General features: G+C 39.9%; 67 protein-coding genes and 1 pseudogene (2 of these 68 cut by a window edge). 33 read left to right on the top strand and 35 right to left on the bottom strand.

Annotated elements, in window-relative coordinates; translation table 11 throughout:
- The 7 genes from SB660_RS16655 to SB660_RS16625 form a co-directional block, all read left to right on the top strand.
- Positions 1-1330, top strand: the 3' portion of a protein-coding gene (locus SB660_RS16655) for an RNA ligase (protein WP_410583394.1). 887 nt of this gene lie to the left of the window's left edge; the window shows 1330 of its 2217 coding nt (coding positions 888-2217); its start codon lies off the left edge, out of view; its stop codon occupies positions 1328-1330.
- A gap of 64 nt (positions 1331-1394) precedes the next feature.
- Positions 1395-2105: a DUF421 domain-containing protein gene (locus SB660_RS16650; protein WP_180308908.1), complete on the top strand. Its 711-nt coding sequence runs from the start codon at positions 1395-1397 to the stop codon at positions 2103-2105.
- Between the two features lie 228 nt (positions 2106-2333).
- Positions 2334-2915, top strand: coding sequence for a TetR/AcrR family transcriptional regulator (locus SB660_RS16645; protein ID WP_180308907.1), 582 nt, complete (start codon positions 2334-2336; stop codon positions 2913-2915).
- Positions 2916-2936: 21 nt separating this feature from the next.
- Positions 2937-6080, top strand: a complete 3144-nt coding sequence (locus SB660_RS16640) for a bifunctional cytochrome P450/NADPH--P450 reductase (RefSeq protein ID WP_410583391.1) — start codon at positions 2937-2939, stop codon at positions 6078-6080.
- A gap of 196 nt (positions 6081-6276) precedes the next feature.
- Entirely contained in the window at positions 6277-7185 is a 909-nt protein-coding gene (locus tag SB660_RS16635; RefSeq protein ID WP_180308905.1) for a trypsin-like serine peptidase, read from the top strand.
- 261 nt (positions 7186-7446) lie between these two features.
- Positions 7447-7827, top strand: coding sequence for a NucA/NucB deoxyribonuclease domain-containing protein (locus SB660_RS16630; protein ID WP_244270805.1), 381 nt, complete (start codon positions 7447-7449; stop codon positions 7825-7827).
- Between the two features lie 144 nt (positions 7828-7971).
- A complete protein-coding gene (locus SB660_RS16625; protein ID WP_061407940.1) occupies positions 7972-8820 on the top strand; it encodes an STAS domain-containing protein in 849 nt (282 codons plus the stop codon).
- 33 nt (positions 8821-8853) lie between these two features.
- On the opposite strand, the gene SB660_RS16620 is transcribed toward SB660_RS16625, so the two are convergent.
- Positions 8854-9396 (bottom strand): IseA DL-endopeptidase inhibitor family protein, encoded by a 543-nt coding sequence (locus tag SB660_RS16620; RefSeq protein ID WP_410583389.1) that lies wholly within the window; start codon positions 9394-9396, stop codon positions 8854-8856.
- A gap of 294 nt (positions 9397-9690) precedes the next feature.
- Between SB660_RS16620 and SB660_RS16615 the strand changes: the two genes are divergently transcribed.
- Positions 9691-10125 (top strand): hypothetical protein, encoded by a 435-nt coding sequence (locus tag SB660_RS16615; protein WP_058015668.1) that lies wholly within the window; start codon positions 9691-9693, stop codon positions 10123-10125.
- A 45-nt stretch (positions 10126-10170) separates the two neighbouring features.
- On the opposite strand, the gene lexA is transcribed toward SB660_RS16615, so the two are convergent.
- The gene (lexA, locus tag SB660_RS16610; RefSeq protein WP_003212311.1) at positions 10171-10791 is read right to left on the bottom strand and encodes a transcriptional repressor LexA; all 621 of its coding nucleotides are present in this window, start codon (positions 10789-10791) and stop codon (positions 10171-10173) included.
- A gap of 159 nt (positions 10792-10950) precedes the next feature.
- Between lexA and yneA the strand changes: the two genes are divergently transcribed.
- The 6 genes from yneA (at position 10951) to SB660_RS16580 (ending at position 15368) form a co-directional block, all read left to right on the top strand.
- Complete coding sequence (gene yneA, locus SB660_RS16605) at positions 10951-11262, top strand: cell division suppressor protein YneA (RefSeq protein WP_003211955.1); 312 nt, start codon at positions 10951-10953, stop codon at positions 11260-11262.
- Positions 11263-11279: 17 nt separating this feature from the next.
- Positions 11280-11927 (top strand): YneB family resolvase-like protein, encoded by a 648-nt coding sequence (locus SB660_RS16600; RefSeq protein WP_003211322.1) that lies wholly within the window; start codon positions 11280-11282, stop codon positions 11925-11927.
- A 69-nt stretch (positions 11928-11996) separates the two neighbouring features.
- Positions 11997-12227: a DUF896 domain-containing protein gene (locus SB660_RS16595; protein ID WP_003211509.1), complete on the top strand. Its 231-nt coding sequence runs from the start codon at positions 11997-11999 to the stop codon at positions 12225-12227.
- A 190-nt stretch (positions 12228-12417) separates the two neighbouring features.
- The gene (tkt, locus tag SB660_RS16590) at positions 12418-14421 is read left to right on the top strand and encodes a transketolase (RefSeq protein WP_058015665.1); all 2004 of its coding nucleotides are present in this window, start codon (positions 12418-12420) and stop codon (positions 14419-14421) included.
- A 197-nt stretch (positions 14422-14618) separates the two neighbouring features.
- Positions 14619-15065: a sporulation inhibitor of replication protein SirA gene (gene sirA / locus SB660_RS16585; RefSeq protein ID WP_012010100.1), complete on the top strand. Its 447-nt coding sequence runs from the start codon at positions 14619-14621 to the stop codon at positions 15063-15065.
- 84 nt (positions 15066-15149) lie between these two features.
- The gene (locus tag SB660_RS16580; protein ID WP_003212379.1) at positions 15150-15368 is read left to right on the top strand and encodes a YneF family protein; all 219 of its coding nucleotides are present in this window, start codon (positions 15150-15152) and stop codon (positions 15366-15368) included.
- 262 nt (positions 15369-15630) lie between these two features.
- Here SB660_RS16580 and SB660_RS16575 read toward each other — a convergent pair whose 3' ends face one another.
- On the bottom strand, positions 15631-15804 hold the full coding sequence (locus SB660_RS16575; protein ID WP_369810454.1) for an aspartyl-phosphate phosphatase Spo0E family protein: 174 nt from the start codon (positions 15802-15804) through the stop codon (positions 15631-15633).
- A 208-nt stretch (positions 15805-16012) separates the two neighbouring features.
- Between SB660_RS16575 and SB660_RS16570 the strand changes: the two genes are divergently transcribed.
- Positions 16013-16720, top strand: a complete 708-nt coding sequence (locus SB660_RS16570; protein WP_058015664.1) for a cytochrome c biogenesis CcdA family protein — start codon at positions 16013-16015, stop codon at positions 16718-16720.
- 94 nt (positions 16721-16814) lie between these two features.
- Positions 16815-17297, top strand: a complete 483-nt coding sequence (locus tag SB660_RS16565) for a CcdC family protein (RefSeq protein ID WP_061407947.1) — start codon at positions 16815-16817, stop codon at positions 17295-17297.
- A 19-nt stretch (positions 17298-17316) separates the two neighbouring features.
- Here SB660_RS16565 and SB660_RS16560 read toward each other — a convergent pair whose 3' ends face one another.
- From SB660_RS16560 to sspO, 4 genes are all read right to left on the bottom strand, one after another.
- Positions 17317-17745: a DUF2621 domain-containing protein gene (locus tag SB660_RS16560; protein WP_410583383.1), complete on the bottom strand. Its 429-nt coding sequence runs from the start codon at positions 17743-17745 to the stop codon at positions 17317-17319.
- A 261-nt stretch (positions 17746-18006) separates the two neighbouring features.
- On the bottom strand, positions 18007-18408 hold the full coding sequence (locus tag SB660_RS16555) for an Hsp20/alpha crystallin family protein (RefSeq protein WP_410583381.1): 402 nt from the start codon (positions 18406-18408) through the stop codon (positions 18007-18009).
- A 102-nt stretch (positions 18409-18510) separates the two neighbouring features.
- A complete protein-coding gene (locus SB660_RS16550; protein WP_012010105.1) occupies positions 18511-18657 on the bottom strand; it encodes a small acid-soluble spore protein P in 147 nt (48 codons plus the stop codon).
- Between the two features lie 16 nt (positions 18658-18673).
- Positions 18674-18820, bottom strand: coding sequence for a small acid-soluble spore protein SspO (sspO, locus tag SB660_RS16545; protein ID WP_058015660.1), 147 nt, complete (start codon positions 18818-18820; stop codon positions 18674-18676).
- 220 nt (positions 18821-19040) lie between these two features.
- Between sspO and acnA the strand changes: the two genes are divergently transcribed.
- The 7 genes from acnA to SB660_RS16510 all read left to right on the top strand — a co-directional run bounded on the left by acnA (position 19041) and on the right by SB660_RS16510 (position 23835).
- Positions 19041-21770 (top strand): aconitate hydratase AcnA, encoded by a 2730-nt coding sequence (acnA, locus tag SB660_RS16540; RefSeq protein ID WP_410583378.1) that lies wholly within the window; start codon positions 19041-19043, stop codon positions 21768-21770.
- A gap of 72 nt (positions 21771-21842) precedes the next feature.
- Positions 21843-22346, top strand: coding sequence for a TlpA family protein disulfide reductase (locus tag SB660_RS16535; protein WP_058015659.1), 504 nt, complete (start codon positions 21843-21845; stop codon positions 22344-22346).
- Between the two features lie 71 nt (positions 22347-22417).
- Positions 22418-22543 (top strand): FbpB family small basic protein, encoded by a 126-nt coding sequence (locus tag SB660_RS16530; RefSeq protein WP_410583375.1) that lies wholly within the window; start codon positions 22418-22420, stop codon positions 22541-22543.
- A gap of 51 nt (positions 22544-22594) precedes the next feature.
- Positions 22595-22738, top strand: coding sequence for an acid-soluble spore protein N (locus tag SB660_RS16525; RefSeq protein WP_410583373.1), 144 nt, complete (start codon positions 22595-22597; stop codon positions 22736-22738).
- A 13-nt stretch (positions 22739-22751) separates the two neighbouring features.
- The gene (gene tlp, locus SB660_RS16520) at positions 22752-22994 is read left to right on the top strand and encodes a small acid-soluble spore protein Tlp (RefSeq protein WP_058015658.1); all 243 of its coding nucleotides are present in this window, start codon (positions 22752-22754) and stop codon (positions 22992-22994) included.
- A gap of 103 nt (positions 22995-23097) precedes the next feature.
- On the top strand, positions 23098-23520 hold the full coding sequence (locus SB660_RS16515; RefSeq protein WP_003211985.1) for an acyl-CoA thioesterase: 423 nt from the start codon (positions 23098-23100) through the stop codon (positions 23518-23520).
- A gap of 3 nt (positions 23521-23523) precedes the next feature.
- Positions 23524-23835, top strand: coding sequence for a hypothetical protein (locus SB660_RS16510; RefSeq protein ID WP_410583370.1), 312 nt, complete (start codon positions 23524-23526; stop codon positions 23833-23835).
- A 39-nt stretch (positions 23836-23874) separates the two neighbouring features.
- Here the strand turns inward: SB660_RS16510 and SB660_RS16505 are convergent, their stop codons facing one another.
- Complete coding sequence (locus SB660_RS16505; protein ID WP_003210876.1) at positions 23875-24162, bottom strand: HesB/YadR/YfhF family protein; 288 nt, start codon at positions 24160-24162, stop codon at positions 23875-23877.
- A gap of 101 nt (positions 24163-24263) precedes the next feature.
- The gene (gene plsY / locus SB660_RS16500; protein ID WP_180310748.1) at positions 24264-24845 is read right to left on the bottom strand and encodes a glycerol-3-phosphate 1-O-acyltransferase PlsY; all 582 of its coding nucleotides are present in this window, start codon (positions 24843-24845) and stop codon (positions 24264-24266) included.
- A gap of 154 nt (positions 24846-24999) precedes the next feature.
- Between plsY and SB660_RS16495 the strand changes: the two genes are divergently transcribed.
- From SB660_RS16495 to parC, 3 genes are all read left to right on the top strand, one after another.
- Complete coding sequence (locus SB660_RS16495) at positions 25000-25413, top strand: CoA-binding protein (RefSeq protein WP_012010115.1); 414 nt, start codon at positions 25000-25002, stop codon at positions 25411-25413.
- Positions 25414-25828: 415 nt separating this feature from the next.
- On the top strand, positions 25829-27796 hold the full coding sequence (gene parE / locus SB660_RS16490) for a DNA topoisomerase IV subunit B (RefSeq protein ID WP_012010116.1): 1968 nt from the start codon (positions 25829-25831) through the stop codon (positions 27794-27796).
- Positions 27797-27798: 2 nt separating this feature from the next.
- Positions 27799-30237 carry a DNA topoisomerase IV subunit A gene (gene parC / locus SB660_RS16485; RefSeq protein ID WP_410583367.1) on the top strand — a complete coding sequence of 813 codons (2439 nt, stop codon included), beginning with the start codon at positions 27799-27801 and terminating at the stop codon, positions 30235-30237.
- Positions 30238-30290: 53 nt separating this feature from the next.
- Here the strand turns inward: parC and SB660_RS16480 are convergent, their stop codons facing one another.
- The 3 genes from SB660_RS16480 to SB660_RS16470 all read right to left on the bottom strand — a co-directional run bounded on the left by SB660_RS16480 (position 30291) and on the right by SB660_RS16470 (position 32168).
- Positions 30291-30416, bottom strand: coding sequence for a hypothetical protein (locus SB660_RS16480; protein ID WP_008343787.1), 126 nt, complete (start codon positions 30414-30416; stop codon positions 30291-30293).
- Positions 30417-30459: 43 nt separating this feature from the next.
- Entirely contained in the window at positions 30460-30795 is a 336-nt protein-coding gene (locus tag SB660_RS16475; protein ID WP_410583365.1) for a hypothetical protein, read from the bottom strand.
- A 194-nt stretch (positions 30796-30989) separates the two neighbouring features.
- Positions 30990-32168 (bottom strand): MFS transporter, encoded by a 1179-nt coding sequence (locus tag SB660_RS16470; RefSeq protein WP_410583363.1) that lies wholly within the window; start codon positions 32166-32168, stop codon positions 30990-30992.
- A 202-nt stretch (positions 32169-32370) separates the two neighbouring features.
- On the opposite strand from SB660_RS16470, the gene SB660_RS16465 reads away from it, so the two are divergent.
- Positions 32371-32940, top strand: coding sequence for a sugar O-acetyltransferase (locus tag SB660_RS16465; RefSeq protein ID WP_180310744.1), 570 nt, complete (start codon positions 32371-32373; stop codon positions 32938-32940).
- Positions 32941-33221: 281 nt separating this feature from the next.
- Here the strand turns inward: SB660_RS16465 and arsC are convergent, their stop codons facing one another.
- The 4 genes from arsC to SB660_RS16445 all read right to left on the bottom strand — a co-directional run bounded on the left by arsC (position 33222) and on the right by SB660_RS16445 (position 36631).
- Complete coding sequence (gene arsC, locus SB660_RS16460; protein WP_410583361.1) at positions 33222-33641, bottom strand: arsenate reductase (thioredoxin); 420 nt, start codon at positions 33639-33641, stop codon at positions 33222-33224.
- 14 nt (positions 33642-33655) lie between these two features.
- Positions 33656-34960, bottom strand: a complete 1305-nt coding sequence (locus SB660_RS16455) for an arsenic transporter (protein ID WP_371869437.1) — start codon at positions 34958-34960, stop codon at positions 33656-33658.
- Positions 34961-34966: 6 nt separating this feature from the next.
- Positions 34967-35314: an ArsR/SmtB family transcription factor gene (locus SB660_RS16450; protein ID WP_410583359.1), complete on the bottom strand. Its 348-nt coding sequence runs from the start codon at positions 35312-35314 to the stop codon at positions 34967-34969.
- 735 nt (positions 35315-36049) lie between these two features.
- Positions 36050-36631, bottom strand: coding sequence for an NAD(P)H-dependent oxidoreductase (locus tag SB660_RS16445; protein ID WP_410583357.1), 582 nt, complete (start codon positions 36629-36631; stop codon positions 36050-36052).
- A 127-nt stretch (positions 36632-36758) separates the two neighbouring features.
- Between SB660_RS16445 and SB660_RS16440 the strand changes: the two genes are divergently transcribed.
- A complete protein-coding gene (locus SB660_RS16440; RefSeq protein ID WP_180310740.1) occupies positions 36759-37100 on the top strand; it encodes a winged helix-turn-helix transcriptional regulator in 342 nt (113 codons plus the stop codon).
- A gap of 61 nt (positions 37101-37161) precedes the next feature.
- On the opposite strand, the gene SB660_RS16435 is transcribed toward SB660_RS16440, so the two are convergent.
- From SB660_RS16435 to SB660_RS16410, 6 genes are all read right to left on the bottom strand, one after another.
- Entirely contained in the window at positions 37162-37401 is a 240-nt protein-coding gene (locus tag SB660_RS16435; protein ID WP_410583355.1) for a hypothetical protein, read from the bottom strand.
- A 191-nt stretch (positions 37402-37592) separates the two neighbouring features.
- Positions 37593-38696 carry a threonine synthase gene (locus tag SB660_RS16430; protein ID WP_410583354.1) on the bottom strand — a complete coding sequence of 368 codons (1104 nt, stop codon included), beginning with the start codon at positions 38694-38696 and terminating at the stop codon, positions 37593-37595.
- Positions 38697-38768: 72 nt separating this feature from the next.
- Positions 38769-39143 carry a RidA family protein gene (locus SB660_RS16425; protein ID WP_180310737.1) on the bottom strand — a complete coding sequence of 125 codons (375 nt, stop codon included), beginning with the start codon at positions 39141-39143 and terminating at the stop codon, positions 38769-38771.
- Between the two features lie 12 nt (positions 39144-39155).
- Positions 39156-39806, bottom strand: a complete 651-nt coding sequence (locus SB660_RS16420; protein WP_410583351.1) for a helix-turn-helix transcriptional regulator — start codon at positions 39804-39806, stop codon at positions 39156-39158.
- A 168-nt stretch (positions 39807-39974) separates the two neighbouring features.
- A complete protein-coding gene (locus SB660_RS16415) occupies positions 39975-40655 on the bottom strand; it encodes a TetR/AcrR family transcriptional regulator (protein WP_180310735.1) in 681 nt (226 codons plus the stop codon).
- Between the two features lie 42 nt (positions 40656-40697).
- A complete protein-coding gene (locus tag SB660_RS16410) occupies positions 40698-41867 on the bottom strand; it encodes an FAD-dependent oxidoreductase (RefSeq protein ID WP_410583349.1) in 1170 nt (389 codons plus the stop codon).
- Between the two features lie 219 nt (positions 41868-42086).
- Here SB660_RS16410 and SB660_RS16405 point away from each other — a divergent pair, with 219 nt between their 5' ends.
- Positions 42087-42275, top strand: a complete 189-nt coding sequence (locus SB660_RS16405; protein ID WP_410583347.1) for a hypothetical protein — start codon at positions 42087-42089, stop codon at positions 42273-42275.
- 70 nt (positions 42276-42345) lie between these two features.
- On the opposite strand, the gene SB660_RS16400 is transcribed toward SB660_RS16405, so the two are convergent.
- From SB660_RS16400 to SB660_RS16390, 3 genes are all read right to left on the bottom strand, one after another.
- Positions 42346-42693 carry a DoxX family protein gene (locus tag SB660_RS16400; RefSeq protein ID WP_180310732.1) on the bottom strand — a complete coding sequence of 116 codons (348 nt, stop codon included), beginning with the start codon at positions 42691-42693 and terminating at the stop codon, positions 42346-42348.
- A gap of 78 nt (positions 42694-42771) precedes the next feature.
- Positions 42772-43197, bottom strand: coding sequence for a MarR family winged helix-turn-helix transcriptional regulator (locus SB660_RS16395; RefSeq protein WP_180310731.1), 426 nt, complete (start codon positions 43195-43197; stop codon positions 42772-42774).
- A 72-nt stretch (positions 43198-43269) separates the two neighbouring features.
- Positions 43270-43839, bottom strand: a complete 570-nt coding sequence (locus tag SB660_RS16390; protein ID WP_410583345.1) for a TetR/AcrR family transcriptional regulator — start codon at positions 43837-43839, stop codon at positions 43270-43272.
- A 181-nt stretch (positions 43840-44020) separates the two neighbouring features.
- On the opposite strand from SB660_RS16390, the gene SB660_RS16385 reads away from it, so the two are divergent.
- Together SB660_RS16385 and SB660_RS16380 are read left to right on the top strand one after the other, a co-directional pair.
- Complete coding sequence (locus SB660_RS16385) at positions 44021-44944, top strand: DsbA family protein (RefSeq protein WP_268498336.1); 924 nt, start codon at positions 44021-44023, stop codon at positions 44942-44944.
- A gap of 11 nt (positions 44945-44955) precedes the next feature.
- Positions 44956-45267: a monooxygenase gene (locus SB660_RS16380; protein WP_061408004.1), complete on the top strand. Its 312-nt coding sequence runs from the start codon at positions 44956-44958 to the stop codon at positions 45265-45267.
- A 115-nt stretch (positions 45268-45382) separates the two neighbouring features.
- On the opposite strand, the gene SB660_RS16375 is transcribed toward SB660_RS16380, so the two are convergent.
- Complete coding sequence (locus tag SB660_RS16375) at positions 45383-46528, bottom strand: alpha/beta hydrolase (RefSeq protein ID WP_410583343.1); 1146 nt, start codon at positions 46526-46528, stop codon at positions 45383-45385.
- 168 nt (positions 46529-46696) lie between these two features.
- On the opposite strand from SB660_RS16375, the gene SB660_RS16370 reads away from it, so the two are divergent.
- Positions 46697-47464, top strand: coding sequence for a pentapeptide repeat-containing protein (locus tag SB660_RS16370; protein ID WP_410583342.1), 768 nt, complete (start codon positions 46697-46699; stop codon positions 47462-47464).
- Between the two features lie 43 nt (positions 47465-47507).
- Here SB660_RS16370 and SB660_RS16365 read toward each other — a convergent pair.
- From SB660_RS16365 to SB660_RS16350, 4 genes and pseudogenes are all read right to left on the bottom strand, one after another.
- Positions 47508-47750 (bottom strand): annotated as a pseudogene (locus SB660_RS16365) (cytidine/deoxycytidylate deaminase family protein); the annotation flags it as partial.
- 57 nt (positions 47751-47807) lie between these two features.
- On the bottom strand, positions 47808-48056 hold the full coding sequence (locus tag SB660_RS16360) for a YbeF family protein (protein WP_257474658.1): 249 nt from the start codon (positions 48054-48056) through the stop codon (positions 47808-47810).
- Between the two features lie 221 nt (positions 48057-48277).
- Complete coding sequence (locus SB660_RS16355; RefSeq protein WP_410583340.1) at positions 48278-49204, bottom strand: alpha/beta hydrolase fold domain-containing protein; 927 nt, start codon at positions 49202-49204, stop codon at positions 48278-48280.
- 14 nt (positions 49205-49218) lie between these two features.
- The gene (locus SB660_RS16350) at positions 49219-49632 is read right to left on the bottom strand and encodes a MerR family transcriptional regulator (protein WP_410583338.1); all 414 of its coding nucleotides are present in this window, start codon (positions 49630-49632) and stop codon (positions 49219-49221) included.
- 343 nt (positions 49633-49975) lie between these two features.
- On the opposite strand from SB660_RS16350, the gene SB660_RS16345 reads away from it, so the two are divergent.
- Entirely contained in the window at positions 49976-50284 is a 309-nt protein-coding gene (locus tag SB660_RS16345) for a magnetosome magnetite crystal formation protein family (RefSeq protein ID WP_058015632.1), read from the top strand.
- Positions 50285-50337: 53 nt separating this feature from the next.
- On the opposite strand, the gene SB660_RS16340 is transcribed toward SB660_RS16345, so the two are convergent.
- From SB660_RS16340 to SB660_RS16320, 5 genes are all read right to left on the bottom strand, one after another.
- Positions 50338-51741 carry a HAMP domain-containing sensor histidine kinase gene (locus SB660_RS16340; RefSeq protein WP_410583336.1) on the bottom strand — a complete coding sequence of 468 codons (1404 nt, stop codon included), beginning with the start codon at positions 51739-51741 and terminating at the stop codon, positions 50338-50340.
- Positions 51742-51743: 2 nt separating this feature from the next.
- Positions 51744-52451, bottom strand: a complete 708-nt coding sequence (locus SB660_RS16335; RefSeq protein ID WP_061408016.1) for a response regulator transcription factor — start codon at positions 52449-52451, stop codon at positions 51744-51746.
- 130 nt (positions 52452-52581) lie between these two features.
- On the bottom strand, positions 52582-53847 hold the full coding sequence (gene xynC, locus SB660_RS16330; protein WP_339165784.1) for a glucuronoarabinoxylan endo-1,4-beta-xylanase XynC: 1266 nt from the start codon (positions 53845-53847) through the stop codon (positions 52582-52584).
- Positions 53848-53878: 31 nt separating this feature from the next.
- A complete protein-coding gene (locus SB660_RS16325; protein WP_339165765.1) occupies positions 53879-55414 on the bottom strand; it encodes a glycoside hydrolase family 43 protein in 1536 nt (511 codons plus the stop codon).
- Positions 55415-55636: 222 nt separating this feature from the next.
- Positions 55637-56291, bottom strand: the 3' end of a protein-coding gene (locus SB660_RS16320) for a CoA-acylating methylmalonate-semialdehyde dehydrogenase (protein ID WP_339165766.1). Its footprint extends 806 nt past the window's final position; the window shows 655 of its 1461 coding nt (coding positions 807-1461); the start codon falls outside the window, past its right edge — the gene reads right to left on this strand; its stop codon occupies positions 55637-55639.

The raw sequence follows: 56291 nt of genomic DNA, 5'->3' as shown, positions 1-56291 counted from the left end.
TACTCACGGGGGGCTTGCTCATTTGCCAGAAGAGCTTCTGCATGTCTCAACACAGCAGCTCATTCACGGTGTAGGTGAATATTCAGATGACATTGACCATTTGTTTGTTCAAAACACTGCTGGATTAGATGTCATTCAAATTCACGGGCATCGCAATTTATACAGGCTGCCTACTCAAGCAGCGGAAAGGTCTTATAATCTAGAAGGCCAGGTTGAATTCGGGGGACAGCTGAGGGTGTTGAAAATCACAGCTGACGGGATTGAGACACATGAAATTGACAACCCAGTCTATAGAGCTTCTGAAAAAAAACCATCGGCTGCTATTCAACCAGATATCTCACTAGATGACTTTTTAGCTCACTTAGATCAGCATGAATATGTACAGGAATTAAAGCTTCCGCACCATATTTCATCTTTTAATTTTACGAAAAAAGCGTTTAGTGAACGGCAGTGGGATGATGTGAATGTGAAGGCAAGAGGTCTGTTTGTCAATATGGTGTCAAAGCAGATTGTTTCAAGAAGCTACAACAAATTTTTTAACATTGATGAGCGTCCGGAGACAAAAATGCATCATCTAGTGAACCACCTTCAATTTCCTGTTACCGTCTATGATAAAGCAAATGGATATTTAGGGACGGTTGGGTATAACGAAATGGAAGATGAATTGGTGTTTACGTCCAAATCGTATACATCTAATGTGAAGCAAAACCAGCATGCTTCTTGGGTCGAAGAGTTATTCTATCAGACCTTCGGAGACGTGCAGGTCGACTACATCAAATCATACGTACGTGACCACAATGTATCTCTTGTGTTTGAAGTCATTTTGCCAGAGAAAGACCCGCATATTATCACATATGATCATGATCAACTCATTTTACTTGATATTGTGAAGCGTCAGCTGAGCTATGAAAAGGCACCTTTTACTGAAGTGAAAAGAGTAAGCGAACAGCTTGGAATGTCCTGTAAGCAGGAAGTGGCTGTGTTTCATGATTGGACCTCTTTTTATAAATGGTATCAGGCCGTCTCTCATGACGACACGATCAAAGAAGAGGGATATGTCATTGAGGATGATCGCGGCTTTATGACCAAGCTCAAGCTTCCTTATTATCAATTCTGGAAGCAGATGCGTTCGATCAAACAGCGCGTTGCAGAGAAGCGTTCCACGCAAAAATATATGCAGGCATTGCAAACAGCGGAGCAAGCTAGATTTTATACGTGGCTTCTTGAGCAAGATGCCAATGCTGTCAGAAATAGCTCCATTATTGAGCTGCGTTCACAATTTGAGCAAAGCGATGCTGTCCAATTGAATAATGATGGAATAAATGCATAGTCTAAAAAGGAGTCTTTTCTAAGGAAAAGGCTTTTTTTGATGCAATTGAAAGGTGGACCCTTGCATGCCAGACCATATTGAAGTCATTTTACGAACGATGTTTGCTTTTGCGATTTTATTTGGCGGAGCACGTCTTCTTGGAAAACAAACCATTGCGCAAATGAATATTTTTGATTTTATAGCAGCCATCAGCTTAGGTTCAATTGCGGCGAGTCTCGCGTTTAATACTACACTGCCGTTTCATCACACGACGATTTCCTTTGTCACGCTTGTCATGATCATTTATGTGATTTCGCTCATTGCTTTAAGGAGCCGAAAATTGAGAGGATTTATGGCCGGTAAACCAACCCTTGTCATACAAAATGGCAAAATTCTTGAAGAGAATATGAAGGGAATGAGGTATACCCTTGATTATTTAAATCAGCAGCTGAGAGAAAAAGACATTTTTGATATTAGCGAAGTTGAATTTGCCATGATTGAAACAGATGGGCATATGTCAGTGAAAAAATATCCTTCGTTTGAAAATGTCACTCGAAAGGATCTTCAATTGTATATGAAGGCAGAGGGCTACATGCCTATCGAAGTGATCATGGACGGAAAGCTCATTTTGAAAAACATTCATGAAAATCAATTAACTGTGGAGTGGATAGATGAAGAACTTAAGAAAAGGCAGCTCTCCTTAAAGGACATTGTATACGCAGTCCGTTCAAGTAATGGCAGCTTATATATTGATACATATGACGACCACATTCACTCTCCGATTGATCAAGAATGAAGGTATAGTGCGGAGGTCACCTTCCTGACACATATCTGTCAATGTTTCTAAGTCGTTTGGATGCTGTCTGGCTAGGCATCATTTCTTAATTATTATTATTTTCAGAAAATGTGGTGACGGAGAAAAATAAGTATGTTTAAGTATAAATAGAAGAATTTAAAATATTAATATAATATACATCGATCGGAATGAACATTCATTCCTAGTAAAACGAAAGGAGAGGATGAAATGTCTGCAGCGACTAGTGATAAACAGGAGCAGATTATGAAGGCTTCACTTGACTTATTTATTGAACGTGGCTTTGATGGCACAACGATGCCGATGATTTCAAAAAAAGCCAACGTTGGAGCGGGAACCATTTATCGGTATTTCGATAGTAAAGAAGCACTCGTCAACATTTTATACCAGCGAAGCCTCACTGCGTTTATCGACAAAATCAGCACAAACAGTCCAGACCCAAAAGCAAGTATCAGAGCCTATTTTAAGCATGTCTTTTATTGCTTGGTTTTGTTTACAAAGGAGAACCCGAGTGGTCTGTATTTCTTAGAAATTGATAAACGGTCACATTATTTAGATGAGACAAGTAAAGAGAAAATGCAGCAATTGTTAAATGAGCTATTCCTCATCTTTGAAGAAGGGAAGAAGGATGGGATTCATCCGAATCTATCAGGGAGAACCATTTTATCCATTGTATTTGGCGCATTCGTCCAGCTTCACAAGCAGATTCTTGCAGAAGAAATAGAGCCAACGATTGAATTTTTAGAGGATATTGAGCAATGTTTATGGCGCGCCATTAGCGTTGCATCATAAAGAAATAAAGGGAGTGGACATATGCATCAATCATCAATCATTCCAAAACCAAAAACATACGGACCTTTTAAAAATATTCCCCATATAAAAAAGGGAGAGCTTTCTCAAACCTTTTGGCGGCTGGCAGATGAATTAGGACCGATTTTTCAGTTTGAATTTTCAAATGCAACAAGTATTTTTGTTTCCAGCCATGAACTTGTCAAAGAAGTATGTGACGAAAGCCGTTTTGATAAATTTATTGGGACTAGTCTCAATAAAGTAAGAGCATTTGCAGGAGATGGACTATTTACAAGCTGGACAGAAGAACCGAACTGGAGAAAGGCTCATCAAATTTTGATGCCTGCATTTAGCCAGCAGGCCATGAAGGGCTATCATGAGATGATGCTCGATATTGCCACACAGCTTGTGCAAAAATGGCAAAGAACAGGCCGCGATGAAGAAATTGAAGTAGCTGAGGATATGACAAAGCTGACTTTAGATACGATCGGCCTTTGCGGTTTTGATTTTCGCTTTAACAGCTTTTATAAAGAAAATCAGCATCCGTTCATCGAAAGCATGCTGAAAGGCTTAAATGAAGCAATGGAGCAGTCGAGCCGATTGCCGATTGCAGATAAACTCATGATCAAAAGAAGAAAAGAATTTGACCAGCATGTCGATTTTATGTCGCAATTAGTAGATGACATTATTCAGGAACGAAAAAAACAAGATAAAACGGGCGATGATTTACTGTCACTTATGCTGCATGCAGAGGACCCTGAAACAGGTGAACGTTTATCCGATGAAAATATCCGTTATCAAATCATTACCTTCTTAATTGCAGGGCACGAAACAACAAGCGGACTGCTATCATTTGCGATTTATTTCTTACTAAAGAATCCAGAAAAATTAAAGAAAGCCGTTCAGGAAGCAGATGAGGTGCTGCAGGGCGGGCTTCCGACATTTAAACAGGTGCAAAAGCTAAGCTACACTCGTATGGTGTTAAATGAAGCCCTTCGCCTCTGGCCAACAGCGCCTACGTTCTCTCTTTATGCGAAAGAGGACACAGTAATCGGGGGGAAATATCCGATTCAAAAGAATCAAAGTGTCTCTCTTCTGCTCCCTAAATTACACCGTGATCCAGCAGTATGGGGAGAGGATTCAGAAGACTTTAAACCAGAGCGGTTTATGCACCCTGAGAAAATCCCGCAGCATGCCTACAAGCCTTTTGGGAATGGACAGCGTGCATGTATCGGTATGCAGTTCGCCCTGCATGAAGCTACGATGGTTCTCGCGATGGTCCTGCATAATTTAGAGTTAATTGATCACACATCTTATGAGCTTTATTTAAAAGAGTCTCTCACAATTAAACCTAACGATTTTAAAATCAAAGTGCGGCCAAGGAAGCAGCAATTCTTTATGGCTCCACCGAAAGAAGAACCGAAGAAAAGCACCAAATCTAGTGATTCAAAAGTGGCGAGTCACGGTACTCCGCTGCTAGTTTTGTACGGATCAAAACTTGGCACAGCAAAGCAAATAGCGAACGAATTGGTTGAAGACGGGAAAGCAAAAGGGTTCGATGTGACCATTGCGCCGCTTGATGACTTTACACGCCGATTGCCAGATACAGGTGCTGTCCTCATCGTGACCGCTTCATACAACGGACATCCACCTGACAACGCGAAGCAATTCGTGGATTGGTTGACGCAGGATGAAGAGCAGGATCTATCAAACGTGACATTTGCAGTCTTTGGGTGTGGGGATCGAAATTGGGCGAGTACGTATCAGCGTATTCCTCGTCTGATTGATGAAGCACTTGAGAAAAAAGGGGCAAAGCGTGTAACGGATATTGGTGAAGGCGATGCAGGCGGTGATATGGATGAAGATAAAGAAACATTCCAGAAGGTGGTCTTCGAACAGCTTGCAAAAGAATTTAAGATCACTTTCCAACAAAAGGGGAAGGAAAAACCAAACCTATCAGTTGCTTATACGAATGAGCTAGTTGAGCGTCCTGTAGCTAAAATATATGATGCCTTTTCAGCTGTTGTATTGAAAAATGAAGAATTACAATCAGAAAAAAGCACACGGCAGACAAGACATATTGAACTGAAATTGCCTGCTGGAAAAGCATACAAAGAAGGGGATCATATCGGGATTGTGCCGAAAAATAGTGATGCACTCGTTCAGCGTGTGACCCACCGCTTTAAACTAGATCCAGAGCAGCACATTAAGCTTTCATCTGAGAAAGAGGCAAGTCATTTACCATTAGATCAGCCGATTCCAATCAAAGAATTACTCGCCTCGCATGTTGAGCTTCAAGAGCCTGCGACACGTACACAGCTAAGAGAGCTCGCAGCACATACTGTATGTCCGCCTCACCGCGTGGAGCTTGAACAAATGGCTGGTGAAGCATATCAAGAAGCCATCTTAAAGAAACGAGTAACCATGCTGGATTTATTAGATCAATATGAAGCGTGTGAGCTGCCGTTTGTGCACTTTTTGGCACTTTTACCAGGTTTAAAGCCGCGTTATTACTCGATTTCTAGCTCGCCAAAGGTAGAGGAAGAAAAAGTCAGTATCACAGTGGCAGTTGTAAAAGGTAAAGCATGGAACGGACTCGGAGAATACGCAGGCGTCGCATCAAACTATTTATGCGGCCTGCAGGAAGGTGAAGAAGTCGCCTGCTTCCTCCACGAAGCGCAGGCAGGATTCCAGCTGCCACCTTCATCTGAATTACCGATGATCATGATCGGGCCGGGTACAGGAATTGCTCCATTTAGAGGATTTGTTCAGGCAAGAGAAGTGTGGCAGAAGGAAGGCAAACCACTAGGCGAAGCTCACCTGTATTTTGGCTGCCGTCACCCTCATGAAGATGATCTGTATTTTGAGGAAATGCAGCTTGCAGCGCAAAAAGGAGTTGTTCACATCCATCGTGCTTATTCTCGTTACGATGAGGAAAAAGTATATGTCCAGCATTTGTTGAAAGAAGACGGCGGCACGCTGATCGAATTGCTCGATCAAGGTGCTTATCTTTACGTGTGCGGGGACGGAAAAGTCATGGCACCAGACGTAGAGGCTACATTGATCGACCTCTATCAACACGAGAAACAATGTTCGAAGGAAACAGCTGAAAATTGGCTGACAACCCTTGCAAATAATAATAGATATGTAAAAGATGTATGGAGCTGACAAAAGGAAAGACCGCCAATTAGGCGGTTTTTTCTGTTTCATCAAGAGAGGTGAGATCGATAGAATGAAAGTTTGAAAGTTACAAAACACCTAATTTAAAAATGAAATATTTTGTAAAAAATAAGAATATTCTCTCATTTACTCCAATATGAAACAATCGTATCATTTTTGATATAGGACATAAAGGAGGAATATGATGAAAAAGGTGAAAATGTTACTCCCTTCTCTACTTGTTTTTGGTGCTTTAAGTGTGCCTAGTTTTGCCCATGCCGCATCTGATTCAGTGCTAACGTCTGATTATGACATGGTGACTTCTGATGGAAAGGTGATCTCTTCAAGTGATTTCCACAATGATACGAAATCCCCCTCATCCTTTGATAAAGTGGATGATCTATCTTCAACTGTTGGTGAAAAAGTAAAACCACTATCAAAATATTTAAAAGACTTTCAAACAAAAGTCGTCATTGGAGACGATGGTAGAACAAAAGTAGCAAACACAAGAGTGGCACCATATAATTCAATTGCTTATATTACGTTTGGCGGCTCCAGCTGCACGGGAACCCTGATTGCCCCTAACAAAATTTTGACAAACGGACACTGCGTGTACAATACAGCATCCAGAAGTTATAGTGCAAAAGGATCGGTGTATCCAGGCATGAACGATAGTACTGCGGTGAATGGCTCAGCAAATATGACAGAGTTCTATGTACCAAGCGGGTATATCAATACAGGTGCGAGCCAATATGATTTTGCCGTGATCAAAACAGATACGAACATTGGCAATACAGTCGGTTACCGTTCCATCCGTCAGGTGACAAACTTAACTGGGACAACGATTAAAATTTCTGGATATCCAGGTGATAAAATGAGATCGACTGGCAAGATCTCGCAGTGGGAGATGTCAGGTCCTGTGACAAGAGAAGATACGAATCTTGCATACTATACGATTGATACATTTAGCGGAAATTCAGGCTCAGCGATGCTAGATCAAAATCAGCAAATAGTTGGGATTCATAACGCAGGTTATTCAAACGGTACGATTAATGGCGGTCCAAAAGCGACAGCTGCCTTTGTTGAATTTATCAACTATGCAAAAGCGCAATAAAATCTAAATCATAAAGCTTGTTTCCTTCATAGGGGACAAGCTTTTTTATGTGGATACAAGTGACTATCTGTCTATGCTAGAAAAATCCATTGACACTTTGCCTCTTCATTTTTTTCACATGTCATTCGTGAACGACTCATACATTAAAATGACACATTCCCTTTAAGTCAAGATTCTGCTTGAGAAAAATGAGGAGGTCTCACGCTTTTGAAGATAAGAAGAGGCTGGATGACTGCTGTCGCCTTATGCTTTGTGATATGGATGGGCACGCTGTTAGGTGGATTTGGAGAGGAACATGCGGCAAAAGGTGCGGATCGATATGATCATGTTATTCAATTTCCAAAGGAACGGTACCCTGAAACAGGCAGTCATATTCAAGAAGCTATTCGAAAAGGGCATTCAGATGTGTGTACGATAGACCGAAATGGAGCAGATGCCCGCAGGCAAGAATCATTAAAAGGCATTCCGACTAAGCCTGGATTCGACCGAGATGAGTGGCCGATGGCAGTTTGTCTTGAAGGAGGAAAAGGGGCGAGTGTTCAATATGTCAGCCCGTCTGATAATAGGGGAGCAGGCTCATGGGTCGGACACCAGATAAGTGGGTATCCTGATGGGAAAAGAATTTTATTTATTGTGAAATAAAACTAAAAGAGAGGCGCCTGTGAGTAGGTGTCTTTTTTGTTCGATCAGAGCGTATTGGAGTTAGCAGGGACAAAAGATTCAGTGTACAATTGATCTATAAGATACAAAGATAGACAAGAAGAAAATGTGAAGGGACATATGCTTATGGATAAGAACCGTGCATTATACGATTATTTCATACAACATGCAGAGAAACTGACTGAAACTTGGTACGATTCAATTGAGGATGATGATCCAGAATCAATTTATCGTTCAACAGATTCCAGCATCATATCAGAGCTGAAACGGCAAAATCAAGATTATTACCAGCATTTTATACGTGCTCTTATTGAAGACAAGACATATTTACATACTGAGTTTAAAAAGTGGTCTGAAGATTTAGCCAGTGACCCGAAGCATTTAAACACACCATTAGATTATGTTGTGAGAGAATACATGTCCAATCAAAGAGTGGTCCTTCATTACTTAAAAGAATTTATTAAGCAGCGTCAAGATGAAATTGATATTGACCGCATCTTTTATTGGTATGATTTAATTTCAGAGGCGTTTAATATTTCCATTCATGTGTTCATCCAGCAATATGTAAAAAATACAACGAGGAAGCTCGTGGCACAAAGAGACATGATTTACGAGCTGAGCTCACCTGTCATTGTCTTAAAAAGTCATATTGCGTTATTGCCGTTAGTAGGTGATATTGATACAGCGAGAGCGAAGATTATTTTAGAAAATACGCTGAAACAGTGCTCACAAAAAGGAGTACAGCATTTATGTATTGATTTATCGGGCGTTGTCATTATTGATACAATGGTGGCTCAGCAGATTTTTGATCTTGTCACATCACTTCGGTTAATTGGAGTAGAGACAACCATTTCAGGAATCAGACCAGAAATTGCCCAAACGGCTGTACAGCTCGGGCTTCCTTTTAATGAATTTCGCACCGCAGCATCACTTGCTCACGCCCTAGACCGCATGACTGAATTTACTTCAATATAAAAACCAGGCCATTCAATCGGCCTGGTTTTTTATTTAGATAACAGCGTCAATTTTTGTGACTTTCCAATTTTTTTGTCCTTTTTCGAACGTAACCGTTCTTTTTACTTTGCGTCCATCAAGTGTTGGGACAGTGAATTCATAAGTTCGGACTGTTTGTTTTTTAGAGACAAGTTTAGGTGTCGCTTTATCCCAATTAAGCATATTGTCACCGTCGCCGACTGGAACAGCCATTTTGCCTTTATGAACAATGAACTGATAGTCTTTTAAACCTTGATTAATGGCTTCTTTTGTGAAAACTTGAGATAGGTAGCTGTTTAGTTTTTTCTTTGTATCAAATGTTTTAGAAAGATAGTTGTAAGTCATGTCTTTATAGCTAAATGATTTTAATTTGTAATCAGAATGTTCATTAATTTTGTAGCCTGACATCGCACTCCAAAAGTGTTCCCGTGCATCAAGGGCAATATGTAACGCTTCTTTATTTGTCAAAGTGTCTGGTTTTTTAGAAGCGGCCAATGTTGTAGATTGTAATGAGATCATAAGCATAATAGCAGTTAATAAAACGAATAATTTTTTCAAGGCGATTGCCTCCTTTTCTCAATGAAAACTTCTTATGTTACAAATGTTACAATAATTACAGTGATATTACAAGTATTAAATTGAAATGTTTTTTATTTCTTTTCTTTCTATATATATAACGTTTGAGGGTGGCAAAAAGTTTTCATTTTTTTATTTTTTCTTTATATCTACTATTTAACCGTTCTAAAGAAGAACAAAACGTTTTTTGGAAAAATTTCCGTTTGGATGTTCAACACGCTTTGTCATTGATGACATATACTATCGTGATGAATGTCTAGGAAAGTGGTGTTGAATATGTATTATCCGTATGAAGGTGTGTGGAATGGGTACTCATATGACAGGCAGATGCAAGGTTGGCCGTCGTTCCCTTCTCAAGTTGGAGGATTTCCAGGGTTTCCAATCGGAGGAGGAGGCACTGGGCCCGGATCAAGTGGATCAGCCCCGCCAGCTCCACCACAGCATATCATTTCGCAATATCAGCAAGCGTTATCGCAGCCTCAAAGCATGCAGTCTCTTATTTCAGGGCAGACAGGTGGAGGACAGCAATCGGTTCAGTTTGCTGCGGGATGTAATAGAAGATGGACGATTGTGTTTATGAGAAACGGTCAAGTGTTTTTAATGTATGTTCTATCTTCACAGCCTTTCGGGAGAACAACTGGCTTTATATGGCCGAACTTTACATTTGGCTCCTTCCCAAGCTCGAGTATTCTTGCCTATTCTTGTTCATAAAAAAAAGCCGGTTCTCATCATTAGCTGATGAAATACCGGCTTTTTTTAGTGAATATTTCTAAATACGCCAATCACTTTACCTAGTATACTTACATTCTGTAAAATAATCGGTTCCATAGATGGGTTTTCTGGCTGTAATCTAAAGTGTGTATCTTCTTTATAGAAACGCTTCACTGTCGCTTCATCTTCCTCTGTCATGGCGACGACAATATCTCCATTGTTAGCAGTGCTTTGCTGACGCACAATGACATAGTCCTTGTCCAAAATTCCTGCGTCAATCATACTTTCTCCCATAATTTCAAGCATAAATACTTGTTCATCTGGTGCTGCAAAAGTCTCTGGAAGAGGGAAGTATTCTTCTACATTCTCAACAGCCGTAATAGGCAGGCCTGCTGTTACTTTTCCGATGACTGGTACGTTCATTACAGCACTCTTTGGAATATTCATTTCCTCTTCATCTAATACTTCGATCGCTCTAGGTTTTGTCGGGTCTCTTCTAATTAAGCCCTTCGTTTCTAGTCTAGCTAAATGTCCATGAACCGTTGAACTGGATGCTAGACCGACAGCTTCTCCAATTTCACGGACGGATGGGGGATAGCCCTTACTTTTTACTTCTTCTTTGATGAATGTCAGGATATCGAGTTGTCTTTTTGATAGCTTCGTCATCTTTTGCACCTCAAAACGTCAATTTTAAAGAAATTATAGCATGTTTTTCCTAACAGTACAAACATAGGTTCGAAAAAAACGTTTGACAGAAACGTTTGTTCGTATTTATAATAAGTGACAGAAAGAACGAACACACATTCTATTAGGAGAGATGACATTATGAGGTTAAAAGAATCTATTATTTTTATTGGGGTATTCTCATTCATCGTTGGCATATTTCTCTCACTTATTGCAGTCACAAGCCATAATGATCCAAATCAATATGTTAAAATAGAAGTTCAATCAGGTGATACCCTTTGGGGATTAGCTGATCAAGTAAACGACAGCAAATCAATCGATAAAAATGCGTTTATTGACTGGGTCACCCAGCACAATGATCTTGCTTCAACAGAAATCCAGCCTGGTGACATCCTTGTTATACCAGTCAAAAAAGAGCATCCAGTCGTATATCAACTTGCAACAGTACAGTAGAAAGGTCGATTGAAGACATGAATGCAATCATTTATGCGAGAGTAAGCACTGTTAAAGAAGAGCAGGAAACCTCGCTGAAGAGACAAGAAGAAGAATTGCTGGCTTTAGCTGCTATGCACAAGATGAATGTGGTTAAAGTCATTAAAGAAAAAGCAAGCGGGTATGATCTAGATCGCGATGGTGTGTTTGATATGCTAGCTACACTAAAAGAAGAGTCAATTGATGCTGTTCTTATCCAGGATGAAACACGTCTCGGAAGAGGACAAGCAAAAATTGCGCTTCTCCATTGTCTTTTTAAAGAGAATGTGAAGGTGTACAGTACGTTTCATAGAGGCGAGCTTGAGCTTTCAGAAGCAGATGAAATGGTGATTGAGATCGTAGGAGTCGTTGAAGAATATCAACGAAAAATTCATAACCTGAAAATCAAGCGGGGAATGAGAAGAGCTGTAGAACGCGGGTACCAGCCCGAACTGAATTTAAAACAGCAGGATCATGCGCCTGGTCGTGAGCGTATTGAAGTGCCAATTTCAGAAATTGTTCGATTAAGAAAAAACAACATGACCTTCGCCGAAATTGCAGCAACTCTTCAGGCACTAGGTTTTGACATTTCAAAGGCAACGGTCCATAGAAGGTATCAAGAATATGAAAAAGGTCTGACCACCTAAAGCTCGATTTGTTGTCAAAATGATTGATATTTAGTAGTATGTAGAGAAAATGTTTTAAAGGAGTTAGTCATGATTTCTAAAAATCAGCTTGCAAGAATCAATGAGCTTTCAAAAAAGTCAAAAGAGACCGGTTTGTCAGACGCTGAAAAAACAGAACAAAAGCAATTAAGAGAAGAGTATTTAAAAGCTTTTCGTTCTTCTATGAAAAATACACTTAAAACCGTGAAAATCGTTGATCCTGAAGGAAACGATGTCACACCAGAAAAATTAAAAAGAGAAAGAGATCAAAACCTTCATTAATAGTTGTATGATTTCTTGAATTTTGAAAAGATGGGAAGAATATTCTCATCTTTTTTCATATTTGCATAACTTTTTAGGTGATCGATAAACTAAATGTGACAAAATCCTTCTTTTTCAGCGTGAAATAGTTGTGAAAAAAGGACAGTAGATTTATGATAATGGTGTACACAAGATACGGAAGGGGATTTATATGGAAACGATTGAATTGAAATCTATTGCAACAATACGTACTCTCTCCATAGACGCAATTGAAAAAGCGAATTCCGGTCACCCAGGAATGCCGATGGGTGCTGCACCAATGGCATACGCTTTATGGACGAATCACTTAAACGTAAGTCCGCAAAACCCAAGTTGGTTTAACAGAGACCGTTTTGTATTATCTGCGGGACATGGTTCTATGCTTCTATATAGCATGCTTCATTTAAGCGGATACAACCTGAGCATCGATGATCTAAAACAATTCCGCCAATGGGGTAGCAAAACACCTGGACATCCTGAATTTGGACATACAGAGGGCGTAGATGCCACAACAGGTCCTTTAGGGCAGGGGATTGCCATGGCAGTTGGTATGGCACTTGCAGAAAGACATCTTGCGGAAACGTATAACAAAGACAACTTTAATGTTGTAGATCACTATACATACAGCATTTGCGGAGATGGAGACTTAATGGAGGGAATTTCCTCTGAAGCTGCTTCACTTGCTGGTCATTTAGGCTTAGGCCGTTTAATTGTTCTCTATGATTCAAATGATATTTCTTTAGATGGCGACCTAGATCGTTCATTCTCTGAAAATGTGAAGAATCGTTTTGAAGCGATGAACTGGGAAGTTCTTTATGTGAAAGACGGCAACAACATTGAAGAAGTGACGGCTGCTATTGAAAAGGCAAAACAAAGCACAGACAGACCTACACTGATTGAAGTGAAAACAACAATCGGTTTTGGATCGCCAAACCGTGCAGGAACATCTGGTGTGCATGGTGCACCACTTGGCAGCGATGAAGCCAAGCTGACGAAGGAAGCTTACTCTTGGACGTTTGAAGAAGATTTCCATGTACCTTCTGAAGTGTACGATCATTTCAAAGAAGCTGTAAAAGACGCAGGTCAGAAGAAAGAAGCAGCTTGGAATGAACGATTTGCGCAATATGAAAAAGAATACCCTGAGCTTGCAGCTCAATTGAAGCTTGCGATTGAAGGAAAGCTTCCTGAGAATTGGGATCAAGAGGTTCCTGTTTATGAAGCAGGTTCAAGTCTTGCCTCCCGCGCTTCTTCAGGCGAAGTATTAAATGGCATTGCAAAGCAAGTACCTTTCTTCATTGGCGGGTCTGCTGACCTTGCAGGTTCAAACAAAACAACGATTAAAAACACTGACGATTTTGGTAAAGAGAATTATGCCGGCAAGAACATTTGGTTCGGCGTCAGAGAATTTGCAATGGGTGCAGCGTTAAACGGTATGGCGCTTCACGGCGGTCTTCGTGTATTCGGCGGAACGTTCTTTGTTTTCTCAGATTACTTAAGACCAGCGATTCGTCTTGCTGCCTTAATGGGACTTCCAGTCACTTATGTCTTTACTCATGACAGTATCGCTGTTGGTGAAGATGGTCCGACGCATGAGCCGGTAGAACAGCTTGCTTCATTACGTGCGATGCCGAACCTTTCTGTTATTCGCCCTGCGGATGGAAATGAGACAGCTGCAGCGTGGAAACTTGCTGTATCTTCAACGGATAAACCGACAGCACTAGTACTGACTCGTCAAAACCTTCCAACGATTGATCAAGCTCCTGAGAAGGCATATGAGGGAGTAGAAAAGGGTGGATACGTCGTTGTTGAAGCTGCTGATGCACAGCCTGAAGCACTTCTACTTGCTTCCGGATCTGAAGTCGGCTTAGCGATTGAAGCGCAAAAAGCACTTGAAAAAGAAGGGATTCGCGCGTCTGTTGTCAGTCTTCCTGCATGGGATCGTTTCGATCAGCAGTCAGACGAATACAAAGAATCAGTCCTTCCTACAGCAGTACGGGCTCGTATTGCGATTGAAATGGGGGCTTCACTTGGCTGGGAGCGTTACACTGGTCTTGATGGTGACGTAATTGCCATTGATAAATTTGGCGCTTCTGCACCTGGTGAAACCATTATTGAGAAATACGGCTTTACGGTCAGCAATGTCGTCAGCCGTGTGAAAGCGAAGCTGAACAAATAACCAGTCTCCAAGCATCATGCTTTTTTTCATCTGTTTGCAGAGCATTTTCATCCGCTCTGCAAACTTTTTTCTTTTTTCTTGTTTTTTTGACAAAACTAGTTTCTTCTTGCTTCATATATAGACAATTCTTTCTTTCACATTTTTGTATAATACAAGCAATATACGAGATTGACGAAATGTGAAAGGAAGGGATAGACATGGAACGCCATTATTATATTTATTGGATTGAGGATGAATTTGCGCATCACTATTTTGGCAGAGAATCAATTTTGTTTCATTTGTTTGAGTCGTTACACTGGACGAACCGCACGGAAGATGAATTGGTGATGCTTGTGAAACAAGTGGATTACGTGACGAAACGAATCCCTGCTTTTCATATGCACCAGCGATTAATGAACAACTTAACGAACATTCACTATACACAAATTGGCTCGATATACAGCGCTTCCTTACCTGATGGAAAAGGAACGGCTGCATTTATCATAAAAGATCGTTATATCCAAATGTCTGCCACCGGCAGTTATGAAGCAGAAGCAGTGTTTTTTGAAGTGCTGAGAAAAATTAGTCCTTGCTTCCTTGCGATGGACTTCGGTTCAAAGAAGCACGGGTGGCTCAATCCGGTAAAAGTGAGGAATTTTGTTTAAAAAAATAAAATTGAACGTGAAATGTTGTATAATAGCCTTTTGTTTAGTACACTTTATACGAGACAACATGAAGGAGGAAGAATTATGGATTTATGGGTTGTCATCCTTGTAGGCGTTGTTGCACTGCTTGCAGGAGTTGCACTCGGATTCTTTATTGCTCGTAAGTATATGATGAGCTACTTGAAAAAGAATCCACCAATTAATGAACAAATGCTTCGAATGATGATGATGCAAATGGGCATGAAACCGTCCCAGAAGAAAATCAATCAAATGATGAAAGCCATGAACAACCAAGCGAAATAATACGTACGATATTATGATCATAGATGGAACATGGTTATAAAGAATGGACAAGCGTTGTCCTTTCTTTATTGAATTCACCTTCATCAGACGCTTTAAAACCACTGTACTTGCCTAAATGAAGCAGGGAAGGTGGTTTTTTATTTTACTTCAGCTTCCTGCTAAAAAACAAAAACCCCTGTTAACAGAGGTTTTTGTTTCGTTTATGGTCACACATATCAACTGTTCTAAAAATCGTGTAGCATGATAATATCATGAGATATGATTAGTTGGCTGAGTTTGAGTGTAAGTGTCGTTGATATTGTAAGAGGAGATGATCTAGCTGCTGGCTATGTTCGATGGTCACTGTGGATGTCATCCCATTGTGCAAGACAACTTTCATCAGCTCTTCTCTTTTTTCTTCGATTTGAGTTAATAATGATGTTTTTACCAAAGTCATGTTCCTTTCATGCAAATCTTGATAAAAAGAATCGATTCTATTATATCCATTTTAAGGTTTATTTTCAAATTTAAAGGATTCGTTATCTTGATGTCAAATTAAATTATATAAGGTTTTAAGAGAATAGACCATCTTTATTGAGAGGATGTAAAAAAAATGAAATGATTTTGTCATCTCTTATTGTATATTGTAAGAAGGGGGTGTTCTTTTGACAGATTTGAATTTCTTTTTAGCTTTTGGAGCAGGGTTTCTTTCTTTTATCTCACCATGCTGTCTGCCGCTTTATCCAGCCTTTTTATCGTATATTACGGGCGTTAGTATGGATGAAGTGAAATCTGAGAAGGTGATGCTGAGAAGAAGAAGTCTACTTCATACTTTATTCTTTTTAGTTGGGTTCTCTATTATCTTTATTGCGATTGGCTTTGGGACATCGTTTGTTGGGAAGTTTTTTGATGATTACCATCAAGCGATTCGCCAGGTTGGAGCCATTCTCATTATTTTCTTTGGCTTTATGACGCTTGGCGTATTTCAGCCTTCTTTCCTCATGGGCGAAAAGAGAATGCAGTTCAAAAACCGACCAGCTGGTTTTTTTGGGTCAATTCTCATCGGAATGGGCTTTGCCGCTGGATGGACACCTTGTACAGGACCTATTTTATCTGCCGTTATCGCACTTGCTAGTAACAATCCAGAGTCGGCTGTGCCTTATATGATTACATATGTCCTTGGATTTGCCGTCCCATTTTTTATTCTATCTTTCTTCATTACGAAAATGGCATGGATCAGAAAGCGTCAGCAGCTTATTATGAAAATTGGCGGGATCATTATGATTGTGGTAGGGATATTGCTGTTCTTTGATCTTCTCACATGGATTATCATCATGTTCTCATCCTTGTTTGGCGGATTTACAGGCTTTTGAAATCGTTTTCTACAGTCGCGGCGAATGGTTTTTTTTCGTCAATTGGAGTATATTATACATAGGCTGACCTTAAAGAATAAAGGAATGATTAGATATGATGGTCATAATCTCTTCTATAATTGCGGTATGTATGGCGGTAGCCGTCATGTTTATTCGCATTAAGTCATCTGCAAAACCGGCAACTGCGAAAAAAATTATATTGCCTCCTATTTTCATGAGCACGGGTGCATTGATGTTTTTTGTTCCTATGTTTCGAGTAACTGGGGCTGAATTTCTCGAGGCAATCACAGTGGGGATGTTTTTCTCCATCTTTTTAATCAAAACATCGAAGTTTGAAATTAGAGGGAATGAGATTTACTTAAAGCGGTCAAAAGCATTTGTGTTTATTCTCATTGGACTTCTTGTTCTTCGTATCGGAATGAAGACGATCCTGAGTTCTTCTATTGATTATGGTTCTCTAAGCGGAATGTTTTGGATACTTGCCTTTGGCATGATTGTGCCTTGGCGTGTTGCCATGTATTTGTCGTTTAGAAAGATGTCTAAGCAATTAGACCCGCAGCAGGTTCAAATGAATTAAACCTCCTTTTATAAGGAGGTTATTTTAATAATGCTTCATATGGCGTATGATCGATGTTTTTTTCTTCAAGGCGCTTCAATAAAAACTTATGATCACGCTTTGGTGTAGCGATAATATAGCCGCGAATGATTAAGTCTAAATTAATGCTGGCAGCTTGTTCTTTTAAAGCCAGCTCGCCTATTTTTCCTGCAATTTTTTCTTTGGCGACGTCTCTAAACAGCTCTGGAACTGGTAATACAAGTTCATTTAAAAGCTGTTTGTCTTCTTCCCGCCATAGATGGAGGCTCTTTTGAATATATTCATCCTGCCAATCAAGCTCTGATTTCCCATCTTCCTTTGGCAATCGTTTTAAAAATTTGCGAAACATAAAAAAGCCACCGATTGCGAGTAATCCGATCATCACCGTACCCCAAAATAAAATGAACCACAAAAACCAGCCGCTTAACATGTTCTCACTCCTTATACCCCTTGTCTCTCTATCTTATTTTACATGAAGAAATGATAGAAGAAAATAACAAAAATGTATGTCTCTTATCTCTATGAACGCCTTTTTTCATTCATAACTGCCCATTTACTAGAAAGACCCAAACCATCTAGTAGAAAAAGAATACATTATCATATAGCGACTCTACTATTTGGCCATGGTGGTTCGCAAAAGGTATTGACTTGACACGAACGGAAGAGAGCCCACCTAAATGAAGGTGGGCTCTTAATGTTTGAAGTGCGGGACTTGAAAGGAAAATGCACCGTTTGGATGGTCAGAACTTTTTTTAATCCTTATCGAAATGATTCGGTTTTCGTATTCTGTTTCAATCTCTTTGTCGTTCAAATAAAAAGGGAGCATGACACTTTTTTCAATTGGCTGTTCGCCTTTATCATTTGGCTGTTGTACTGTGTAAGCGAGAGTGAGCTCATGTCCAGCGAAGGTTAGTTTTACATCAGTAATCGATAGGGTGGAGACATCGATTTCAATAATATAATCACGGCTTGTTTCATAAAGATCAATTGGGAGGTGTTCATCATACCAGGCAAATGGATCAACCATTAAAACATTGAGCCAATCGTCTATTTCAAGAAAATCAGAGGAATTCGATTGCTTTTCATTCTCCATAAACACTCCTCCATCACATCTCATAATAAATCATATGATGAAAATGGAAATGTGTGAAAGACCTAAAACATCCCGTTTTGCTACGGGATGAGAGGAGAATGTTTACATATCGTGATGAGAATTGTGTTTTTGTCTTGTATGGTTGCGGTTTTTTACTTTTTTACTGCCTGATAATGGCTCAGGCTGTCCGCTCTGATGTTCCTTAGGCGAGTTTTGACGGATGTCTTTTCCTGTGTTTTTATTCGTCATGATGCTTGCTCCTTTCTTATTGGTTTTTTTTGCGTTTTTTATTGTTTTGTCTTTGTTCTTCTGTTAAAACGAGTTGATCATCTTCAATATAGCCTGCACCATTTCCTTGGCTTTTGGCTGCGTTCATGCCATTAATGACATGATTTGCTTTGCGTTTTGTCATGTTCTATCACCTCATTTGTAGTATGAGCCCGCCCCGCTTCGTTTATGAAGAGTAATCATTTCCTAATGATAAGTTAAACTTATTGAATTTAATAAAAGCATTGTTATTTACTTATGTATGAATTTGTTTTAAGATGAAATTGTGAGAAAATTGTGGTGAAATACGACGATTTTTCTGAGAATTGAAATTGATCTTGATCATCAAAAGGGGGATTTTGGACATGTCGAAACAGCAGCAAGTCGCTAAACAAGACGCTTTTCAATCTAGAAAAACGTTTTCGACAAATGGGAAAACGTATCACTATTATTCGTTAGAAGCACTAGAGAAACAAGGAATTGGAAATGTTTCTAAGCTGCCTTATTCCATTAAGGTACTTTTAGAATCAGTGCTTCGCCAAGTAGACGGTAGAGTGATCAAGAAGGAACACGTTGAAAACTTGGCAAAATGGGGAACTGCCGAGGTAAAAGAAATTGATGTTCCATTTAAACCTTCTCGTGTTATTTTACAAGACTTCACGGGTGTACCAGCCGTCGTTGACCTTGCTTCTTTAAGAAAAGCAATGGCAGATGTAGGTGGGGATCCGGATAAAATCAACCCTGAAATTCCAGTTGACCTTGTCATTGACCACTCAGTACAAGTTGATAAAGCTGGAACTGAAGATGCATTAAACATTAACATGGATTTAGAATTCGAACGTAACGCAGAGCGTTATAACTTCCTTAGCTGGGCAAAGAAAGCGTTTAATAATTATCAAGCTGTTCCGCCTGCAACAGGGATTGTTCACCAAGTAAACTTAGAGTACCTTGCAAGTGTTGTTCATGCGATTGAAGAAGATGGCGAGATCATCACTTACCCAGATACATTGGTCGGTACTGACTCTCATACAACCATGATCAACGGAATCGGCGTACTTGGATGGGGCGTTGGCGGTATTGAAGCGGAAGCTGGAATGCTCGGTCAGCCTTCATACTTCCCAGTACCAGAAGTCATTGGTGCTAAATTAGTTGGAGAGCTTCCAAACGGAACGACTGCAACTGACCTCGCACTAAAAGTAACACAAGTTCTGCGTGAAAAAGGCGTAGTGAACAAATTCGTTGAATTCTTCGGACCTGGAGTTGCACAGCTGCCGTTAGCGGATCGTGCAACGATTGCAAACATGGCGCCTGAATACGGTGCTACTTGCGGATTCTTCCCAGTAGATGAGGAAGCTCTTGCTTACCTTCGCCTTACTGGACGTGATGAAGAGCAAATTAATATCGTTGAAGAATATTCTCGCGCAAATGGCTTATTCTATACGCCAGATGCAGAAGAGCCAATTTTTACGGATATTGTGGAAATTGATCTTTCTCAAATTGAATCAAACTTATCTGGTCCAAAGCGTCCACAAGATTTGATTCCACTTTCTGAAATGAAAGAAACGTTCCATCAGCACATTGAAAGCCCAGCTGGTAACCAAGGGTTTGGCTTAGAAAAATCAGAGCTGGATAAACAAATTGAATTTGATCTAGCAAATGGTGAAAAAGCTGTGATGAAGACAGGTGCGATTGCGATTGCAGCGATTACGAGCTGTACGAATACATCGAACCCATACGTCTTAATCGGAGCAGGTCTTGTTGCGAAGAAAGCAAGTGAGCTTGGCATGAAGGTGCCAAACTACGTGAAAACGTCACTAGCGCCAGGTTCTAAGGTTGTAACAGGATACCTCGTGAACTCAGGACTTCTTCCATACTTAAGAGACCTCGGATTTAACATCGTTGGGTATGGTTGTACAACTTGTATCGGAAACTCAGGACCGCTTGCACAAGAAATTGAGGAGGCTGTCTCTGAAAATGATCTGCTGATCACTTCTGTTTTATCAGGTAACCGTAACTTTGAAGGACGTATCCATCCACTTGTAAAAGGAAACTACCTTGCATCTCCACCATTAGTTGTGGCGTATGCACTTGCTGGTACGGTGAATATCGATTTAACAAAAGACCCTATCGGTGTCGATAAAAATGGTGAGAACGTTTATTTCAATGACATTTGGCCATCAATGGACGAAATCAACAGCGTCGTCAAAAGCACTGTCACACCTGAACTCTTCCGTTCAGAGTATGAAACTGTTTTTGACAACAATGACCGCTGGAATGAAATTAAAACGACGGATGATGCATTGTACAAATGGGATGAAAATTCCACATACATTGATAACCCGCCATTCTTTGAAAACCTATCAGTTGAACCTGGTAAGGTTGAACCGCTTAAAGGCTTGCGTGTCGTTGCGAAGTTTGGTGACTCTGTCACAACGGACCATATTTCTCCTGCTGGAGCGATTGGTAAGGATACACCGGCGGGCAAATACTTGCAAGAAAGAGGCGTGTCGCCTAGAGACTTTAACTCATACGGATCTCGCCGTGGTAACCACCATGTCATGATGAGAGGTACTTTTGCAAACATCCGTATTAAGAACCAAATTGCACCAGGAACAGAAGGCGGATATACAACCTACTGGCCAACTGGTGAAGTGACATCCATTTATGATGCATGCATGCGTTATAAAGAAGATGGAACAGGTCTTGCGATCTTAGCAGGTAAAGACTACGGAATGGGTTCTTCACGTGACTGGGCTGCAAAAGGAACAAACCTTCTTGGAATTAAATTTGTTCTAGCTGAAAGCTTTGAGCGTATCCATAGAAGTAACCTTGTCTTCATGGGCGTACTTCCTTTACAGTTTAAAGACGGAGAAAGTGCAGAAACTCATGGTCTAACAGGAACAGAAACATTTGAAGTTCATGTTGACGAAACAGTACGTCCGCGTGATCTCGTCACTGTGAAAGCAATTGACACAGATGGCAATGAGAAAACATTTGAAGTGGTTGTTCGTTTTGATAGTGAAGTCGAAATTGACTACTATCGTCATGGCGGTATCCTTCAAATGGTACTTCGTGAAAAATTGGCAAGCAACTAATACTCATACAGCAAAGAAGAGAAGGCGCCTAGACAGCTTTCTCTTCTTTTTTAAAATAGTGGAGGATCAATCATGTGGAAAAAAGGAATGGCAAGCGCTGTTTTACTTGTGTTGATTGGTTTACTTGTGTGGAATTTACTTGAACCAAAAGAGCCCGCAATCGGTCTTGAAAAAGGGGATCAAGCCCCTGATTTTGAACTTAAAACCCTAGATGGTCAAACGGCTTCTTTATCTGATTACCAAGGGAAGAAGGTGCTCGTCAATTTTTGGGCGACATGGTGTAAGCCATGCAGGACAGAAATGCCGGATCTAGACGCAATTAGAAGCGAATATGATCAGGTTGAAGTACTTGCAGTGAATTTGACGACCACTGAAAAAAGTGAAGATCATGTTGCAGCATTTGCAGATGAATTAAAGCTGAGCTTTCCTATTTTATTGGATCAAAAAGGCATTCAAGCACGATATCAGGTGCTTTCATACCCCACGACATACATATTAGATGAAAAAGGACGTATCATGTCTGTGAAGCATCAAATGCTGACAAAAAAAGAAATTGAGCAAGAGCTGGATCTATAATGATTCAGCTTTTTTGCTTATTTTCTAAATGTTTTGGCGAAAATGAAATACAAACACTGGAGGTGAGTACAATGAGAAGAAGAAAACGCCGTACACTTGAAGAGCTTGTACTTGAAAATAAAAAAGAATTATTAAGCAATGAGGAATTTTTAAACCAGCTTGAAGAAAAGTTGGAAGAGCGTTTTAGACAGAAATAAGTTATGAATTGTCCTTTTTCGTTCATCCTAAAGAAGAGGGAGGGATGAATGATGGGTAGAGAGCATGATAAACAAGCGCAGTTTACACCAGACCATTTAGGGACAAAACCTGTAGCATACAAACGCAATAAAGGTAAAAAGATGCATAATAAATCAAATGACCAGCCTGATGTGATCCAGACGAAGGGCGAATAAGGAGGGTATTAAGATGAATGAAAAGTCATATCAATCCAATCCAGATGATCGTTCTGATAATGTTGAAAAGCTGCAAGATATGATCGAAAACACCCTTGATCATATCGATGAATCTGAAGCAGCGATGGCCCTTTCGACAGATCAAGAAAAACAGATGATCAAGCAAAAAAATGAAAATCGAAAAATGAGCATTGATGCCATGCGTTCTGAGATCAAGGACGAAGAAGCAGCAAGAAAAAATGGCTATACTGAATAAACCAGGGATTCCTGGTTTATTTTATTGCCTCCTTTTAGAAGAACCATTTCGATTGTGGTAAAATGGCAGAGACCTTAGGTTTTGATAGGAGAGCGATGAAAACGTGTATGTATCTAAAAAAGAAATAGAAGTCCGTTATGCAGAAACAGACCAAATGGGCATCGTGTATCATGCGAATTATTTAATCTGGATGGAAGTCGGCAGAACAGCCCTGATTAAAGAATTAGGATTTTCCTATGCGCAGCTAGAAGCAGACGGTGCTCTTGCACCCGTTATAGATTTGCAGGTGAAATATAAAAAACCACTCTTGTATGGTGAAACAGCGACCGTGCATACTTGGATTGAAGAATACAATGGACTTAAAACGGTGTATGGCTACGAAATTCAAAAGCCTGATGGGCAAACAGCGATTACAGGGACAACCTCGCATATTTGCGTAGATAAAGACACCTTTAGACCTATTCAATTTAGAAAAGCATTTCCTGCCTGGCACAAAGTATATGAACAGTCGAAGAAGCAGGTTTAATTCATGGCGTTTGGTATTAAAAGAAGCGATTTAAATGCGTGGAAATCAGCTGTTCAGCAAGGAGAAATGGCCTTTTTAACCCATTATTGGCTTGATGACCGTTTCCCGCATGCTAATACAGTCACTAAAGCAGCCTGTCAGGATATGAAGCAGTTAATTGAATGGGGAGAAAAACATGGACTCAAAAAAGAATGGATTCACGATCGCGCAGGGTTTCCTCACTTTGACTTGATCGGTGAACCGCAAAAAAGAATCCTGCAAAAGGAGCGGTCTTTAGGAAACATTCACGAGTATGGGCTATATATTGAAGGATAAAACAAAAAAGATACCCGAGGGATGAGGTATCTTTTTTGTTTATTCATAATGAAATTCTGGTTCTTTTACAGACTCGTTATAATCAATATGCAGATCATGGTTGTCAAAATACCAAATATCACTTTCTTCTACAAAGAAAGTAATACCTTCTATTTCAGCGGTTGCGCCGGCATTTTGAGGTTCATCTTTTGCGACGCCGAGAGAAAAGCCTTTTTGTACATTACTGCACCCGCCATATCTCACAAAAAAGCGAACTTGATCACCTTTTTCTAAATCTAATTCATCCTTGTACCAATTGAGTGCATCTTCTTTAATCGTTAATTTCAATGTGATCGCCCCTTTTTTGAAGTCATGCTGTTTTTTAAAATGCAGGATGCAAAAAAACAGCTTTTCTTTACTTTTACCACAGAATGAAACTTATGAAACGGCTAGAGCCATTTGATTTTCGGTTCAGTTTTGTTGAGGATTCGTTTGAGGTTGGCGATGTGTCTGTAAATCACAAAACCAGCAAGAACGGCAACAACAATGATTAAGAATACGTCTTTGGTGAATATGCTGTAAATGAATGTATAGATGCCGGTCAGCATAGATGATAATGAAACATATTTACTAATGTATAAAAATAAGAAAAAAGCAGCGATCATCGTGATAAATAAGAATGGGGCATAAAATAATAACACGCCGCCAGATGTAGCGACTGCTTTTCCCCCTTTAAACTTTGCAAAGACAGGAAAGCTGTGACCGATAACAGCAGCAACTCCAGCTAGTAAGGGGTGAACGTCCAGTTGCATGAAAAACGGTAAAGCAGAAGCGAGAGTCCCTTTTAAAATATCAGCAGAAATAACAATAGACCCTGCTTTTACGCCAAGTGTACGAAATGCATTCGTCGCACCTAGGTTTCCGCTGCCATGTTCACGGATATCAATCCCCTTTGCAGCTTTCCCGACAATGAGACCGGATGGAATACTGCCGAGAAGATAAGCCAAAATAAACATCAAAGCAATTAACATCTGCATAACTCCTTTATATTCTCCCTCTTGTCTTACATTTTAACATGATCTTATGAAAAACATGGGGATCTTTTTTTGAAAAAATCAAATGCAGATGGATTCAGCTTTGTTTTTAAGCAGAAGTTCGCTAAAATAGAGGAAAAGGGGTGTTTGGATGAATCATCCTTCGAAACAAGAAATTGGCCGTATTTTAAAGAGCAGTAAACGAATTGCTGTTGTTGGTTTATCAGATCAGCCGCACCGAACGTCTTATATGGTGTCTAAAGCAATGCAGGATGCCGGTTATGAGATCATTCCGGTGAACCCAACAATCGATGAAGCACTTGGTGTGAAAGCAGTCGCTTCACTAAAAGAGATCAAAGAGCCTGTTGATATCGTCAATGTGTTTAGACGTTCAGAGTTTTTACCCGAGGTGGCAGAAGAATTTCTTGAAATAGACGCACCTGTTTTTTGGGCGCAGCAAGGCATTTATCACGAAGAAGCGAAAAGGCTGATTGAGGAAAATGGCAAGGTCGCCATCATGGATTTATGTATCAAGGTGGCTCATGCAATGACAAAAACTCATTAAATCGTCAAAAATCCTTGGTTTTCAAGGATTTTTGCTTTTTTGTTGCAGAAATATATTTGCGATTCTAGAAGAAAGCGATAAAATAAGGCGACAGGGACATATCGGTGATCTTGCATATCAAGAAAAAGAGCGATAAGATAAAGATGGAACATTTGTTCTGTTTTGTGAAAATCATCATATGATTGCATTTGGCTTATCAAACAGTCTTGTTTATAATGGACTTCTAGTTCTCATTGCAGAATGTAGAACATTCTCATAGCCGTGCAATGGAGCATGTTTTTTTGAACCACACATGCATGGTGATGATGCAGCTTATTAAAGTGGACAGTAATGAGCAGCATGATCATCATTTAAATCTAAAGAGATCATTTGATGGTTTGCCGGTTATGTTTGTTAGTGAAAGGGGATTAAGCATTTGGTTAAAAAGCAGCAAGTAGATTATAACGATGATTCTATTCAGGTGCTAGAGGGACTTGAAGCGGTCCGTAAACGTCCAGGGATGTATATTGGGTCAACGGATTCACGCGGTCTTCATCACCTTGTCTATGAGATTGTAGACAACTCTGTCGATGAAGTACTCGCTGGCCATGGAGATCATATCGTTGTCAAAATACATAAAGATAACAGCATTTCCGTCCAGGATAAAGGACGCGGGATGCCTACTGGTATGCATAAGCTTGGAAAACCGACACCTGAGATCATTTTAACGGTCCTTCACGCAGGCGGAAAATTTGGTCAAGGCGGATATAAAACAAGTGGTGGGCTTCACGGAGTTGGGGCATCTGTTGTAAACGCGCTGTCAGAGTGGCTCACTGTCACAATTGAACGTGATGGCTATATATATCATCAGCGGTTTGAAAACGGCGGAAAACCTGTGACGTCACTTGAAAAAGTCGGAAAAACGAAAAAAACGGGAACACTGATTCATTTTAAACCAGATCGATCGATGTTTAGCGTTACAACCTATAATTTTGATACGTTATCAGAACGTTTAAGAGAATCTGCCTTTTTATTAAAAGGATTAAAAATAGAGTTGATTGATGAACGACATGATGTACAAGAAACCTTTTATTATGAGACGGGCATTGAAGCCTTCGTTGCTTATTTAAATGAAGAAAAAGATGTTCTGAGTGAAGTGGTCTCATTTGAAGGAGAGCATCAATCCATCGAAGTAGACTTTGCTTTTCAATTCAATGACGGCTACTCAGAAAATATTCTTTCTTTCGTCAATAACGTGAGAACAAAAGATGGCGGTACGCATGAGTCTGGTGCCAAAACGGCGATGACGAGAGCCTTTAATGAATATGCGCGCAAAGTAGCTCTTTTAAAAGAAAAAGACAAAAATTTAGAAGGCACTGATATTCGCGAAGGGCTGTCTGCTATTATTTCTGTCAGAATTCCTGAAGAACTGCTTCAATTTGAAGGCCAGACAAAAGGAAAGCTTGGGACAAGTGAGGCTCGCTCCGCTGTTGATGCTGTTATTTCTGAAAAGCTGGCTTATTTCCTTGAAGAAAACCGGGAAACAGCCACTCTTCTTGTGAGAAAAGCGATTAAAGCGCAGCAGGCAAGAGAAGCTGCTAGAAGAGCACGTGAAGAAGCAAGGAGCGGTAAGAAACGGAAAAAGTCCGAAGCAACACTGAGCGGAAAATTAACACCTGCTCAATCTAGAAACCCGGCAAGAAACGAATTGTACCTAGTGGAGGGCGACTCAGCGGGCGGGTCAGCAAAACAAGGACGTGACCGTAAATTCCAAGCGGTGCTGCCGCTTCGTGGAAAGGTCATTAACACAGAAAAAGCGAAACTTGCTGATATTTTCAAAAATGAAGAAATCAACACCATTATTCATGCGATCGGTGGAGGCGTCGGTGTCGATTTTAATGTAGAAGACATCAATTATGACAAAATCGTGATCATGACAGATGCTGACACAGATGGAGCCCATATTCAAGTACTTCTGCTAACGTTCTTCTACCGCTATATGAAACCGCTGATTGAGCATGGCAAAGTGTTTATTGCACTACCGCCTTTATATAAAGTCAGCAAAGGCTCAGGGAAAAAAGAAGTGATTGAGTACGCTTGGTCTGATGAAGAAATGGATGACGTACTGAAGAAAGTTGGAAAAGGGTACACGATTCAGCGCTATAAAGGTTTAGGTGAAATGAACGCCGACCAGCTATGGGAAACGACAATGAATCCAGAATCGAGAACACTTGTCAGAGTCAAAATCGACGATGCTGCACGAGTGGAACGCCGCGTCACGACATTAATGGGTGACAAAGTAGAGCCACGTCGTAAATGGATTGAGAAGAATGTCGCCTTTGGACTTGATGAGGAAAGTAATATTCTTGAAAATGAAAACTTGTCGCTAGCTGAGGAGGTTTAAACATGGCACAACAAGAACGATTTCATGATTTACCATTAGAAGAAGTAATCGGAGACCGGTTTGGTCGCTATAGTAAATATATTATCCAAGATCGTGCGCTTCCAGATGCGCGAGATGGACTAAAGCCTGTACAACGAAGAATCTTATATGCGATGTACGCAGAAGGAAACACGCAAGATAAAAACTTCCGTAAAGCAGCGAAAACAGTCGGTAACGTGATTGGTAACTATCATCCGCACGGTGACTCATCTGTTTATGAAGCGATGGTGAGAATGAGTCAGGATTGGAAAGTACGGAATGTGCTCATTGAGATGCATGGAAATAACGGGAGTATTGATGGTGATCCGCCTGCTGCTATGCGTTATACTGAAGCAAGGCTATCTGCGATTGCTTCAGAGCTATTAAAGGACTTAGACAAGGAAACCGTCGAATTTGTCGCAAACTTTGATGATACAAGTAAGGAGCCCGTTGTTTTACCAGCGATGTTCCCAAACCTTCTCGTGAATGGGTCAACAGGTATTTCTGCTGGTTATGCTACTGATATCCCGCCGCATCATCTAGGAGAAGTGATTGATGGTGTCATTAAACGAATCGAACAGCCTCATTGTACGGTTGAGGACTTGATGACGGTCATCAAAGGTCCTGATTTCCCAACAGGTGGTATCATTCAAGGGGTAGACGGCATTAAGAAGGCCTATGAAACAGGCAAAGGAAAGATCATGATTCGCGGAAAAGCGGAGATCGAAACCATCCGCGGCGGGCGCCAGCAAATCGTGATCACAGAAATTCCTTATGAAGTGAATAAAGCCAACCTTGTCAAAAAGATGGACGAGTTCCGAATTGAAAGAAAAGTGGAAGGAATTTCAGAAGTTCGAGACGAGACTGATCGGACTGGGCTTCGAATCGTAGTAGAGCTGAAAAAAGAAGCAGATGCAAATGGTGTTTTGAATTTCTTATATAAAAACTCAGATCTGCAAATTCCATATAACTTTAATATGGTGGCGATACATAATCGTAGACCAACCTTAATGACGCTGACAACTATACTTGATGCATATATTGCCCATCAAAAAGAAGTGGTGACGAACCGCTCAGCATATGAGCTTCGAAAAGCGAAGGAACGCCACCATATTGTAGATGGATTAATTAAGGCGTTATCCATCTTAGATGAAGTCATTGCCACAATCCGCTCCTCTAATGATAAGCGAGATGCGAAAAACAACTTGATGGAGAAATATGACTTTACAGAAGCACAATCAGAAGCGATTGTTTCCCTCCAGTTATATCGTTTAACGAATACGGATATTACGCAATTAAGAGACGAAGCGAGTGAGCTTGATGTGCGTATAGCAGAACTTGAAGACATTTTAGGTAATGAGAAAAAGCTGCTTAAAGTCATAACAAACAGTTTGAAAAAGCTCAAAAAGACATATGCTGATGAGAGACGATCTGTCATTGAGGAAAAAATCGAAGAAATTAAGATTAACCTAGAAGTGATGATTGCCTCAGAGGATGTTTACGTCACGGTGACGAAGGATGGATACATCAAACGGACAAGCCAGCGCTCCTATGCTGCTTCTAACGGTAAGGACTTTGGTATGAAGGATACAGACCGCCTGATTCATCAGTTTGAAATGAATACAACGGATGTCCTCCTACTATTCACGAATAAAGGGAGCTACATTTATTGTCCTGTGCATCAGCTGCCAGACATACGCTGGAAAGACATGGGGCAGCATATTACGAATATCATTTCGATTGATCGTGATGAATCCATCCAAAAAGCCATTCCAATTAAAGAATTTGATGACACATCGTATCTGCTGTTCTTTACAAAGGGCGGAATGGTGAAGAAAACAGAGCTTCTTCAATATAAAGCGCAGCGCTATTCAAAACCACTTGTCGCCTTGAACCTAAAAGGGGACGATGAACTTGTGGATGTCCATGTGACAACAGGACAGCAGGAATTGTTTATTGCGACGAAAAATGGTTATGGATTGTGGTTTGATGAAGAAGAAGTAAGTGTTGTTGGTCCGAGAGCGGCTGGTGTTAAAGGCATCAATTTGAAGGATGGAGACGAAGTAGTCTCTGGCCAGATCATTGATTCGAAAAACGATGTCCTCGTGCTGACGACGCAAAGAGGGGCTGTGAAGCGAATGAACCTCTCTGAATTTGATAAAACATCTAGAGCCAAACGCGGAGTTCTAATGCTTAGAGAATTAAAGAAAAACCCGCATCGTATTGTGTCTGTCATCGCTGCATCACTGCACGATACACTTGAGATTGATACAGAGAAGGGTGCAACGATTCCGCTTGATATCTCTACTTTGAGAGCGAATGACCGCTATAGCAATGGATCATTTATTGTAGATGAGGAAGAGCAGGGAGAAGTAACGCATGTCCTTGTCACACCTCAAACTGCACCAGATGACAATAAATAAGCAAACGAAAACCCCCTGCGATGAGCAGGGGGTTCTTTTATTATATACAGGTCTTAGCTCTCGTGGTTGCCAAACATGCTTGTAATGGCGTGCACTACTTCAATTCCTTGGTAGACGAAAAGAGAAAGTGAAGTGACAGAGAACAGACCTAGAATGAATACTCTTAAGAAAAATAACATCGTGTAAAACCTCCCAATTTTTGTTTTGATTTAGATGGTTGGGTTAAACACGAGATAGTCGGAAATAAGAAGATTGATAGAACACTGCAAGTAAATGCTTCTTTTTCCGGTCATATTGATCAGTATGAGTGATGCGTGCAAATCCAGCTGTCATACTGCCAATCATCAGCAGTACTTTAAATGCGGCAAATACTGCGCTCACATGTTTTTGTTTCTTTTCATCGCCCATTGTCTGAGCGATTTTCATTTCATGTGATTCTTGATCGGCAACCACCTTTGCATGATGGTTTACCTGAACGGAATGAGGCATTGAGAACAAATGAAAACTTGCGAGTGCTATGAATAAGACAGCTAATTTTAGCAGCATATTTTTTTTCATTTATCTCACCCCTTCCTGTTTATTTTCATGATCTTACCACGTTTTCTGTTATTTGAAAAGTCTTATTTTTTTACTTTCCCTCTTTAAAAAAGCGATAAACATCAGGACATTTATAGGACTGTTTCACTTCATGAAAGGTTTCAACTTTATTTTTTTAATTTTAAAAAAGTGCCATGATCGAGGATCAGACACTTTTAGTGAACTTGTGATGTATGTTGTTTTGCAACAGCTTTTGTAAAGATTCCCGCAATACATATGGCGAATAAAACAAAAATAAAGGCATGAAGCAGTCCTACTTGATTGGCAAGCAGCCCTAATATAGGCGGACCAGAAAGAGAGGCGGTGTAACCTGATAAGGTCACAATGCTGACGCGTTTCACGGCGTACCGGCTATCATCACCAGCTGCAGAAATAGTTAACGGGAAGCCTAAAGAAGCCCCAAGTCCCCATAAAAAGATCGATATCATACATACCACAAGTGAAATCTTTAAAATGACCAAAAATAGTCCAGCAGCAGCTGATACAATCGCAACTCTTAGCAATAACACCCTGCCGAAACGGTCAATCAAACGTCCGCTGATTAATCTGCCACTAATCATCCCGCATAAAAATAATGCATAGATGACTGTACTCATGGAATGAGAAACCTGGTAGCCATCCACCATTGCAAGTGGAATCCAATCATTAGCAGACCCTTCGACAAACGCAAGACATAAGGCGATCATGGCAAGAGAGACCGTTCGTTTATTTAGCCACGGCGTTTGAGTATCATCTATTGTATCTGACTGCGACTGCTTCTCATGCTGATCCATTCCAGTCCCGTGCGGAATAAACCGGGTACAAATGAAGATGCTGAGAAAGAAAAGAAGGGCAATGACAAGTAAGTGATTCAACACAGAGACCCCTAGATGGATAAAAAGAATGCCAGCTCCTGCTCCAATTAAAGTACCAATGCTAAAGGAAGCGTGCAATATAGGCAAAATGGTTTTCTTGATTCTGTATTCAATTTCTGTCCCTTCTAGGTTCATCGCCACATTGCACATACCTGAACCTGCTCCAAAAAGAAATAGCCCGGCCGTGACGACAAAGATAGAAGAGAGGGTTGAACCAACAGCAAGAGTGGTGAATCCAAGAAACATCAAAAAAGCACTAATCACAATCGCCACTCGTCCGCCTTTTTTTCGAACAAATACATTTGAAAGAACAAGCCCAACAATTGAACCAACGGATAAGCCGAGTAAAATGAGTCCCATCGTTCCTGTATTGGCTTGTAATAAATCTCTCACTTCTGGTGTCCGTGAAAACCATGTAGAGATGGAAATACCAGACATCGTGAAAATGATGATGATTGCTCTATACCATTTTAATTCCATATAATCCCTCACATTTAAAGATGTATCTGTTACTGAACAAATCTACTCGATTATAAATGAGACGGACCTATTCGTAAATAACCTGAGGCAGGAACAGGGGCAATTTTAGGCAAAAGAAATCATACTTTCCCAATTCTTCTGAGGAGAAGGTAAAATAAATATAAAGGTGATATGATAAATAGAAGGGGAGGAGAGGATCAATATGAAAAGTGAGAAGGAAAAAATGATTCAAGGAGAACATTATGTATCTAGTGACGAAACCTTGATAGCAGATCGAGAAAGAGCGAGACAATTGACCTTTGCATATCAGCAAACCAATCAGCCAGAAAAAAGAACATCCATTTTAAAGGAATTATTAGGTGGTTGCGGCGATGATGTCGTTTTTGAAGGAAGACTGCAGTGCGATTACGGATATAATATCGAGCTTGGTGAGCATTTTTTTGCGAATTTTGATGCGGTGTTATTAGACGTATGCAAAATTACCATTGGACATCATTGTTTATTAGGACCGAATGTACATATTTATACGGCTGGTCATCCGCTTGATCCAATAGAACGTGCAAAAGGCATTGAATTTGGTAAACCAGTCACCATTGGAAACCACGTATGGATTGGCGGCGGTGCTATTATTAATCCAGGTGTCACCATTGGCGACAATGCTGTCATTGCATCTGGTGCCGTTGTGACAAAAAGTATTCCAGCAAACGTCGTGGTTGGCGGAAATCCTGCGAAAATCATGAAGTATCTGGATGAATCAAAATCTGGCAAATAAGTGTAGGATTTTGATTTTTCTTTTTTGTCTCAATAAGATAAGTATACTTATAATTGAGACAAAAGAAATGAATTCGTTTTGTAACTTCCTAGAATATATATTATGTAAACTAATAAATAAAGATATACAGGCTGAACCACCAACTGGTAGCCCATTTACATTAATTCCGTAATCACTTGAATGGTTATGTCTTATCTGTTAATTAATGCAAAAAAAGAGAGCCTTTAACTTGGCCCTCTTCATTATTAGATTTTAAATTGTATTTGTCTCAAACTTAGCACCTATTTCCCAGTCTCAGCAAACTGTTTCAATCGATCTCCAATCTCATCTCGTACCCTTTGGAAAAATGCCCACTTCTCTTCTTCTGTTCCTTCTGCTTTTGCTGGATCATCAAAGCCCCAATGGACACGTTTGACATGAGGAGGAGTCATCGGGCATTTATCAGCTGCATCACCGCATAGTGTGACGACTAAGTCAGCGTGATGCAATATCTTGTGATCAATCAGATCAGACGTTTGATTAGATATATCAATCCCTATTTCTTTCATTGCTTTTACAGCATTCGGATTTAATTCATGAGCTTCAATACCAGCGCTATAGACCTTCCACTCATCTCCAAGATGTTTTTTAGCCCAACCTTCAGCCATTTGACTGCGGCAAGAATTACCGGTACATAAAAAGTATATTGTTTTCTTTGACATGTTGATCGTCTCCTTTAATGTATAATCAGTAGCCAGAAATACAACGCTAAAAGTGTGATGAATAGTGTTGGTACAGTTAAAATGACCCCTATTTTGAAATATGTGCCCCAGGAAATCTTCACCCCTTTTTGAGAAAGGACGTGTAGCCACAGCAGTGTTGCTAAGGAGCCAATGGGCGTAATTTTTGGTCCTAAATCTGAGCCAATGACATTTGCGTATATTAACGCTTCTCTCATCATTCCTTGTGTATCGGTGCCGGATATGGCTAATGCATCGATCATGACCGTCGGCATATTATTCATGACAGATGAAAGAATTGCTGCGATAAATCCCATACCAAGAGTCCCTGCCAATAAACCTTGATCTGCTACAGCTTGAATCACGCTTGAAAGAGCATCAGTAAGCCCTGCATTTCGCATGCCGTAGACAACAACGTACATACCTATGGAAAAGAAAACGATCGCCCATGGTGCTTCTTTTAGTACGCTTTTTGTTTGAACAGCGGGGCTTTTTTGTGCAAGGATCAAGAATAAAATGGCAATCACACCCGCTATGAACGATACAGGTATAGATAAAAATTCGCTTGTAAAATAACCAATCAACAAAAAAGCTAATATATACCATGATAATCTAAACATCTTTGGATCTTTTATTGCTTCATTAGGTTGCTTTAACTCAGTCATATCATAGCGTTTAGGTATACTCTTTCTAAAGAAAAGGTACAGCACAGTGATACTCGCAAGCAATGAAAAAAGGTTTGGAACAATCATTCTGGCTGCATATTCAATAAATGTAATGTTAAAATAGTCGGCTGTTACAATGTTCACTAAATTACTTACGACAAGAGGAAGCGAAGTTGTATCTGCAATAAACCCACTCGCGATAATAAAAGGAAATACAATTTTTTCATTGAAGTGTAATGCTCTGACCATGGCTAAAACAATGGGTGTCAAAATAAGTGCTGCCCCATCGTTTGCAAATAAAGCAGCGACGATTGCACCAAGGATGGTCACATACACAAACATACGTAGCCCACTGCCTTTTGCAGCCTTTGCCATATGCAATGCTGCCCATTCAAAAAAGCCGATTCGATCAAGGATGAGTGAAATGATGATAATGGCGACAAAAGCTAAAGTCGCATTCCAAACGATGCCTGTCACGGTGACCACATCGTCAACACTCACAACACCTACGATTAATGCTAAAATAGCCCCTCCACATGCGGACCACCCTATGGATAAATTTTTTGGCTGCCAAATAACCAATACTAAAGTGAACAGAAATATAAGTAACGATAAAACGGCAAAACTCAAACTCATCCCTCCTTATGAACAAGAAATGTTTGTTACGTTATGTTGTATGTTTTTTAAAAGGTCATCTTCTTTATCAATTTGATTTAAGATGATACGAATCGTCTCAAATTCTGGAGACAGTGTATTGATTGAATAATAACGCCACTGCCCTTTTCTGTTCTCCTGAACTAATCCAGCTTTTTTTAATTTTCGTAAATGCTGACTAATAGCTGGCTGACTCATTTCGAACATATCTACCAGTTCACAAACACAATATTCTTTCTCCAAAAACAATTTCATCATGATCAGTCTTGTTTGATCACTGAGTGTTTTTAAACAATTCGACATATGTGTCACACCAATTGAAACATCTGTAGTCACAATGATTCCCCCTCTTTTCAAAAATTGGTGACGGTCCTGTTATCAACTCCTCCAATAGTATATAATTGAAAACTTATATAATCAATTGATTATATAAATTCAAACAAAAATTGATTCGTGAGAAAATGATTGATTTAAATAGCCCAGTTCTCCATATTGGCAAAAAAGGTGTTGATAACCAATAAATGCTGAAGGGATTATGACAGAAAATGAAAAAAGAGTGGCTGATGGAATATTTTATGGCATTCCTGATGTTTTAAATCGCGATCTGACTCGGTATCAGAATTAAACAGTTGCAGCAGTTGGCAGTGGGCATTCTGCTGTTAACACTTTGCTTGAGCTGGCAGAGCTAAAAAAGACATCAAAAAACACAGAAATGATATGGATTTAATAGTGGGGTATTTGGAGGAGAAAGCAATGATCAATTGCCTGCAAGAGGTCAATTAGGTATAAGCCGCCGGTTGAGCCGGCTCGATTTGTTGTTGCTTAAATGACTGGTGATAAAGAGTCTGCTGAAACGTGTAGCACTAAAGTTATAAAACTTTACTTTAAATAGTGGGATTCTTATACGGCTATTGTTTATCAGGTCATACAATGGATCTACATTTACCTTCTTGTACAAGTCTATCCTTTTGTTTGTCTAAATCTCACCTCTTTCAAATTTCAAAACTTCTACGACCTTCTCAATAAATTAAATCGGTCGTAGAAGTTGGGCCTTATTTGTTGTACTGTAAATCAAATATTCTGGGATATTTCTTTTAAAAATTGCTTTCTCTTTTCATCTGTTGTTAAGTTCACTCTAGAAAAATGAATCCATTTCGTGGATTCATTTTTCAATCCCAAATCAGCTAGAGTTCTATTAATAAAAACGCTTTGAATGGCATTTCCAGCTTCAGATTCAATATAATCCTTATCTGTTGTAGATGTTGAGATCACGGTTGTTTTTTTTATATTTGTCAATAAACCTTTCAAAGAACCAGTGTGTTGATCTTCCGTAAATGCGAAACCCCTTAACATCACTTTATCAATAAATCCTTTTAAAATAGCAGGTAAATCCCACCACCAGACAGGAAATATAAAAATCAATTCAGTTGACTGATTTAATTTCTCTTGATAATCCTTTACTAATTGATAAGGCGTTTCTCCTTTATGAAAATACTTCAATTCTTCAGCTGTAAAAACAGGATTAAACTCATCTTTATATAAATCGATTACTTGAAATGGTTCTTGCTTTGTTTCTAGATTTTCTGTTATGGAAGTCAAAATGGCATGATTATAGCTTCCATCCCAAGGATGTGCATAGACAATCGTTTTCATTATTCATTCACCCTTCTTCTGAGTTTTGCATCATATTTTGATGTACATTCATTTTATTGTATGCTATAACATACTACAAGTACGGTAATCAAAGTGTGATACTAACCCAAAGGAGAGTGTAAAATGAATGAGGGAGTCCTTCCAGACGAAAGCTGAGCTAAAAGATACTGGTTTTGGGTATACATTATCATTAATTGGCGGGAAATATAAAATGCCGGTTCTGTATGCTTTATATACTAACGGTGCTCCTGTTCGCTATAATCAGCTGAAACGTATGCTCGGAACAATTTCGTTTAAAACATTAACCAACACACTAAAAGAACTTGAAGCGGATCACTTAATTCATCGTAAAGAATATCCTCAAGTGCCTCCAAAAGTAGAATATAGTTTATCTGAAAAGGGATTATCACTGATGCCTGTATTAGATGAGATATGTTATTGGGGAGAGGAACAAATGAAAAATAATTAGGTAGACTGGAAAGAAAGCTACTACGGTTTAAACATGCTTTCTAAAGTAGCTTTCTTTCATCTTATATCAATCCCATTGGCTCATTTTGTTGATGTGCTAACTCCATTCCTTCTGCCAGATAGAGAGCGTTCTTCTTATCTATATCATCATCAGGCCAATTGTGAATCAGTTGACGCAATCTAACTGCAACGGTCTTACAAACATCTGGCATTAAGTAACTATCAGAATCCGAAAGATTCAGCAAAGGAATGATGTCATCTGTAAAGTTTTCAAATGGTATGTCCCCGCCAAAACCCTCCATATCATCTAAAATCATGGAAGTCGGTGTAAGACCAATGTGCTTCGCAATGAGTAAAACCCAATCCCACGAATCATTCCTCCGTTTTCAAATTGTGATGGTCAATGTTTTCAACATTCGCAAATATTACTCCTGATTGATCATATAATAGGTCAGCGAGGCACGCAACGCTCTATTCTACCAGAGTCCTAAGGTTATTTTGATTTAATTCCTGCCCCGCAAAGAGGTATGACAATGGTTTCTTCTGGTTCCTTTTGATATTTCATGTAGCCAGCCAAATTGACTGCAGATGTCACTTCGACATAAAATCCTTTCTCACTCAGTGTAGAGCGTGCATGTAAGATCTCATCTTCTTCAATATCAATAAACGTACCATTGGTATCTAGTACAGCTTCTAAAATTTGTTTGGAGCGTGCTGGAGCAGCAATGGCAATCCCTTCTGCTAAGGTCCCTTTATTCGTCACAGGTGATGCTGATTCCTCTTCATTTTGATATGCTTTCACAAGAGGTGCGCAGTTTTTCGCTTGTATGGCAACGATTTTCGGTATTTTATGAATGAAACCATTTTCAAATAACTCTTTAAATCCATAATACGCACCTAGGAGGAGAGTACCGTTTCCAACCGGAATGATTAAAGCATCAGGTGCTCCTTTTAGCTGCTCATAGATTTCATAGGCGTATGTTTTAGTCCCTTCAAAAAAGTAAGGATTATAGACATGGCTTGCATAAAACACGTTTTCATTGTCTACTGCCTTTTGTGCCGCAGCTGCAATGTCCTCTCGCGTCCCGTGAATTTCTTTAATCGTTGCACCATGTGCTTTTATTTGAGCGACCTTTTTAGGTGAAGTGTCATCGCTTAGATAGATGTCACAGGCAATCTCGCAGCGTGCTGCATAAGCTGCAATCGCCGTTCCTGCATTCCCGCTACTATCAGCAATCACCTTTGATACCCCTAATTCTTTAGCCTTTGTCATTAGAACAGCCGCTCCTCGGTCTTTAAAGGATAATGTCGGCATCATGTAATCAACTTTGACATAAGTGTTTGGCTCATTAGGATCTAGAACGATTAAAGGGGATTGACCCTCCCCCATTGTCACAGTTTCCCACGTCTTAGAACCTTTTGAAAATGGCATGGTTTCAACATAACGCCATAATGAATTTGGATAGTGATCCCAAGCTGCGATATCTATTTTCGGGGTATCTTTCACCAAATTTAATACTCCGCCACAATCACATTTCCATATAGTTGGTGTCATCTCATATTTGTTCCCGCAATGGTTACAAATCAATTGATTCATCAATCATCCACCCCTTCGAATATTTTTTTATACGAAATATAATTTTTTATATAGAGTAGGCAAAAAAATATCTTAAATATATGCAATGGCATCCATTTCAATTTTGAAACCAAAATGTAATTCATTTGTTGGTACAATAGTACGTGCTGGTTTATGTTCACCGAAAAATTCAGTATAAACAGCATCGACTTTGTCCCATAAATGAATATCTGAAATGTATAATGTCATGCGCAAAATGTTCTCTTTTTTACTACCAGCAGCTTCTACAATCATCTCTACATTTTTTAGCGCTTGTAATGTCTCTTTTTCAATGGGGCCGAATTCTTTTTCTCTCGTTTCGGGATTGATGGCAAATTGCCCTGAAACATAGACCGTGTTTTGATGAATGGTTGCAAATGCATAGTGCCCGTTTGTTTTTAGATTTCCTACCTCGAGTATGCTTTCCATTTTTGACACTCCTTACCTTGATTTATTTTTGATTTCATCCAAATAGCTATAGACGGTTACTTTGGAAATGCCTAACATAGATGCGACCTTCTCAACAGATCCTTTCATTAAAAAAATGCCCTTTTCATCCATGAATTTCATTAGTTCAATTTTTTCATGACGTTTCATGACTGGATGAACACTGTTTTGAATGATCTGTTGAATCAACTGATCTACTATTTCTTCCACATTTTCAAGATCATCATTTGATGTTGTTTCTTTCTCATGAGCTTCCACTTGTGTAGTAAGAAAAGTATCCATAAATTGCTGCATTTGATTCAGTGCTTCAACATCAAAGTTGATACAGAAAGCACCGATCACTTTTTGCTTTGAATCACGTATTAATGAAGTCGAAGAACGAATCGTACGTTTATCTTCTGTTACAAATGTATAACCAGCAAGATAATCTTCTTTAAAATCTTCTGATTGTAATACTGTCTTTACTAAATGATCAAATGATTGACCGATTTCTCTTCCTGTCACATGGTTATTTATTGTAAACATGACAGATGCTTGAGGGTTCGTTAAATCATGAATCACCACTTCACAATTTGGTCCAAACATTTTTGCAGTAGATTTTGCTAAAGGAATATAACTTTCTAATAACTTTTTAATATGTTCCATGCCTAAGCACCTCATTTTTTTATTCCACTAGATTATATAATTTTTTATATATAAAAACAATATATAGATTTATTTATATATGTATCGTGATGCTCACAAGATCAAAATGTGAAAAAAACATATAAAAAAAGCAGCCATTCATTGACTGCTTTTTGCTTGTGCTCCTTTCTAATTGATTTCTTTCTGGATTCCATACAAAATGACGTCAATTCCCCATCGGAACCGTTCCATTGAAACGGTATCACCTGCAAACATTTCTTCTTTTACACGATGAATGAAAGGAAAACGCGTTTTGTCTGCTTCATCAAATGTTTTTTTAATGTCTGAAATCTGCGAAGAGCCTTGTTTCTTCCAAGATACCTTTTCGTAAGCTACGGAAGATACGTATAAGAGCAATAGGTCTACTCCCCATGCTGCAGATGTAGATTTGATCCCGCCTTCATGCAATGCAGCGAGAATATGTTCGGTCAACTGAAGAAAGTTCGTTCCTTGTGGAATGGTGGAAAGAGAAATTTCAGCGAGACCAGGTTTTTCGAATAGCAGTAGGAAATAAGTATGCAATATGTCAAATAACTGTTCTTTCCATGTGCCATTCTCTGCATTTGGATAAACCATTTGGCCGAGACCATAATCCAATACGTAAGCACTGAGTTCTTGAAAATTGTTCACGTAGACATACAAGGATGCAGGTCCCGTATCCAATGCTTTAGCCACCTTACGCATACTCATGCCCTCTATCCCTTGCTCCTTAAGAAGCTCATAGGCCGTTTTCACAATCAGCTCACGGCTTAAGGGTTCTTTAGCCGGCCGAGACCGGCGACTTATAATACGACGATTTGAATTGTTCATACTCTCTTTATAACATGTCAAAGTAAAATAGTAAATTGAGCATCAATCACCGTTTTCTTGAAAAGAATTCATCATATCTGCAAGCTTGACCGCAGCGTCTTTTGAAAAACACAGCTTTAAACTATTCTCCGATTCACGAGCCTTTTCCGATGAATATTCGTACATCATGTCTTCGTATTCTTCAATAGCTTTTTCAATATGATGAGGATGTCGGACAATAGCAAGTGCCAGCTCCCTTGCATCAAACATCGCCATGTTGACACCCTCGCCTGCGAATGGCGACATGACGTGAGCTGCATCACCGATAAGCGTTACTCCTTTATGACGATTCCATTTAAAACCGGTAGGAAGCGTATAAATCCGTCTTGGAATGATGGCATCTTCTGCATAACGAATATAATTTTTCAGCTGATCACCCCAATCACTAAATAACTCTAATAATTGTTCTTTTGCTTCTTTCGCTTGATGAAACGGTATACCACAAGTCTCGATCCAGTTGCGTTCGACCATAAGGCTTGCATACACTTTGATTCGTCCATCTCCGTTTAATTGACCAATCAGCCCTTTGTGGTCTGCTAAAGCAAACATCTTACCACGTTTATTAAATTCAGCTAAATCAGGGTGGTTCTCCTCTACGCTTAAGACATTCAGTTCCAGCATCGTGAGCCCAGAGTATTCAATCTCAATATCTGTTAACAGAGGACGCACACGAGAGAAAGCACCATCAGCCCCAATCAAAAGGTCAACTGTCTCGACAACCCCGTTTTCAAAATGAAGCTCCGTCATGCCGCTTTCTAATGAAACACATCTTTCTAATTTGTATCCATATTTGATGTTTTCAGCATCAATTTGATCCAGCAGCAGTTCGCACAACACACCACGATCAATTTCTGGACGAGTGCCTTTTTGACCTGATTCCGTTTCTTCATCTAAATAAATTTTTCCTGATTTATCAAGTAATCGGAAATCTTCTCCTTCATAACGGGCATTTCTTTGAAATTTCTCATAAACTCCTGCTTCTTTTAAGGCTTTTTGACCTGTTTCTTCGTGAATATCCAGTGAGCCTCCTCGTTCAAGACTCTTGTCATAAATCTCCCGTTCATAGATGGTTGTTTGTATACCGTAATTTTGCAGAATTAAGGCGAGTGTTAGTCCCCCAGGTCCTCCTCCAATGATAGCGATTTGCTTTTGATCCTTAGATAATGCCGTCATCGTATGCATCTCCTCTTCCTTTATGGAAATTGTTTAAAACTACATCTTATTTGTATTATAACGAACATCGTTCGTAAAGAACAGTGTTCGTTTAAAATTGTTTGTTTCACGATTGTGTTTTAATGAAAAGAAACCAATCGCCCGCCATCATGTGATACACTCCATCTAGGAATCTTAAAGGTTTCCATTGTTCACACTCTGAGTGTAAGAGGTGTTTCTATGAATAAATTATTGGCAATGTTGATATTAGGATTGGGCTTTAGTGGTGCCGCGCTTATTCTTTCTGTCCCTTTGTTATTCAAAGCCAAACCAGAACAAGCTGAGTTGTTATTTGCTGCTGGATCAGCGGGCGCTTTCGTAGTATTTGCTGTCTCATGCTTAGTTCTTCGAAGACGATTCAATTGCTAAAAAACCTAAACAACATCCATCATTGGACCAATGGAGATTTGTTTAGGTTTGTGACTTACCTTGATATCAATTAAAGAAAGTGGTATAGGCTGACCCCAATACTAAGAGCGAATAAAACAAGTGCAGGAATTGCTTTTTTAAAGGGGTCTCTGGCCAATACGATCAGAGTAAATGCAGCTGCCAGCATCGTGCCTCCTAACAATAAGCCTGATAATAATGCTAATGTTGGCATCCAAATGCCGGCGAGCATTCCAGCAGCGCCTATTAGCTCAAGAGCCCCCGTTAAAACATTGAAAAATGCAGGTAAACCAAATCGTTTGAACTCTTCTGCCATTTTTCCAGATATGATTTTCGTTCCTGTGAGGAAAAAGAAAACGCCCAATACAATTTGTAAAATAAGAATGAAAATAGTGATCACATCTTTCTAAAAAGTGATTTTTATATGTCATAGCATATATCGTATAAAAATAGAGGATGTTCCTACCTTTCAGATTTATCAAGATGGATAGTCTGAATGGAATAATTTGTTTAAAAGTAATTTTAATTGTTGAACCTCTTCATCGCTTAATTGATTTGTCACAGTTCGATGTGCATCCATGACGACAGGAAGAATCGCTTTTTTGATCTCGTCCCCTTTTTCTGTTAAAAACAAGTGATGCGAGCGCCGGTCTTGTTCATTAAAGATTTTTTTGACAAGCCCTTTTCGTTCCATTGACTGGATCATTCTTACGACAGTGGTTTGATTTTTATCAATGCCTTCTGCCAATTCTTTTTGAGTTGTCCCTTTTTCATGGCTAAGAATACTAATAATACCCCACTGTTCTGGTGTAACTCCGTACGGCTTTAACCTATTCGTAAAATAATTCGTCATTTTCACATCAGTGCGATGAACGAGATAACCTATTAAATCGTGTAACTTCATGTAAACACCCTCTAACTATTTTATATGCTATAGCATTTATATTAGTGGAGCGGTGAAACATTGTCAAATTGTCTACCTGTTATGCTTAAAATCAATACCTGACATGATATACGGCAATGCTGATTTAATAAATTTTTCTGAAGAAATGTGCGAACTATTCTTTCTCCACTCAACAGAAGCTCCGTGAATCCCCCAGCTTAAAAAAACAGCCGTGACCTTCAACACTTGTTTTTCGACATTTGTATATTGATTCACTAACAATTGATAAAAAATAATTTCAAGCTGTTCTCGAACAATTGGAGCAAGTTCAGTTTCATATTCTACTTGGCACCGGTTATGAAGAGATTGTTGGAAACTGGCTAGCGCTTTAAAAATATTCATCATTGAATCTTCATCTAGTTTACTATTGTTAAAATTGATACTTTCTAAATTAATTGACAATACTTCTGAGAGTGTTTTATCTAATAAATCGTATTTATCCTCAAAATGATAATAAAACGTGGCTCGGTTAATCATGGCTTCTGCTGTCAAATCTTTCACCGTAATATCCTTAAATTCCTTTTTCGATGAAAGCTTTATGAAAGACTCCATGATTAATTTGCGCGTTCTTAATACACGCGGATCTGTCTTTGGCTGCGTCATCTTCTTCCCCCCTTCTTTTTAAACACATGCTTGAATCTGTCGGATAAACAACAAATTGAAGAAATTATTGGTATTGATCTCACTCATTCTGTCTTAAGATTCAATTGTAAAGCAAATGATGACTTGATTCAAACAACTGATCAGGACACATTTTTTCCTGAAAAATTGAGGAGGAAACAACTTGAAAAACAATGACATGTTTTGTGATTTAGAAACTGGTGTATGCGGTGTAGGTGAAGAAGATATTCAGGTCATTGACTTTCACCAACCTAAAAAAAACATTACGCTCTACTATGTAACAGATCCGATTTGTTCTCATTGCTGGGCAATTGAACCTGTCCTGCGCCGTTTTAAAGAGGAATATGGACATTATTTTCATTTTCAGACTGTGTTAGGTGGACTGCTAGAGAAATGGCATGATGGTCCAATTGATCCTGCAAACGGAATTTATAAGCCGGCTGATGTTGCGGGTCACTGGAGAGAAGTCGGAGAACATTCTCGCATGCCAATAGATGGGTCCTTAATGATTGACAATCCTGTTCAATCCTCCTACCCATCCTCTCGTGTGTTCAAAGTGATTCAAAAACATCACGGTGATGAACAAGCCTATACGTTTTTACGCCGTGCAAGAGAAGCGCTATTTGCATTCAATCAAAATATATCGGATATCGCGGTTTTGATTGATATCGTTAACAACCTTGGACTGAACGGAGATGTGATTTTACATGAAGCGGAGCTCCCTAGCGGACAAGACTTATTAAATCAAGATTTTGCTCTTGTTCGAGACCTCGGTGCAAGAGGTTTTCCGACCCTCATCCTCGTCAACGAAGAAAATAAAGGAGTTAAAATCACGGGTGGTCGACCATTAGACGTCTATATTGATGGATTAAAGCAAGCTTTAAACACAGAAGAGCTTCAACCGAAGAAGCTCCCCGTGGTTTCTGCCTTACTCGAAAAAGAAAAATGTCTATTCTCTAAAGAGATTGAAGTGATGTACGATGTTGATCAATCGGATGTGCGGTCTTTTATGGAGAAAGAACTTTCACAAGTACCGTTTCATATGAAAGAAGCTCTAGGAGAACAGTATTTCACAACTTCAACATAAGGAGAATGGAGATGGCTTACGTATTACAAGTGGATTTTAAGATGAATGGCCCTTTCGGAGATGAATTGGCAAAAGAGTTTTCTGATTTAGCGAGAAGTATTAATGAAGAGGATGGGTTCATATGGAAGATATGGACGGAGAATCCTGAGAAAAATGAGGCTGGCGGAATTTATTTATTTGAAACAAAAGAAGAAGCTCAAACATATCTCGATATGCATTCTAAAAGAATCACTAGCTTTGGCATAACAGACATCAATGCGAAAATCTTTGACATAAATTCTGAGCTGACTCATATCACAAAAGGTCCATTAAAAACGCATTAAGATTAACACACGAAAAAAGAGCGGTTGTTGACTGCTCTTTTTTCTTATGAATGAAGTAAGATATTCAACTTTAAACCGATTCATTAAAAGGTTATGATCAGCAGTTTCCCCTAGCTCACTTGCTGCTTGTTTTTTTAATTAATTCTACACCATCATATGATAGGGTTTCTACATGTGTAGCCTTTTGCAGGATATAATGATCAAAAAAGGTCTTCGTATAGTCCGTCACAAGATTTCGCATCTCTAATGCCTCCCTCGTGCCTCTGAGCTCTTCATCTACACCGCTAAACACGATGTCACAGTAATCTAAATGTGCAGCACCATCAACAGAGAAATAATAGGTTTCCATGCTGTTGTTAGCTCCAATGATTGCATTCATATCATAATTCGGTTCAGAAAACAGCAGCAAAAAAGGTTTGTTGAGGTCGCTGTCGAGAAGGCCGAATGCACCACTATCTAAGCCAACCCCGCAGACAAACCGGTCGTCATCCCGGCAAACAATAGCCGCTGTAGGTCCGCCATAAGAATGTCCGGCGATGCCCATGCCGGTGCCGAGCAGCAGTCTGTTATGAAAGATGGACTTCGATTCTCCAGAGTCTAGTTTGTGAAGATAATCGGCTGCGTACTTTACATCTTCAGCCTGTTGTTCACTATATCTTGTTAACTCGTTAATGATTGGCAAGGAAAGGACGTTACGGCACATCTCAATAGCCGTTTCATCGTCAGAACGCATCTTCATCTTACCAGCTAGCGTCATCATCTCTGGATCTTCAGAAAACGCCATAATGACACCCGAAAAATCCTTTGATACATTCAACAGCTGCCCATCTTTGCGTTTGTACATGGTGCTGTTCTGATGACCGATACTGACGACAACATATCCCATGCTTGCTAGGTCTGAGCAGAGTACGGTCCCCCATTCTGGTGAACCGCCCCCGCCGCAAACATAAAATAGTACTGGATAGCGCTCTTTCTTCCGAGAAAGAGCCACATCGTCATAACAATGCGTTTTCATATCGATAGAGAAGAAGTTTATTTTCTTCAAATACTCAGTGACAAGCGGCTGGTCATGAAGCATTTCGTAGACTTCAGGAAACATGTACGTAGATGGAGTCTTTCCTTCGCTGCTATCAGATGGATAGTACATAAATGCGGTCAGTTCTCTTTTCGAGTGATCTGATGCCGTATACTCAAAATCCATTTGGATCCGGCCGGCTATATAGCTACCGATTGGTTTTGGGAATGTGTCATACCTTTTCATTCTTTTATGCCCCTTTCATCTTGAAAATGGATATCTGTTCTTTGCTGGGTGAGTATCGTTTTGTGATATAATCTTGAGTCAAAAACAAGTGCTAAGAGAAATGAAATGAACTTGCTGAATGGAATTTTTGATTGTGAAACATTCTGAAGAAATGATAGGGTGATAGCGATGAGAAGACTTGAGTCTGGTATATCAATAGACAACGAAATGTTTTCTGATGTTGCCAGGTATGAAAACGAAACAATCAGTAGAACGACAATCATCAACTCAAATGTTCGTTCTCCTATATTTTGGAGCTGTCACCTGCATCATCTTGTATTTGATACGTGTGATCTCACGAATGCGAGATTTTTTGCTGGTAGTACGATTGATGATTGTACTTTTAGTCGTTCAGACTTGCGCTCTGTGGGTATTGGTAAAAACGAAGCTGTCTTCACCAATTGTGTGTTTTCTTCTTGTGATATGAGAGGAATGACATTGGAGAATGCTATGTTTATCGATTGTACTTTCTCTAAATGTAGATTCAATGACCGCGTTTTACAGGCAGCGAATATCGTCAATTGTACCTTTGTTGGTAAGCTAATAGATATAACGTTTGAGGGAAATGGCAAACAAAAGCTGATCGCCAATTTTGAAAACTGCACCCTTGACGGTGTTCGTTTTATAGGCTGTAACCTAGCGGCATGTATTCCGCCAGCATCCAAAAACCATTTGTATGTTGAAAATGTATCTTCACGTGTGAAAAAGGCTTTGGAGAAGATAGATGATGATCCTACTCTTTCTGACGATGATCGTAAAATACTAGTGCGCAGTCTGCGCAAGCTTGAACCAATGGAACAGTATATGTTTAACACGAAACATATGGAGAAAATACATGGGGCTGCTTTTGTTGAGCGATTTTTCAGTCATCTTGGATGGAGCAAGGATTACATTTAACGTTTGCTGCATCCCTTTTCCTACTTTATCTTTATGTGGTACATCAGCTTCGAGTATATTTGAGCGGAATTAGTTCTTCAATTTTCACCGTGACCAGCTCCCCATCCATCTCAAGTATGACAAAACATGCTGGTCCGAAGTCTGAAATGAGCTCCCGGCAGATGCCGCAAGGGCTTACTACCCTAATTCTTCTATCGTCTTCATCTGAATAAGGGTGTCTCACTGCAACAATTGTATCAAAATCCTTATATCCATTCGATAAAGCGCTACCAATCACAATGGCTTCTGGATAGATCTAAAGTTTTCATGGAAACTAAAAATTATGTTTACATATCTCATCTTCTTATCTATTTTTATAGCGATGAATCATATAGCAGATCATTTTTGTGATGACAGAGGTACACATGCATAGAAAAGTCATAGCGATCACCCAATACATATTCGATATGTCAAACCCCGTATAGGCCAAGATAAAAACGGTTGAAGCTGCAAAGGTGATTATTAGAACGATGTAGACCCGCTTAAAGATGATATAGCCTACAATCCCCCATATTAAAAATAACAAAGGCAATGTAAATAAGATCAGAGCCATAGGTTGAAGAAAAGAAACACTCATCATTCACTCTCCTTTACTAACCAGCCATTTGTTTCATCCCAATGAAAAAGCGAACAATCATTATAATAATGGGGAATACACTCATTGTAAACAAAAATTGGAATTTAAGGAAGTGGAATCTGTAGTGAATGGACATTGTGATTGTATTTAAAAAGACTGCTTAAAAGGAAGCAGTCTTTTTGGTGTGAACGGAATCCCTAACGATTGATCACCTGAATGATTTTCTCCTGAGCATCTTGTGCCTCAGGGATTGGCATGACAACAAACACATGCAGCATTTCAGGATAAACAAAGGTTTTGATGTCAATTCCTTGTTCTGTTAGGTTTTCATCGAGCTTTATGGCATCTGGATATAACATATCATGTGTTCCAATGAAATGAGTAATCTTCGCAAGTCCTTTGAAGTCACCGTAAATGGGACTAATCAATGGGTCAGTTACATGTTGATCAGCTGTCCAAATCTTTGCAATGACTTCCATTCCTTCATGACCTAGAATCGGGTCCTTTTTTGCATATTCAAACATGAGAGGATTGCTTAAGCTCATGTCGACACATGCAGATAATAAAATAATATCCTTCGGCTGCGGCAGATTCTCCTTCATTAAAAGGTGCGCTAGACCAAGTGAGATGTTTCCACCAGCTGAATCTCCCATGATCGTCATTTGATTGGCACTTCCGGCAGTTTTCAGAAGGTCTTTATATAGGTTAAGTATTTTCGGATACGTATCCTGATGGCTATAATGAGGCACTTTTGGGTAAATAGGAGCGACCACTTTCGCACCTAGTGATTGCGCCATTTTATCCATGAACCACCAGTGGACATTCAAAGGCTGATTTGTCCATGCACCGCCATGTAGATAGAGAATGACTTTTTGGTTTTGTGATGCTTGTTCATTTAATGTGAAAACTTGCATGCCTTCGAATGTTTGCTCTTGTACCTCACTCATTAACTTCACATCATCTCCAATGGCATAAGGCTGCGTATTTTCAATTCCTTTTTGCTCAAGAAATTTTTTTGTGTGTTCGATACTAGAAAAACTCTCTTTATTACTTTGCGAAGCGAATAATGTTTCAAATTGAATACTTTCTTCAGAACGCTCACCATGATAAATTTCTACACTCATTTTTTTCTCTCCTTTCACTCAAATGATGATTGATCATCCTCATTTGGTACACGAAATGATTCCAGGTAGACTTGTACTTTTTTTTCAGGGGTCTTTAATAAGTTAGATAAAAGGTCTTGAATGAGACGAAGGCTTTTAATTTTCTTATCAATTTCTTCATGTTTAAGATGGACAATTTCTCTTAGTGTATCAAGTTCTATGTCTTGACTTAGCATGTCCATAATTTCAGCTATTTCCTTTAATGAATAACCCAGCGTTTTCGCATCTTTGATCAATTGAATCTTCACAACATAGTCTTCTGTGTAGAATCTGTAACCGTTTGAACGTCGTCTTGGAGTAGGTAATATGTTGTGCTCTTCATAGTAACGAATTGCGGCAGGACTTACTCCTGTTTTTTTGGCAAGTTCTCCTCTAGTCATCAACTCCATCGTTACTCCTTTTTTATTATTTTGTCTTACTATATGTACATTATAAAGGTTGAACTATACTTCAAGGTCAAGGTGAAACATTCATTTTATGTTAGGGAAAAAATGATGAAGCCACAGGATCAGAGAGATGAACAAAGTCAACGTTTTTTTCTAATAGATTAAATTGAAATACCTTGTTTGTATTTTATTTTTCATTGATCATTCTACTGTTTAACATTTTTAAGGTTGCTGTAAGGTTCGGATTAATACAAGTTAAGGTTGAGGTTGTACAATGGGCTTGTAAGGAAGTGAGGGATGAGTCAAATGGTCCTCTCTTCTAAATCAATCATAGAGGTGAAAAGTTTTGAGAGAAAATAAAATTTTGTCTTCATTATGTTACTTCAGTATCTTTTTTGCACCGTTTCTGTTTCCGATTATCGTCTACTTCTTAGGAAAGGATGAAGTAAAGTATCATGCGAAAAAGTCACTATGGACGCATGTTATTCCTTATTTGATTTTCGGTATTGGGATTGCCGGTTCAGGTTTACTTGGCATGAACGATATCAGTCATGCTGGTCCGTTCTTAATTGCAACGTATGCTGTGACATTCCTTGTGGCGATCTACTTCTTCATTTGGAACATTGTGAAAGGCATTAAAGTGTTTTCAGAATAATAGATGGAAAAACGGTTCTGTGATGAAGCAGAACCGTTTCTTTGTATGTCCGTTCAAGCGGGTAATTGGATATCAATCGTTGTTCCTTCCCCTATCATACTTTGTATCGTAATATCTCCGCCGTGTTTTTGGATGATATCTTTTGCAATCGCCATTCCAAGACCAGAGCCTGCATGTGTCCCTCCTGTATTCGTCCCTCGATAGTAGCGGTCAAACACTTTTTCTAGCTCTGCCTTTTCAATTCCTTTGCCGCTGTCTTGAATTGTGATGTGGGTATGTTCTTTTTGTTCAAGGTGTACAATGATTTTCACATCAGCATCATTGTGAAGAAGGGCATTTAAAATGAGATTGGTGACCGCTCTTCGTATGAGGATCGTATCAATATTCAGCATAAGGTTGTCTACATTCGTTTGCAGCTCAATGGTTTGATCTGCATATCTAGAATCGTTGAGGATATCAATTAACGTTTCACGCAGCAATGGCACAATGTTCACCAGCTCTTTATGCAGCATCACATCGTTATTTTTCAGCCTTGTGGTTAAATTTAGATCCTCCATGACATCTTTGATGTACAGTGATTTATTCTCTATGATGCTGGCATAATGTTTGATGTCTTGATCTGAAAGAGGATAATTCGGATCTTTCATGATTTCTGCATAGCCTTGAATAGAGGATAATGGTGTTTTAATATCATGAGAAATATGACTGATCCACTCTTCCCGCATTTGCTCTAATTTGTCTTTTTCTTTTTGACTTGAAGCGAGCTGCTCTGATAAGTGATTGACATTATAGAAAACATCTTTATATATACCCTTAGTTGGCAGCTTTGTCGTATAATCTCCGTTTGCGAGCCGCTGGATGCCATAAATGGCACGACCGAGCGGTTTGATGAGCTGACGGCTGAATAAGTATCCAATGAATAAGGCAATGATGGCATCAATCGATAATAAAATCATCGTCCCGATATTGAATTGCGCTATTAAGTCTTTCGTATCAAAAGAAAATAAATATTTTCCGATGGAAGGGTCCTTAAATCCGATAAAGTAGCTGTATTCCTTGCCCTTTCCATTTTTCCCCCCAGCATAGATCGTCGACATCAATTGCTTATCTTTATATTTATGTAAGTTTACGATTTCTATAGGTGTGTATTTGCTTTTTAAGCCTTTAGGTGCTTGTGCATGATAAACATCTTGTCCATTTTCGTCTAATATTTGAATCCATGCATTTTGTTGTTTTAAGGCTTGCTGTCCTTCTTTACTCACAGTGATATCTTGATCGGACAAGGTGATGTATTGTTCAAATGTTCTTGTGAAGGTTTCGGGCGTATTTTCTTCGTTTTGCTGGCTGCTTGCTTGTAGTATAAGCCAAATCATGAATCCAAATAAGTTAATAAAGACCGTGATAATGGTCACGATAATGACAGAGACCATATATCTGCCTGTTAATCGCCATTTCATCTTTATGCATCCTTTACAACAAATTTATAGCCAAGTCCTTTAACCGTCACGAGAAATTCTGGTGTAGATGGGGAATTTTCTATTTTCTCTCGAAGTCTTCGTATATGAACCATCACCGTATTATCAGAACCGAAGAAATCCTCTCCCCAAACCGTTTGATAAAGCGTTTCTTTACTGATCACGCGATTCGGGTGCTGCAAAAAATAGGTCATCAACATAAGTTCTTTCGGAGTGAGCTCAATCGCCGCTCCGTTTTTCGTCAGTTCCGCTTGCTGCTCGTTTAACTCAAATGGCCCTTTTTTGATGATGGGATCTGGTTGAGAAGGCTGTAAGTATGACGACCGTCTAAGCTGGGCTTTTACCCGATAGGCGACTTCTTTTGGACTGAACGGCTTTGTAATATAATCATCACCGCCAATGGCAAGTCCTACAATTTTGTCTGATTCCTCTCCCTTTGCTGATAAAAAGATAATCGGAACATGCGAGACGTCTCTGATTTGTTTGCAAATATCGTAGCCTTCACCGTCTGGCAGCATAATATCCAGTATGACGAGATCGGGTTGTTCTTGGTGGAATTGCGAGAGCCCATCACGGGCAGTTGAAGCTGTTATCACCCGATCAATGCCTTCTCTTGTTAATACGGTATGGATTAATTCTAAGATTTCTTTTTCGTCATCTATAATCAAGACTTTGCTTTGAAGTTTTGGCATTATGATCACTCTCCTGAAGTCATTGTTATTATTATACCCAAAGTGGAGACGTCGTGAAAAATCAACTTTCTATTTACACAGAAAAAAGCCAATTTTCTTTTTTAATGAGAAAATTGGCTTTTGTTGTTTTTTAGCGTTTGACCACAAATGTTGTCACACTTTGAGCTGGGAGATGTGCCCAAAATTGATTTCCTGATATGTTTAAGTCAGTTCCAGGCTGAAGGTTACTGTTGCTGCTCGTGATCCATCTTGACGCTTGTGAAGCAGTTCCGTTTTGAATAACAAAATGTTGATTGACTCCTGCATTGTTTTTGTTAATCGCGACAATGACGACCTGATTGTTTCCTTTATAGGCTGAGACGAAAACATTCGGTTCAGGGCTTTTCGTTGCATCAATTCTGACGAACCCTGGACGCACAAACTTGGAGAAATGCGCCATGTTGTATCCACGCTTGCTAATCATTCCATCTTCTTTCATAGGACCGTATGATCTGCGGATGTACCACCATACATACGCTTGAAAGTCCCCTTCCACCATTGAATGGTGAATATGCTCTGATACCCCTAATGCCTCTGGCCAGCGGTCTGCTGAATTGTTATCACTATTCGGGTAGTAGACCTCTGTCATCCACAGCTCTTTTCCCCCTCCTTTTTGTTTGAAAAGAGGATACGGAAGCTGGCTGATTTGGGTTCCGTACAAATGGGCACCGAGAATGTCCATATTACTAAGCGCCTGCGGATCGTTTAAGATAGGATCTGAGATATTTTTAAGGTATTGAAAAGATTCTGGTGCAATCACACGTGCATTAATGGAGCCAGCATTTTCTCTCATGAATCGCAGGATTTCCTGAGGTGTCCACCATGTCCATTCATGTGCATAATCAGGCTCGTTCTGTACAGAAATGGCATAGAGATTGACGCCGTTATTTTTCATGAATGTCACAAAATCATTCAAATGCTGAGCATATGCGGCGTATTGATTGTATCTCAGCCGCTTTGCAGACGCACCATTACGGTTGAAAGTCTCTACCATATGGCTTGGAGGATTCCAAGGCGAAGCGATCACCAAAGCGCCGTGCTCTATCGCTCTTTTGGCGGTGGCGACTTCTCTCTGCCAATTATTTCTGTTCTCGTCTACATAAATCCGTAAAATGGAGAATCCTAACTGATTCTGTCCATTGCCAAAGGCGGTATCCCTTTGAGGGCCGGTCAAATCACCAATCCAAGCCGGGTGGTTCATTCCGCCAAAGCCGCGGATCACTTGTCTTTCCGCATTGACATTAATATTCGCATCTGCCGCTGACACCTCAGTTACCCCAGGCCCTAAAAATATGACAGACAACATAGTGAAGCAGACCAATACAGTGCAAATTGGTTTTTTGATTATGGACATCAAATTTTCCCACTCTCCCATCAACCAGTTTTGTTTACCTTTGAGTAAACTGCCAGGAATCAAATTGGAATAGGCTGGAACCATTTCCTTTGAAGACAAAAAATACATTGTGTACTCCCGTTGCCCCGTTGACTGCTGTTTCTATTTCTCGCCAGTTTCCACCTGTGGAAGGGACATTGAGTGTTCCGGCAATTCTGCCGTCTGGACTGCCAAGACGTACTTCAATTTGTCCGCCTGAAGCGGCTGCTACATTGGCTTTAAAGGTTCTGGCACCCATCGATCCGAAATCGACATTACTGACAGCCACCCAATCGCCGTTTTGAATATTTGTGACATGCTGATTATTGACTGGCCCACCAGGTGCTGAGGAGGCCTCTGTTAAAATGCGTCCATTCCAAGCGAACGTTTCAGCTTCTACCCGCTGATAAGGATTTAGGTTGGAAAGCTGTTTAACGCCTTCAAAATTGGCTGCAACCTCTCGAAGGGAGCCGTCAGCATTATGCACAAGCTTATTAATGTGCGGAGATCTGTAGCCTTTCCCTGCTCCGTATAAGGCAGAGCTCACCGTTTGTGTGTGATACACGACATACCACTCGTTTTTAAAATTAAACACAGCATGATGGTTGTTACCGCCGCCACCGAAAAATGAACCCGGATTTTTCAAGAAGTGTCCTTTATACGTAAAGGGACCCATAGGACTTGAGCTCGTCATATAACCGATCTCGCCTGGTGGTTTATCTGCTGGGTGGGAGCCTCCAAAATTGATGCAATAGGAATAGTAATAGGTACCGTTATACTTATGCATTCCCGAATCTTCAAACATAAAAGGGGCATCAATGGTTGATGCACTGCCGACCACACTTGTCATGTCAGGCCCTAGCTTCAGAACTCTTGCTGTTTTAGGATTGGCCCATTGTCCCTGCGTTGGATTTGAACCGCCTGGAACGCCTCCTCCGGCATATAAATAACCGGTCCCGTCATCATCTACAAATACGGCTGGATCAAACAGCCATACAACACCAGCCATCCCTGGTGTATTTGGCGTGACGAGCGCTTTTCCGATAGGATCTCTCCAAGGACCAATCGGGCTGTCCGCTGTCAAGACGCCAATCCCTCCGCCGCTGTTAGCAAAATAGAGGAAAAATTTATCCTTCCCATTGATCTTCTTCACCGCAGCGGCTGGAGCCCAAGAAGCGCCTGCCCATTTGGCAATTCCTTTCCCGCCATTCGCCCCATTGGCACCTGCTACTGGAATCGCTCCGTGATCTGTCCAGTTCACCATATCCGCGGAAGAGATGACAAAAACCCTATTCAAATTTGCAAAAGAATTGTCCTTAATCGTTCCATTGCTGTGATACTCATAGTCATCGCTCGACATATAAATGTACACTCTTCCGTTATAGGTGAGCGCAAACGGATCCGCCCCCAGGTGATGGTCTATGAGCGGATTTGCATTTCCTACTCGTTTTGCAATGGGGGTACTTGCTGCACTCGCATCATATACAGGTATACAGCTTAGTACCAAAGCAAGAATCAATAAACCTAAACCGCACTTCATCCTCTTTCTCATCGTGTCATTTTCCTCCTGTTTTCATCTTCCTAATATTGGGGTTTACGCCCAATTTCAAATTATGTTGATAGACGCTGATGAAGAATGAATACAAAGGATGATTTCTTGGGCGAATCGCTGCTAAAACAACGATGAAAACCCTTACTTTTTGACTAGGAGACAACAAAAAAATGCAGTTCTCCTTTTAGAACTGCATTTTCTTAGCTTATTCATGATTGTTGATCATATATAACGCGCGGTCACCATTTTTTTTCTTGTATAAAACTCCACCCCGTCTGTTCCATTGGCGTGCAAGTCCCCGTAGAAAGAATCCTTCCAGCCGGAAAACGGGAAAAATGCCATTGGTGCGGGAACACCGATATTGACGCCGAGCATCCCTGCTTCGATGTTTTCGCGGAATTCTCTGATGCTTGATGCACTGTCTGTGTACAGGCAGGCACCGTTTGCAAATTTTGATTGATTGGACAGGTCGATCGCTTCTGTCAGTGAAGAGACACGAACAATTGATAAGACTGGGGCGAAAATCTCGTCCTGCCAAATTTTCATTTGATTTGTCACATGGTCAAAGATCGTTGGTCCAACGAAATACCCTTTTCCATTTGTTTCGTGATCTTTTCTGCCATCTCGAATGAGACTTGCGCCTTCTTCAATCCCTGACTGAATGTATTGAAGCGTTCGCTCCTTATGTTCCTCTCGAATGACTGGACCAAGAAAGACCTCTTCATTTATTCCGTTTCCAATGACGAGCTCGTTCGATTCATCAACTAATTTTTGAATGAGCTCATCTGCCACTTCTTCTTCCACAGCGACAACGGCCGCGGCCATGCAGCGCTCTCCGGCTGATCCAAAGGCAGCACCAATGATTTGTTTCGTTGCC

The organism is Bacillus sp. SIMBA_005, from assembly GCF_046535585.1.
Classification (GTDB): domain Bacteria; phylum Bacillota; class Bacilli; order Bacillales; family Bacillaceae; genus Bacillus; species Bacillus pumilus.
The sequence above is the reverse complement of the archived record's forward strand: the minus strand, read 5'-3'. Positions and strand labels throughout refer to the sequence as shown.

Bases quoted from the DNA above. Each gene is read 5' to 3' on its own strand.
- SB660_RS16650 (WP_180308908.1), top strand. From the start codon at position 1,395: ATGCCAGACCATATTGAAGTCATTTTACGAACGATGTTTGCTTTTGCG.
- SB660_RS16645 (WP_180308907.1), top strand. From the start codon at position 2,334: ATGTCTGCAGCGACTAGTGATAAACAGGAGCAGATTATGAAGGCTTCA.
- SB660_RS16640 (WP_410583391.1), top strand. From the start codon at position 2,937: ATGCATCAATCATCAATCATTCCAAAACCAAAAACATACGGACCTTTT.
- SB660_RS16635 (WP_180308905.1), top strand. From the start codon at position 6,277: ATGAAAAAGGTGAAAATGTTACTCCCTTCTCTACTTGTTTTTGGTGCT.
- SB660_RS16630 (WP_244270805.1), top strand. From the start codon at position 7,447: ATGGGCACGCTGTTAGGTGGATTTGGAGAGGAACATGCGGCAAAAGGT.
- SB660_RS16625 (WP_061407940.1), top strand. From the start codon at position 7,972: ATGGATAAGAACCGTGCATTATACGATTATTTCATACAACATGCAGAG.
- SB660_RS16615 (WP_058015668.1), top strand. From the start codon at position 9,691: ATGTATTATCCGTATGAAGGTGTGTGGAATGGGTACTCATATGACAGG.
- lexA (WP_003212311.1), bottom strand. From the start codon at position 10,791: ATGACGAAGCTATCAAAAAGACAACTCGATATCCTGACATTCATCAAA.
- yneA (WP_003211955.1), top strand. From the start codon at position 10,951: ATGAGGTTAAAAGAATCTATTATTTTTATTGGGGTATTCTCATTCATC.
- SB660_RS16600 (WP_003211322.1), top strand. From the start codon at position 11,280: ATGAATGCAATCATTTATGCGAGAGTAAGCACTGTTAAAGAAGAGCAG.
- SB660_RS16595 (WP_003211509.1), top strand. From the start codon at position 11,997: ATGATTTCTAAAAATCAGCTTGCAAGAATCAATGAGCTTTCAAAAAAG.
- tkt (WP_058015665.1), top strand. From the start codon at position 12,418: ATGGAAACGATTGAATTGAAATCTATTGCAACAATACGTACTCTCTCC.
- sirA (WP_012010100.1), top strand. From the start codon at position 14,619: ATGGAACGCCATTATTATATTTATTGGATTGAGGATGAATTTGCGCAT.
- SB660_RS16580 (WP_003212379.1), top strand. From the start codon at position 15,150: ATGGATTTATGGGTTGTCATCCTTGTAGGCGTTGTTGCACTGCTTGCA.
- SB660_RS16575 (WP_369810454.1), bottom strand. From the start codon at position 15,804: ATGACTTTGGTAAAAACATCATTATTAACTCAAATCGAAGAAAAAAGA.
- SB660_RS16565 (WP_061407947.1), top strand. From the start codon at position 16,815: ATGATGGTCATAATCTCTTCTATAATTGCGGTATGTATGGCGGTAGCC.
- SB660_RS16560 (WP_410583383.1), bottom strand. From the start codon at position 17,745: ATGTTAAGCGGCTGGTTTTTGTGGTTCATTTTATTTTGGGGTACGGTG.
- SB660_RS16555 (WP_410583381.1), bottom strand. From the start codon at position 18,408: ATGGAGAATGAAAAGCAATCGAATTCCTCTGATTTTCTTGAAATAGAC.
- SB660_RS16550 (WP_012010105.1), bottom strand. From the start codon at position 18,657: ATGACGAATAAAAACACAGGAAAAGACATCCGTCAAAACTCGCCTAAG.
- sspO (WP_058015660.1), bottom strand. From the start codon at position 18,820: ATGACAAAACGCAAAGCAAATCATGTCATTAATGGCATGAACGCAGCC.
- acnA (WP_410583378.1), top strand. From the start codon at position 19,041: ATGTCGAAACAGCAGCAAGTCGCTAAACAAGACGCTTTTCAATCTAGA.
- SB660_RS16535 (WP_058015659.1), top strand. From the start codon at position 21,843: ATGTGGAAAAAAGGAATGGCAAGCGCTGTTTTACTTGTGTTGATTGGT.
- SB660_RS16530 (WP_410583375.1), top strand. From the start codon at position 22,418: ATGAGAAGAAGAAAACGCCGTACACTTGAAGAGCTTGTACTTGAAAAT.
- SB660_RS16525 (WP_410583373.1), top strand. From the start codon at position 22,595: ATGGGTAGAGAGCATGATAAACAAGCGCAGTTTACACCAGACCATTTA.
- tlp (WP_058015658.1), top strand. From the start codon at position 22,752: ATGAATGAAAAGTCATATCAATCCAATCCAGATGATCGTTCTGATAAT.
- SB660_RS16510 (WP_410583370.1), top strand. From the start codon at position 23,524: ATGGCGTTTGGTATTAAAAGAAGCGATTTAAATGCGTGGAAATCAGCT.
- plsY (WP_180310748.1), bottom strand. From the start codon at position 24,845: ATGTTAATTGCTTTGATGTTTATTTTGGCTTATCTTCTCGGCAGTATT.
- SB660_RS16495 (WP_012010115.1), top strand. From the start codon at position 25,000: ATGAATCATCCTTCGAAACAAGAAATTGGCCGTATTTTAAAGAGCAGT.
- parC (WP_410583367.1), top strand. From the start codon at position 27,799: ATGGCACAACAAGAACGATTTCATGATTTACCATTAGAAGAAGTAATC.
- SB660_RS16480 (WP_008343787.1), bottom strand. From the start codon at position 30,416: ATGTTATTTTTCTTAAGAGTATTCATTCTAGGTCTGTTCTCTGTCACT.
- SB660_RS16475 (WP_410583365.1), bottom strand. From the start codon at position 30,795: ATGAAAAAAAATATGCTGCTAAAATTAGCTGTCTTATTCATAGCACTC.
- SB660_RS16470 (WP_410583363.1), bottom strand. From the start codon at position 32,168: ATGGAATTAAAATGGTATAGAGCAATCATCATCATTTTCACGATGTCT.
- SB660_RS16465 (WP_180310744.1), top strand. From the start codon at position 32,371: ATGAAAAGTGAGAAGGAAAAAATGATTCAAGGAGAACATTATGTATCT.
- arsC (WP_410583361.1), bottom strand. From the start codon at position 33,641: ATGTCAAAGAAAACAATATACTTTTTATGTACCGGTAATTCTTGCCGC.
- SB660_RS16455 (WP_371869437.1), bottom strand. From the start codon at position 34,960: ATGAGTTTGAGTTTTGCCGTTTTATCGTTACTTATATTTCTGTTCACT.
- SB660_RS16445 (WP_410583357.1), bottom strand. From the start codon at position 36,631: ATGAAAACGATTGTCTATGCACATCCTTGGGATGGAAGCTATAATCAT.
- SB660_RS16440 (WP_180310740.1), top strand. From the start codon at position 36,759: ATGAGGGAGTCCTTCCAGACGAAAGCTGAGCTAAAAGATACTGGTTTT.
- SB660_RS16435 (WP_410583355.1), bottom strand. From the start codon at position 37,401: ATGGAGGGTTTTGGCGGGGACATACCATTTGAAAACTTTACAGATGAC.
- SB660_RS16430 (WP_410583354.1), bottom strand. From the start codon at position 38,696: ATGAATCAATTGATTTGTAACCATTGCGGGAACAAATATGAGATGACA.
- SB660_RS16425 (WP_180310737.1), bottom strand. From the start codon at position 39,143: ATGGAAAGCATACTCGAGGTAGGAAATCTAAAAACAAACGGGCACTAT.
- SB660_RS16420 (WP_410583351.1), bottom strand. From the start codon at position 39,806: ATGGAACATATTAAAAAGTTATTAGAAAGTTATATTCCTTTAGCAAAA.
- SB660_RS16415 (WP_180310735.1), bottom strand. From the start codon at position 40,655: ATGAACAATTCAAATCGTCGTATTATAAGTCGCCGGTCTCGGCCGGCT.
- SB660_RS16410 (WP_410583349.1), bottom strand. From the start codon at position 41,867: ATGACGGCATTATCTAAGGATCAAAAGCAAATCGCTATCATTGGAGGA.
- SB660_RS16405 (WP_410583347.1), top strand. From the start codon at position 42,087: ATGAATAAATTATTGGCAATGTTGATATTAGGATTGGGCTTTAGTGGT.
- SB660_RS16395 (WP_180310731.1), bottom strand. From the start codon at position 43,197: ATGAAGTTACACGATTTAATAGGTTATCTCGTTCATCGCACTGATGTG.
- SB660_RS16390 (WP_410583345.1), bottom strand. From the start codon at position 43,839: ATGACGCAGCCAAAGACAGATCCGCGTGTATTAAGAACGCGCAAATTA.
- SB660_RS16380 (WP_061408004.1), top strand. From the start codon at position 44,956: ATGGCTTACGTATTACAAGTGGATTTTAAGATGAATGGCCCTTTCGGA.
- SB660_RS16375 (WP_410583343.1), bottom strand. From the start codon at position 46,528: ATGAAAAGGTATGACACATTCCCAAAACCAATCGGTAGCTATATAGCC.
- SB660_RS16370 (WP_410583342.1), top strand. From the start codon at position 46,697: ATGAGAAGACTTGAGTCTGGTATATCAATAGACAACGAAATGTTTTCT.
- SB660_RS16360 (WP_257474658.1), bottom strand. From the start codon at position 48,056: ATGGCTCTGATCTTATTTACATTGCCTTTGTTATTTTTAATATGGGGG.
- SB660_RS16355 (WP_410583340.1), bottom strand. From the start codon at position 49,204: ATGAGTGTAGAAATTTATCATGGTGAGCGTTCTGAAGAAAGTATTCAA.
- SB660_RS16350 (WP_410583338.1), bottom strand. From the start codon at position 49,632: ATGGAGTTGATGACTAGAGGAGAACTTGCCAAAAAAACAGGAGTAAGT.
- SB660_RS16340 (WP_410583336.1), bottom strand. From the start codon at position 51,741: ATGAAATGGCGATTAACAGGCAGATATATGGTCTCTGTCATTATCGTG.
- SB660_RS16335 (WP_061408016.1), bottom strand. From the start codon at position 52,451: ATGCCAAAACTTCAAAGCAAAGTCTTGATTATAGATGACGAAAAAGAA.
- SB660_RS16325 (WP_339165765.1), bottom strand. From the start codon at position 55,414: ATGAGAAAGAGGATGAAGTGCGGTTTAGGTTTATTGATTCTTGCTTTG.